This is a genomic window from Anabaena sp. 4-3 (genome assembly GCF_001597745.1).
Classification (GTDB): domain Bacteria; phylum Cyanobacteriota; class Cyanobacteriia; order Cyanobacteriales; family Nostocaceae; genus Trichormus.
Map to the genome: position 1 here is coordinate 1 of NZ_LUHJ01000067.1, position 57,671 is coordinate 57,671.

Below are 57,671 nucleotides of genomic sequence, written 5' to 3' on the forward strand. Positions count from 1 at the left end.
TCCACTACTGCGCTTTCTGTTGGGCAGGAAGCCTACACTGACCGCTTGCGGCAGTGTAGGTAGTTCACTCCTCTGTTACTTTCAACAGGCTCAAACCCTGAACTTGTTGCCCAAGAATTTGATCAATTCCGGCTAAAATCTAAAATACATAGTAATATCATCCAGAGAGCTGTATTTTCAGCAAGCACTATGGAAGTATTAGAAATCAAACGCGAAATCGAAACGTTGTCTAGCCGCCTGGGTAAAACCCAGGACTATCTTTGACATACCTGCACTCACAGCTAAAATTCAAGACTTAGAGCAAATAGCAGCACAGCCAGAATTTTGGGATAACCAAAACACAGCCCAAAAAACACTGCAAGAACTCAATGACCTGAAAGCCCACCTAGAACAGTATCATCAGTGGCAAGTTAATTTGGAAGATACGAAGGCAGTGGTTGAGCTTTTGGAACTGGAAACCGACGAAGCACTATTACAAGAAGCCGAGTCTACCATCTCTAAACTAAATCGTGAACTTGACCAGTGGGAATTACAACAGTTACTTTCTGGCCCCTACGATGCGGAAGGGGCGGTACTGACGATTAACGCTGGGGCTGGTGGTACAGATGCCCAAGACTGGGCATTTATGCTGTTAAGAATGTATACCCGTTGGGCAGAAGCGCATGGTTACAAGGTAGCTTTAGCGGAAGAGTCAGAGGGTGACGAGGCGGGGATTAAATCAGCCACTCTCGAAATTACTGGTCGTTATGCCTACGGCTATTTACGCTCAGAAACAGGTACACATCGCTTAGTGCGGATTTCTCCTTTTAACGCCAATGGTAAACGGCAAACCAGTTTTGCTGGGGTGGAAGTCATGCCGCAAATCGATGATTCTGTACACTTGGACATTCCAGAGAAGGATTTAGAAATTACCACATCCCGGTCTGGTGGTAAAGGTGGGCAGAACGTCAACAAAGTAGAAACCGCCGTGCGGGTTGTGCATATCCCAACGGGGATAGCTGTACGCTGTACAGAAGAACGTTCTCAATTGCAAAACAAAGAGAAAGCCCTAGCACGCCTGAAAGCCAAGCTGTTAGTGATTGCCCAAGAACAACGGGCGCAAGAAATTGCTGATATTCGCGGCGATATGGTAGAAGCTTCCTGGGGTAATCAAATCCGTAACTATGTATTCCATCCTTACCAGATGGTAAAGGATTTGCGTACCAATGCAGAAACAACTGCGATCGCTGACATCATGAACGGCGAACTCGATATGTTCATTCAAGCCTATCTGCGTCAGGAAAATCAACTGGTAGAAACTGCTTAATTGGGGACTGGGTATTGGGGACTCTTGACTGGGTATTAAGAATAAATTCCCCTCCGCTTCCCCCTCACCCCCACACCACTGCTTTTAACAAACTTGCCCAATCAGGCGATAGAACTGCTGGCAAACTGTTACATTTATATATAAAAGAACTTATTATTTAATTATGAACAATTCTCCTTCAACAGAACCTCAACCCAGCTACGTTAAACTAGCGATGCGTAATATGGTACGTAAGGGTGGTACTTCTTTGAAGCATTTCCTGTTGACTACTGTAGGGCTGCTAGCTGTGCTGGTAGGTTTAGCTTACCTGACTCGTTAATTACCAACTAATAACCAAAATGTCAAGGAGAGTTTGCAGTTGGTGGTAGTTGAACTAGATGTACAAGATTATTTCTGGGAGTCTTCCCCCGAAGAACGCCTAAATTCTGGCTATCTGGAAGCCCGAATTCCTCCAGAAACTTGGGAAGACTGGTTTAATCGTTGGTTAGAAGTTCTGCACCCCCACTTACCACCGGCAGCAGGTTATGAAGTTGGACTGCGGTTCACCGATGACGCAGAAATTCAACAACTGAATGCTCAATATCGTCAGCAAAACAAGCCAACAGATGTTTTATCCTTTGCGACTTTAGAAGTAGATTTACCGCAAATTGCGGAAATGTCGGCTACACCTTTGTATTTAGGGGATATAGTTGTTTCGATTAACACGGCACAACGGCAAGCCCAACAACAGGAACATAGTTTATCAACTGAGTTGGCTTGGTTGGTGGCACATGGCTTACTGCACCTGTTGGGCTGGGATCATCCTGATGAGGAGAGTTTAACGGCAATGTTACAACAACAAGCAATTTTACTGGAGACTGTTGGTATTGATATAGACATAGAATATTAATATTTTTATGACTTGGGATGTGAATTTTCCAGCATCCTTTTATAATACTGCTGTAGAAAATTGCATGAAAGTTGACCGCAAAATTACCATCAGCCAAGATAATCCTGAAATATACCGTGCTGTTCTATTGTTAAGCCTATGTCACAAAAAGTCTCCCCGCCACCCACGCAAAACCATTTATTCAGCCTTGTCAATCAAGAACGAGAACTGTCTTGGCGAGTTGCCTCTAGTTTACTGGTAAGTTTTAAGTATGCTTGGGCTGGGATTAGGTACAGTTTTCACACTCAACGCAATTTCCGGATTCATGTCATAGTCTGTATGTTAGCGATCGCCTTAAGCGTAATCTTACATTTACAGACGGTAGAAATAGCAATTATTGGTATCACTAGCGGTTTAGTATTGGCACTAGAGTTATTGAATACGGCGATTGAGTCGGTGGTAGATTTAACTGTTCAGCAGACTTACCACGAATTGGCAAAAATTGCTAAAGATTGTGCTGCTGGTGCGGTGCTTGTCTCGGCTTTGGTGGCGGTGTTTGTGGCGGCTGTGCTGTTGCTTCCACCTTTGCTAGTTCTGATTCAATCGGCGGTTTAAAATTAAATTCTGAACTCCTGCTATCGGCAAAATAGGGAGTGGGGAATGGGGAGTAGGGGTTTAGCATTGCTAAACCCTTATAGCTTTTAGTTGTTAGCGATTTGTGGCAATTTGATAGATTAGCGAGTATAGACTGTGATTATAGTTATCGATAATTACGACAGCTTCACTTATAATTTAGTCCAGTATCTCGGAGAACTAGCGGCTGAGTTTCCTGTAGCGTCAGACATTCAAGTTTTCCGTAACGATAAAATATCATTACACGAAGTTCAGCAATTACAACCGGATGCGATCGTCATCTCGCCGGGGCCTGGTCGTCCAGAAGATGCCGGGATATCCTTAGATTTAATTAGAGAGTTAGGCCCTAGTTTACCAATCTTGGGGGTATGCTTAGGACATCAAAGTATTGGTCAAGTATTTGGTGGTAAAATTGTCTCTGCTCCAGAGTTGATGCACGGTAAAACTTCACCAGTAACTCACACAGGGGTAGGTGTTTTCCAGGAATTAGAAAATCCCATGACTGCCACTAGGTATCATAGTCTAGTTATTGACCGTGAAACCTGTCCCGAAGTTTTAGAAATCACAGCCTGGGTAGAAGATGGCACAATCATGGGAGTACGACACAGGAACTATCCTCACATTCAAGGTGTCCAATTTCATCCAGAGAGTGTTCTCACTTCTTCAGGAAAACAGTTATTGCGGAACTTTCTGCAAGAGTTACAAGAAAAAAATTAATGAAACGACGACAGTTTATCAGCTACGCTGGAGCAGGTTTAGCGACAGCTATAGTTCCTACCTTTGCCTCCTACCTGCCAGCTAATGCCCAGTCTAGCGGAATTTCAGTCCAGTGGTTAGGTCATACTTGTTTTTTGTTTACTGGTGGTGGATTGAAAATTCTGGTCAATCCTTTTCGGACAGTGGGTTGTACGGCTGGATATCGTCTACCGAAAGTTGCAGCAGATTTGGTGTTAATTAGCAGTCAATTATTAGATGAAGGTGCAGTAGACGGCTTACCGGGTAATCCCAAGTTAGTCTATGCACCAGGAGTTTATGAATTCCAGGGGATGAGATTTCAAGGCATTGCTATTGACCATGATCGCAAAGGTGGCAGACAATTTGGGATAAATACTGCTTGGAAATGGCAGCAAGGCGGAGTCAATATCCTACACCTAGGAGGAGCAGCAGCACCGATTTCTATTGAACAAAAAATCCTCATGGGGCGACCTGATGCAGTATTTATACCTGTGGGTGGTAGTGATAAAGCTTACAATGCAGCCGAAGCGAAACAGGCGATCGCCGTCCTCAATCCGAAACTGGTAATCCCTACCCATTACCGTACACAAGCTGCTGATGCTAACGCCTGTGATATTGCACCATTAGATGAATTTTTAACCTTGATGCAGGGTACAAACGTGCGGCGTAGTAATAGTGACACTATTAATATTAATCCGCGTAACTTGCCTGATAATAGCGAGATTCAGGTTTTAAGTTACAAGTTTTAACGATGATGTATCACGAAAATTAGATATGATATTGTCAAGATAATCAATGGCGATGGAGCTCGCCAAAACCGCTATTCTAGAGCAAAAGTTGCATCTAGAAAGCTGATGGCTCCTACTTTCCTAGCTGACTGCGGGATAGTAGGAGTTTGTTGTATTGATCTTCTGGCTTCCCTGTAGTCAGCATCTATCTACAAATTGCGTCTATGGGGGTGATGGAATGTTAGCCAGCATATTATGGATTTTAATGATGGGCTTTTTTGTAGGTCAAATTGCCCGTCGTTTAGGCGCGCCGCCTTTAGTTGGGATGATTTTAGTGGGTATTGTTCTCAGTCCCCAAGTTTTTAATCTTATCAGTGCAGATGTGTTGGATGCTGCCGATGAATTGAGAACTATGGCAGTGATGATTATATTGATGAAAGCAGGATTAGGATTAGATAGGGAAAAACTGGCGCAACAGGGAAGTGTGGCGTTACGTTTGGGATTTTTACCTGCAACCTGTGAGGCGATCGCTATTGCCATTGCTGCTATAGTAATATTCCAGTTTAATTTGCCCACAGGTTTACTTTTAGGCTGCATTATCGCTGCTGAATCACCAGCCGTCATTGTTCCGGGGATGTTGCGACTCAAAAGTTTAGGTTTAGGTGTGACTAAAGGTATTCCTGATGCCATCTTAACTGGTAGTGCGTTGTCTGATGTGCTGCTATTACTTGTCTTTAGTCTATTACTAAATTTCTTACGCAATGGTGGCGTTGAGCAAATCACCATCTTGGGAATATTTACCTTCAACACTCTGCATTTACTCCCAATACAAGTAATTTTGCAAATCTTCTTAGGCGTTTTATTTGGTTATTTAGCGGCTCGTTTACTGGTTTTACTATTAGCAACACAAAACTGGACGCAAAATACTGTCCAAGACACAGTAATTACTGCTAGTTGTGCTTTATTTCTAGTCATTGTTGCGAATCAATTACCTTATTTCTCTGGTTACTTAGCCGCAATGTCATTGGGATTTTTCTTAATTGAATTAGATGCACCGCTAGCTAGAAGACTGCGGGGAGGTTTTGATAGTTTATGGGTGGTAGCGGAGATTTTTTTGTTTGTTTTGTTGGGTGCGAGTATTCAATTACAAATATTAGAAAAAGTCTTGCTACCTGGTATTTTAGTTTTAGCAATTGGTTTATTGATTGGTCGTGTGGTGGGGTGGTATCTTTCCACTGTGGGTAGTAACTGGAATTGGCGAGAAAGACTATTTTTACTACCAGGAAACTCGGCTAAAGCCACAGTACAAGCTGCTATTGGTGCAATTCCCCTGGCTCAAGGTATCGCCGGAGGTGAGATAATGTTAGCGATCGCAGCCCTTTCAATTCTGATTACTGCACCCTTGGGTGCTTGGTCTACAGCCACTTTTGCACCTAAACTATTAACCAAAGGAGAAGTAGATCCCACAAAAGTCACAGTCACTACTCCTACTCTATTCCTCGCAGCAGTAGACACATCTAATTTAGCCACAGCAGTTTTAACTAAAGTTGCAGACTTAGCAAGACGCAGCAATGGCGAAGTAATTGTTTTACACGTAGTCAACACTTCCCACCCGTCAGCTATTCGACAACTAGAAAAACAAACCAAAAAATTACTTTCTGATATCAAATACGAATTTTTGACAGTTACAGGTGCTATTCCCGAAGAAATTATCCGTATTGCGGAAGCTTATCATGTAACAGCCATTGTCATGGGAAAACGTGGACATCAACCTTTAGATATATTAATTGGCTCAGTATCACAAGCAGTCTTAGAAACCAGCCAAGTACCTGTAATTTTGCTGGAAAACTGCAACAGGTAAGGAAAAGGTGTCTACAGGAGATACCGAACCAGCTAATATGATTTAATCATAATTCAAGGTTTGTAGTAAGGACTTTAGTCCTGATTACAAACTTGATGACAATAATTTTACATTGCTTAATATAGTTCGATTTATTCACCCAGACTTACTTAAATACTTTCATGCGTAGAGACTCAATTTTTTACAAACTGTTTCAACAATACCCGACTCTTGTATTTGAATTAATCCAAAATCCGCCGACAAATGCGGATGCTTATCGATTTGATTCAGTAGCAATCAAAGAACCGAAGTTTGAAATTGACGGGGTATTTCTTCCACCGGAAGGTGATCCGCCTGGGGTGGTATACTTCTGTGAGGTGCAATTCCAAAAAGATGAACAGCTTTACGAAAGAGTATTTGCGGAATCTTTACTATATTTCTATCGTAACCGTGCCAGATTTAGTGACTGGCAAGCAGTGATAATTTATCCATCTCGGAATATTGAACAAAGTAACATTTATCCTTATCGGGGCTTGATCAACAGTAACCAAGTCCATCGCGTCTATTTGAATGAATTAGGGAATATTCGCCAGTTACCGTTATGGTTAGCGTTGATGGTATTAACTACGGTAGAAGAAGAACAAGCACCAGAAGAAGCAAGGTATTTAATCACTAGAACTCGTGAAGAAGTAGCATCAACAGCCACTCGCGCCATAATAGAGATAATTACGACAATCATGGTGTACAGGTTTGAACAGTTAAGTCGCAGGGAAGTAGAGTCTATGCTAGGAATCACGCTCAAGGAAACAAAAGTTTACCGAGAAATCAAGGAAGAAGGGCGAGAAGAAGGGCGGGAAATCATGGCTAATGCAATTTCTCGACTATTAACCAAGCGGTTGGGAGAACTACCTGAAGAATTACGCTCTACAATTTCTGGTTTATCTTTGCCTGTTCTGGAAGATTTAAGCGAAGCACTGTTAGATTTTACCAGTGTGGCTGATTTACAGGCTTGGTTAGCAGGGCGAACCAATTAAATTACGTTAACTCATTGCTGGGTTTACAGCACATTAGTAGGGTGCGTCAGATGTTGAAAATTTGTTTATTTTGAGAAAATTATCTCTTTTGACGCACCTTACAAGAGACTTACACACCTTTTTCTGAAAAAGAAAGCTTTGCCATTATGCCATTTTTTCTGGGACTGGAACTACTACAATGACTATGAATGCTAGATAATGGGAAAGCTTTGACATTTACCAGTAAATCTAGCTTGGAACCACAGAACTAACACCTATGCGAACTCACTATTGCGGCGAACTCCGAAAAGAAGATATTGGAGAAACTGTTACCTTGTACGGATGGGTAGACCGTCGCCGCGATCATGGGGGCGTGATATTCTTAGATTTACGCGATCGCTCCGGCATTGTCCAGATTGTCAGCGACCCGCAACGCACCCCAGATTCCTACGAACTAGCCAACTCCCTGCGTAATGAATATGTTGTAGAAATTACAGGCAGAGTCACACAACGCCCCGCAGAATCACTAAATACCCGCATCCCTACAGGCGAAGTGGAAATTTACGCTGATCAAATTAAACTGCTAAATGCTGTGCGGAAACAGTTACCTTTTCAAGTTTCCACCGCCGACAGTGAAACAGTGCGGGAAGACTTGCGGTTAAAATATCGTTATTTGGATTTACGACGCGATCGCATGGCGCAAAACATCCAGTTACGTCATCAAGTCGTAAAAGCCATGCGCCGTTACTTGGAAGATGTACAAGGTTTCATGGAAATTGAAACCCCCATTCTCACCCGTTCTACCCCAGAAGGTGCGAGAGATTACATCCTCCCCAGTCGCGTTAACCCTGGTGAATGGTTCGCCTTACCCCAGTCACCACAGTTATTTAAACAAATTTTGATGGTATCCGGCATGGATAGATACTATCAGATTGCTCGTTGCTTCCGCGATGAAGATTTACGCGCCGACAGACAACCAGAGTTCACCCAATTAGACATGGAAATGAGTTTCATGTCTCAGGAAGAAATTATTGAACTCAACGAAAAGTTAGTTGCTTATATCTTCAAAACCGTCAAAGGAATTGAATTACCCCTTCCCTTCCCCCGTCTCACCTACGCTGACGCGATGGAACGTTATGGAAGTGACAAACCAGATACCCGTTACGGTTTGGAATTAGTCAACGTTTCCGATGTGTTAAAAGACTGTGGTTTCAAAGTCTTTAAGGATGCGATCGCTCACGGTGGTATCGTTAAAATCTTACCCATCCCCAACGGTAACGACCAAATATCAAACGTCCGCATCAAACCAGGTGGCGACTTATTCAAAGAAGCCAGTGAAGCCGGTGCAAAAGGACTAGCTTACATCCGTGTCAGAGAAAACGGTGAAATTGACACCATCGGCGCAATTAAAGACAACCTCACCGACGCACAAAAACAGGAAATCTTACAACGCACAGGCGCACAACCAGGACATTTATTACTGTTTGGTGCAGGTGATACGCTGACTGTCAATAAAACTTTAGATAGATTGCGTCAAGTCGTCGCCAGGGAATTCAACTTAATCGATCCCGCCAAAATCAACTTACTCTGGATTGTAGACTTCCCGATGTTTGAGTGGAATGCAGACGAAAAACGCCTGGAAGCACTACACCACCCCTTCACCGCACCTTATCCCGCAGATTTACATGACTTAAAAACCGCCCGCGCCCAAGCCTATGACTTAGTATTCAACGGCTTTGAAGTCGGTGGTGGTAGTTTGCGGATTTATCAACGGGAAATTCAAGAGCAGGTATTTGAAGCGATCGGCTTGTCTCCAGAAGAAGCACAAAATAAATTTGGATTTCTGTTGGAAGCCTTTGAATATGGTACACCACCGCATGGTGGTATCGCCTACGGTGTAGACCGTTTGGTGATGTTACTTGCTGGTGAAGAATCCATCCGCGATGTCATCGCCTTTCCGAAGACGCAACAAGCCCGTTGCTTGTTAACAGATGCACCTTCCGGTGTAGATGTCAAGCAACTCAAAGAATTACAAGTTGCATCCACATACAAGCCCAAACCTTAACCCATTTTCCATCATCGTAGGGTGGGCAATGCCAAAGAGCTAACAATCACCATTTCAGCCCAGTGTCAGCATTGCCCACCGCTTGCAAATTGCGAATTGGACTTACGCAATGATTATCTATATGTAAGGTGCGTCAGCCTACATATATAGAGCAAATAAACTTATGTTTGGCTGCTGACGCACCCTACTAATGTGCTAGTTGCGTAAGTCCTGGCGACTTGATATTAACGCGCCGCTTGGCTAACTCCAGGCCGAACTATATAATTATACGCAGCAACATTGGGAGAAAGCGGTTCAATTCTATCCTGAGCGACTAAAGTTTGATGAATAAAAGCAGTCGCCGTTGCACGTCGCAAAGGCTGATTCGGATTGAGAACCCTAGGATCAGGATGATTGACAACTATATTTTTTTGTGTTGCTATGCCCACTTCCTCAATAGCATACTGAGGAACCTTCTGGGCATCAGTGTAATAGTTGCTGACTAGAGCCGATAAAGTCTCCCTCGGTGGTGGCGGTGTAGTAGCAGGAGCCGCCGCAGTAGCTTTGGGGATGACTAAAGGCTGCATCAAGGCAAAAATCCCGAATGGAAGATACAAAGGTCTTTTGACTACTTGACGTTGAGGTGCTGGAGTAATTGCTTGACGTTTAGGTGCTAAATTTAGTCCTTGAACCAGAGTCACCAATGCTTCTACTCTAGAAACTGGCTGCTGGGGACGAAATACATTACCAGCATAACCACTCATAAACCCCTGTTGATAGGCTTCTTCAATGGCAGGAGCCGCCCAATAACCTTCAGGCACATCTTTATAAACACTACCACTTTCTATCTGCCTGATTGGTTCTTTCTCAAAAGCTTTACGAATCATCGCCGCAAATTCATCACGGTCTACAGGCTGTTCCGGCCGAAATGTCCCGTCTGGATATCCCACAACAATGTTTCTTTCAGCTAAACGCTGAATAAATGGCTGCGCCCAATAGTCAGAGGAAACATCAGGAAAGTTAGTTTGCGCCCCAGCTGGAGTATTTGCTATTACTACCAACCCCAGACTTACTAAACTCAAAGGCGCACTTAATTTTGTTAAATAAGATAAAGCAGTCATAAAATATAACCTTCTATTCATTATTACTTTTTAAGTATTAATTTTAGATGTTTTTTAATATTTTGTTTTCCGTCTATAGATTTGAATATGTATATCTCCAGATATAAAAATGAAATGATGATTGTAATTTAACTTTTGTAAATTATTTTATTTTTAAAATAAATAATTACATCTATAAAGATTGGTTTCTTCCTCTCAATGCCGTAAATTTAAGCATAATTTTGGCTAGCAAAATCAATTTTTAAGTAACCTCAGCCTGGTTTATATAAGTTTTTCATGTGATTTAACTGCGCTTACAGTTTATTATAAAGAATAATTACTGATTTAAAGTTGGAGTTGCAAAATATTTTTCAAGCATTTATAGTTTTAAAATATATTGGCTAATGTTAATATAAAAATTTCAAGTTTAATTGAATTTATAAAAATTACATCTCTCTAGAGTTATTAAAATACTTACAAATAATATCAACCACCAGAAAGAGGCATAAAAATTAAATATTTCTAAAATAGTGATTGTAGATAGTGCAAAAAGAATAAATAATTATGGCTCTATATAAATTGGAAGATTTTGCTGCCGACTATAGAGACGCTGATTCTGATAACTATGACATCACGAATTTTGATGTCTACTCAGATGTAGATGATGATAAAGTCGGCACTGTTAAACATATCTTAGTTGATGATGCGGGTCATTTTCGTTATCTCGTCGTAGACACAGGATTTTGGATCTTTGGTAAGCAAGTGTTGTTACCGATTGGGCGATCGCGCATTAACTACTCAGATCGGCGTGTATATGCTACCGGACTTACCAGAGAGCAGGTAGAAAGTTTACCTGATTTCCATAATTTAGAACGCATCGATTACGACTATGAAGAGCGTGTACGTGGAGTTTACCGTACTCCTTTAGCAGAGAGACCTTTAGAAGCATCCACACCGATAGAAACATCATCACCTTTAGACGTATCATCAGCCTATGTTGATCGCCAACCAGTGACAACTACACCTCCTACTTATGATCGTGAAACATATAGATATGAACACGAACCAAATCTTTATCAGATGAATCCACGGGATCACCAGAACCTCAGACTATACGAAGAACGATTAGTTGCGAATAAATCCCGGATGAAGACAGGAGAAGTAGCAGTTGGTAAGCACGTTGAAACCGAAACCGCCAGAGTTGCAGTTCCGATTGAAAAAGAACGAGTAGTGATTGAACGCACTACGCCAGAAGACGCGGGTAGAGTCGTGTCGCCTGGTGAAGCTGACTTCCGAGACACAGAAGCTACTCATGTTGATATTTACGAAGAAAGCCCGGAAATTCGCAAAGAAGCTGTAGTACGGGAAGAAGTGAAAGTTAAGAAGGTCGTGGAACAGGATACAGTGGAAGCTGAAGAAACCCTGCGCCGTGAAGAATTAGACATAGATAAAGACGATGAGCAATTACGTCGCACCAGACGCTAATATCTTCACTACAGCTGTAGGGGTTGAGCATGACTCAAGCCCTACTGCCCTAAAATATACACAGAAGAACCTAAATTTTCATCATCAGTACCCACAACCACACCACCATCTGCACCACCAACCAATTCTAGAGCTTCAATTTTGTGGTATTTGAAGCGGTAGAGAGGAAATAATTGAGGATTCTGCCGCCAAACAATTCTGCTACCCTGTAAATTGAGATAACCAGCAACATAAATAGCTGACTCAAACGGGCCATCATCCCCGGTATCACTAGCTGAAGAAATATATACAATTCCTGCTGGATCTAATTTTAAATCAGAAATATGCCGTACATTCCCAGAGGGAAATGGTACTGTTAGCTGTGCAGAACCTAGGGGAGTAATTTGATATGTAGCTAAGTTCAGCATACCCCAATAAATAGTGGCTGGTTCTTGACCTGCACCACGATGCGCCCAAACCGCAACTAATTTACCTTGAATATTTTGTAAGGCAAAGGCTTCAAAATTACGGTTTTGGGGAATGTTTGGGAGTTGAAATACTTTAATAACTGAGATACTTTTATTGTTAGGCTCTAACTGAATATCATAAGCTTTGCCAGCACTGCTTAATGCGATAAAGCGTGAGTCTTGTTTACCTGGAATAGATGTTAAAGCTTCTAAGTCTATGGGTAATTCTGTGTGATTTGGCCAATCTAGAGGCAAATATTCCGGTTGATTTTCGCCTTTAATGCTGATAATTGCGAGACGACCTTGATTTTTTTGTTTATTGTCATGGACAATCAGCAACTCCATAGCAGCATTTTGACGGCTTAACAGAGACATACCACTGATACCAGCAGTAATACCACCGCGAACAGGTCGCCAATTTTGTGCTAAAACTTGCTGGGATAGGAGTAGCAAAAATCCTATAATCAGGATTTTCATGATTAAGTTGCGTTTAAGCTGGTACATTAATAGTTCTCATAGTGGTTGAAAATACCAAAATAACAAGAGCGATCGCCTTTGCAAAGTCTTGTATGGTGAGTCATCAGAGATAATTAGGTAAAAATAAACAGATGTTCGATATCTAACCACCCTACTAATGTGCTAGTTGCATCAGTCCTGAAAGTCAAACGCTAAAATGCAAAGTGCAGACGCAGAAATTTATCACTTAAGTTCAGAGAGAATACGCAACAAGGCTACCTAGATGTATTCTATTTTGTTATGCTTATTAAGAATAATTACTATTAAGCTGTATGGTTTTCTTATTTGGCATCGAGCATGAAGTCGCTTTTCTGAACCAAGAAGGAAAGTTTGCTGATTTTGCTTGTACAAAATTTGCCGAGTTTGCCCAAATTGTCGATAGACTGCCCATCTACCCGGATGATCATCTACAACTACGTGTTGGTGATGCAGGAATTAGAAAAAAGAGATGGTACATTGAAGGCTTTGAAAGATTTGGTAATTCTGACGAAGTAATTGATTGTCATTCTAAGGGTATAGAAATTAGAACAACCATCCACTCGGATATTCAAGGGGCTATTCATGAATTATCAAATAGCTTTCGGTTATTAATTGAAGTAGCTGCTGATTTTGGCTTTTCACCAATTTTAACCAGCTTCCATCCCTACAAACCAGTTTTTGAACCCCAACCCCCATTAAATGAATATGAAATCAAGCAGTTACAGGCTTATCCTGATGAACAAACTGCAAATATTTACATGGTTTCTTATGGGCCAGACTTAAATATTTCCGTACCTGATTTACCCATTGAACAGGTAATTGATATTGGTAAAAAGTTGACTTACTACAGTCCTTATATTGTGCCTTTTAGTTTTAGTTCTCCTTTTTATAACGGCACACTTTGGCAAGGTTTGTCAGTGAGAACATTTATCAGAACTGGTAAAAGACCAGCAGCTTTAGTATTTGTTGCCGAACAGGAGCAGCTAATTAAGAGTGTACCATCATTAACCAAAATTGCTCGGTTGCCAGCCGAAGTAGGTCGGATTGAATTTAAAGCTTTTGATAGTTGTGATGACTTTTTAATCTATGGGGCATTGCTGGCATTATTAAAAGGTTTAATCTTAGATGAGTCTTTAACTGGTAGAGCTATTACACCAGACGCATCTCTACATCAATTGTCAGCCAAGGAAGGTTTTGATAACGAAGATATATTAATGAATGCTACAACAATTGTGCAAGCAGCCACCGCCGCACTAGGAGATGATCCAGATGTGGCATTGTTAACACCATTGAAATTAATGTTAGAACAACGCCAAACAAAATCTCATCAATTAATAGAAGTTTTCCAGCGTATAGGCTCGATTGAGAATACACTCAAGGAAACCTATTTAACAACAAGATAAAATTTAATCTCTCATTTAATCTCTCACGGTTGTTTGTTGGCTTTTTTGAGGAGATTTTTGCTCAATTTCTTGGCTGGGTGGAATCTTTTCTAGAGGAATGAGTGCATCCATCACAGACTTAACAATGGGAGCCGCCACCGTAGAACCATAGGCATTTGCGCCTTTTGGTTCATCTACCACTGCCAAAATTACATAGCGGGGGGATTCCACAGGCAAAATACTGACAAAACTGGTAATTCTAGCACCGGGAATATAACCACCATTCGGACTTGCTTTTTGGGCTGTGCCGGTTTTGCCAGCAATGCGATAGCCTGGAATTTGTGCCGCCTTGCCAGTGCCTTCACTGACAACAGTTTCCATCATTTCTACTACCTTTTGAGTTGTATCAGGGGAGAAAACTTGGCGTGGTGCGGGGCGAGGCGGTGTATAGTGCATTTGCCCCTTGGTATCAATTAGCCCCCGGATAACATGAGGTGTTACCAGTTTACCGCCATTGGCTAAAGCTCCCTGCATTTGTACCAGTTGTAACGGTGTGAGAGAAAAACCTTGTCCAAAGGAGGCAGTTGCAGGTTCAATGACTGAGTTGATAAAAACTTGTTGACTTTTGAGCCGACTACTGGCTACTGAGGGCAAATCTGTATCAACTGCTTGTCCTAAACCCAAACGTTCTAGCCAGTTGTAATAAACTGAAGGCTTCAACCTTTGAAGCATTTGTACCATTGCAATGTTACTGGAAGTTTGTAGAACTTGGGCAACGTTAATCCGCCCGTTACCAGTAAGCGAGGCATTTCGGATAGTAAAGTTAGCTACTCGAATTGCCCCAGTGTCGTTAAATATATCATCTGGTTTAAGTACACCATTTTCCAGAGCGATCGCCACATTCAACGGTTTAAAAGTTGAACCCGGCTCATAAAGATCCGAAACAGTCCAATTTTTGAATAATGAAATGTCCGCCTTGGCGTACTCATTGGGGTTATAGCTGGGTTGAGAAACTAGAGCCAGGATAGAGCCATCGGACGCATCCATAACAATCACTGCACCCCGTTTAGCTTGAAACTTTTCTATCTGCTCCTTGAGTGCAGTACGAGCAGCCCTCTGAAGGCGGCTATCGATAGTTAGCTGCATTTGCAAATCATCTGAGTTTAAAAAACCTTCAGGAGCATAATCTGGCATCAATGCCCCATTCCCAGCCCGACTTAAGCGCACTGACTTGGCAGAACGTTCTAACCAGTTTTCTTGACTGTATTCTAAACCAGCTTGACCGCGACGTTCAGCATTGACATAGCCAACAATATCCGCCACCAAATCATTCTGTGGGTAATAGCGGGAGTATTTCGGGATAAACTCCAAGCCGTTTAAACGTAATGCCCTCATGCGAGTGGCAATTTCTTCAGCTAATGCAGAAGCGAGAGTGATGCCACTTTTTCGGCTTTGAAAAATTTTGACTAAATCAGCCGGAGTTTTGTCCAACATCACAGCCACTTTTTCGGCTATTTCTTCATTAGTTTTGTCAAACAGCTTGGGATGGGCATATACCGTATATACAGGGCGATCAATAGCCAACACATTATCATTGCGATCGACAATTAACCGCCGAGGCATATATGGACGCAAATTTACCATTTGCTGGTTTCTAGCTCTCTGTGCCAGTTTTGGCCCTTGGACAACTTGCAAATTGTACAAATTAATTGCCAAACCTAATCCAGAAGCCATTAATATCCCCCAAACAGTGAACAATCGGGATTTAATATTTGAGATTTTCTCTGGGGTATTGGGGGTGATTGTCTTGGTAGAACTTCTTCTAGAGACTCTTTGCCGTCTAGCCAATTCCGGGTTACGAAATTTTTTCAACTTTAATTTACTGGATGATTTTTGCATTGCCCTGCTCAGAATCAGCTATCAGTTTGATGGTTGAGCAACAAGCCACACCATAGACCTGATCAATATTTACTGGTGACTGCTCACTCAAGTTAATTAGTATCCCAGTGGCGAGGGAGGTGACGACTGCTTTGGTGACTCGGTTTCTGGACTAGGGGATATGAAATTAGAATTAGGAGAAGTAGGGGACAGAAAAATCGTGTTGGCGGGAGTCGGCGATACAAATCCCGTTACTTTTTTTTCTGCTTCCTCGGCCATTTTGTTGATTAGTGTGGCATTGGTTGTGGTAATTTGTCGTTCATGACGTTGTAGGTTTTGTAACTTGCGATATTCCTTACCCCACATTTCTTGAGTGTAAACTGTCAACCCATATACAGCTAAACTGGCTGCGACTAATAAAAATGCTACGAGTGAAGAATGGCGATGTAAGGTGTACAGTCGCATTAACCACATAGGTATAGCTGTAGCATTAGGCACTACGGGTACATTGACAAAATTGGACTGGGAACTTTTTAGTGTTGGACTTGACTGACTTTTTTCCCGATTTTGCCAACCTGTGAATACAGGCAGTGATAAATTTTTCGAGGAAAGCCGTTGTCTGGGAGCAGGTGCTGATGCGGGTTGAGTGGAGTCTGTCCCAGTATTTCGAGATGCTTGTCGCCGCTTCCTACTCCGAACAGATGGGGTAGCACCACCCCGAAACCCAGTACCAGTCTTAGAAACATCTGATTTGCGAACAGCAGCCATAACTTTTTAAGATAGGAAATATTGTATTTTAGACTGATTATCAGTTTTTGCTAAGGATAGAATCACTGTTGATTAGCCTTTTTCATCCTCCAGCTAACAGCTTGGAGGTTTTCAAGGTTTTTATTGGTAGAGTATACCTATTTTTTTCATTGGGCAAGGGTCTGAGGTTGCCTAACTCGCAAACTGTCTACTCCTGTTTTCCCAACTATTGATTTTTTCTTTTGCGTCCTAAATAATCATCAAGTTAAATTGTTCTGAAACTCAGATCCACTCATCCATCTATGACATCAGTCTAAACCTGATAAACTTAAGCCCAAGTATTGTTTTTAAATATGTAATTCACAGTGGTTTAAAAAATCTGCAACAAATAGGTTATCTTATTCAACAGACGACTTTTTTTATGGTCACAATTGGTGAAAGAGGAGTTATGAAAACAAAAATCTTTGCTTTAGCTGTTATGCTCAGTATGGCTACGTTTCTGGGAGCCTGTGAAAGTGGCACTCAAACCAATACTACTACGCCAGCTGCCACAGGTGAGCCAACTGACACTGGTGCTACCCCTGCTGCTACCCCTGCTGAAACTACTACCCCTGCTGCGACTCCCACCACTCCCTAGTTCCTGAAAAGGTTTGTCATTGTCTGAGGTGATGAGTGCCGGTATATTTCACAGCTAACTCCTGTGTTTGAGTGTGGCTGAATATAAACTGGAAAAGTTCCTCAGAAGTGCAGTTTTGGTAAAGCAGTAGTTAAAGGACACTGGTGAGGATGTTTCTTCTGACCCAAGTGTCCCAAGATAGGACAAAAAAATCACCCATCCTGGAGCGGAATTTTAGAGAAATTATCCTGATAACTTGTGGTAATTTGGTTTATTTATGGCTTGACTATCTGTGATTAGTTACAGCAATGGTGATCAGAATCGTAATCTAGTTGAGCCATGTTGACTTAGTTGATCAAATCGGTGCGGTACTAAATTATAAGTAAATTAAATACTAAATTCCCAATGTCAATCTTGGTGGGCATATCTCAAAAGCGAAGCAGTCCAATATTGGAGAAGCGATCGCACTCGTCCAGTAAAACTGTAGAATACCTAGAAACACATCATTATAGCCAAAAAATTTGTTAAGTATTCCGTGCAGAACCTCAAAATATACCGTTTGAAGTGGCTGAAGTTGGCGATTTTGAGCCTGAGCAGTAGTGTGTTGGTGTGGTTCCTGAGCCATTTGGGGATGGCCGTCATGGCATTACCACCACAAGAGGATACCCCAGAGGAAATATTACGAACAGAAATAATTATAGATGCGCGATCGCCTGTAGATGGCAAGCCCCTGACTCCAGCAGAATACGCACAACTGCAAGAACAGTTACAAGTCAGCCCACCGCCAAAACTCAGTGAGAAATTACGGGAAACTCTGTTTCTGTTACGGTTACGCAAAGCTTTACTTCAGTTTTTCCCATTTTTAGATTTTTAAGGAATTAGTCATTAGTCATTAGTTTTTCTCCTCTGCTCCCTCTGCTCCTCTGCTCCCCCTGCTCCTCTGCTCCCCTACTACCCAATCCCTCATCCCAATAACTCAAGATACGATAGGATAACGGTGACGACAAAACTGCAAATAAATGTAAACAATATAGATATACAAAACCGAATTTAGTCAATCAGTTTATTTTACGTAGGTAGCTTAATGTCCATGACCACGATAGCTCCTGAACAGGTTAATCGCATCGTTTGGAATCAGCATCATGATCCTTTTGAAATCCTCGGTTCTCACCCCATAGAACAAAACGGTAAAAGCGTTTGGGCTGTGCGAGCTTACTTACCAAATGCTAGTGCAGCTTGGGTAGTTCTGCCGGAGGAACGCCAAGAATACCCCATGCAATCGGTACATCATCCCCATTTTTTTGAATGTACGATTGAAACGACAGAACTATCAAATTACCAACTACGGATTAAAGAAGGGGAGCATGAGCGCGTCACCTATGATCCTTACGCTTTTCGCTCTCCACGTTTAACAGACTTTGATTTGCATTTGTTTGCGGAAGGTAATCACCACCGCATTTATGAAAAACTAGGGGCGCACCCCACAGAAATAGACGGTATTAAAGGTGTTTACTTTGCCGTTTGGGCCCCCAATGCTCGCAATGTGTCTGTCCTAGGAGATTTCAACCAATGGGATGGACGGAAACACCAGATGCGTAAGGGACAGACAGGTGTTTGGGAATTATTCATTCCTGAACTGGAAATCGGAACCCATTATAAATATGAAATCAAAAATTTTGAAGGACATATTTACGAAAAATCAGATCCCTACGGTTTGCAGCAGGAATGCCGTCCAAAGACGGCATCAATTGTCACGGACTTAAATTCATATCAATGGCATGATGCAGACTGGCTTGAACAGCGTCGTCATACCGATCCCCTTAGCAGTCCCATCTCAGTTTACGAAGTTCACTTAGGCTCTTGGTTACACGCTTCTAGTGCAGAACCCGCTAAACTACCTAATGGTGAAACTGAGCCTGTAGTCATAGCCGCAGAACTAAATCCCAATTCACGCTTTTTAACTTATCGGGAACTAGCCGAGCGACTCATCCCCTATGTTAAAGAGTTGGGATACACCCATATAGAAATGTTACCCATTGCCGAGCATCCCTTTGACGGTTCTTGGGGTTATCAAGTAACAGGATACTTTGCCCCTACTTCCCGGTTTGGTACGCCGGAAGACTTCATGTATTTTGTTGACCAATGTCATCAAAACGGTATTGGGGTAATAGTCGATTGGGTTCCGGGTCATTTTCCCAAAGATGGACATGGTTTAGCCTTCTTTGATGGTACTCATCTCTACGAACACGCCGACCCCCGCAAAGGTGAACATAAAGAGTGGGGGACTCTGGTATTCAACTACAGCCGTAACGAAGTCCGCAATTTCTTAGTGGCAAATGCGCTGTTTTGGTTTGATAAATACCACATTGATGGTATTCGTGTCGATGCCGTCGCTTCCATGTTATATCTCGACTATTGCCGTAAACCAGGAGAATGGTTGCCCAATGAATACGGTGGTAGAGAAAACTTAGAAGCGGCTGATTTTCTGCGTCAAGTCAATCATATAATTTTCAGTTATTTCCCAGGGATTGTTTCCATTGCGGAAGAATCTACCGCTTGGCCGATGGTGTCTTGGCCTACTTACACAGGTGGTTTAGGCTTTAACCTGAAGTGGAATATGGGCTGGATGCACGATATGCTGGATTATTTCAGTATGGATCCGTGGTTCCGTCAGTTCCATCAAAACAATGTCACTTTTAGTATGTGGTATCACCACAGCGAAAATTTCATGCTAGCTCTTTCCCATGATGAAGTCGTGCATGGTAAGAGCAATATCATTGGTAAGATGCCTGGGGACAAATGGCAAAAGTTTGCTAATGTGCGTTGTTTGTTTGCCTATATGTTCGCCCACCCAGGTAAGAAAACCATGTTTATGAGCATGGAATTTGGACAATGGAGTGAATGGAATGTCTGGGCAGATTTGGAGTGGCATTTGTTACAGTATGAACCACACCAACAATTGAAACAATTCTTCCAAGATGTCAACCATCTCTACCGTTCCGAACCAGCTTTGTATACCCTGGACTTTGTTAAGGAGGGGTTTGAGTGGGTTGATTGTAGCGATAATCGCCATAGTGTGGTGTCATTTATTCGCCGTGACAAGAATGCTGAGAATTTTATCGTGGTAGTGTGTAACTTTACTCCACAACCACACTCTCATTACCGCATCGGTGTTCCAGAAAAAGGATTTTACACTGAGTTATTCAATAGTGATGCTCGTCAGTATGGCGGTAGCAATATGGGTAATTTAGGCGGTAAGTGGACTGATGATTGGTCTATGCACAACCGCCCGTATTCGCTGGATTTGTGTCTACCACCTTTAGGGGTGTTGATGCTGAAGTTAGATCGCCAGAAGACTGCTGAGGCGATGCAATCTTAATCTCAAGGGTGGGCATTGCCCACCCTGATATATCCAGGACTTACACAACTGGCATATCAGTAGGGTGCGTCAGATAGCAAATATACATTTATTGACAGTATGTAATTAGTCTGACGCACCCTAAAAGACATATTTCATGATCACACTGGCGTAAGTCCTAATATTGTTAACTCGGAAGTGACTTGCGATCGCTAAACAAAGCAACACCCCATTCTAGTCCTCGTTGTAATGGTGTCAGTCCAAATTTGATCACTAATCTGATGGGACGAATCAGAAAATAAAGACTAGCAAGCCAATTAGGTAAAGGCAAAGCCTCATAATCATTATCTTTAGGCGTTAGCGCAAATTGCACAACAAACAGACATAACAGAATTTTGTATTTGATATTTTCTATCAGTCTGAAATGAAAAGTTAAACGCCAAGACCAAAAAGACCTTTCAAATACATCTAAAGGTGCGTCAATTTGTTGAAACAATCTTTCTTTGACTTCTGCTGCCAGTTTGGGAATAATTGCAGATGCGTTTATTCTTTGCTTAACTTCATCTGGTAAAGTAATTCCTTGGATATCCTGCGCCAAAGTTAATCCCAATAACAGCATGCGTTCGCAATTTTGTTTTTTAGCCTCCTCCCATAGTGTTGACCATTGAATTTGGGGATAAGCTTTGATTAATTCTGCAATATCGCAAATCCAAGATAAACTTTGCCATAAATCTTTACAACCATGTACGCAGAGGTACAAAAGTGAGTCCTCTAGGGATAGTTGGCGGACAGTATTACCAGCCAGAGATATGGGTTCTAGCCGTTCCCACAACTGATTAAATTTCGGCTTATAAGGAAAGTAAGTTGGTGTCAATTCCCAGTGTAGGTCTATAAAAACTCTACCATCATCACTCACTAAGCTGCATTCGCCAAATACCTCTTGCAGTTCATTTCGTGCGGTGGTTAAGTATTCCTGTGGCTGGTATTTTTGAGTTTTTAAGAGTTCTATAACTTCGGGGACATCTTGCTTTTCTACTAGAATGTCTAAATCCCCAAATCTTCGTAGGGACAGATTACCATAAGCTGAAGTCGCCAAGATCGGCCCTTTGAAGGCGATGGCACGAATACCATTAGATTCTAGAAATTTGAGTATACTGATGAGTCTGTGAGACAGGAAGAGATTGTTCAGCGTAATTCTTTGGCACTCAGTTTGTAAACACTTGAGAATCTTGGCGGGAACTTGATCTGGACAAGTGTTCTTCAGGTTTAAGTACAGTAGCGGTTGGACTTTATGCCAAAAAGCTATTTTGAGTAAATAATTCCAGTCTATTTCTTGCTGTAACAGCATCTCAATTTTTGATGCTGTTTCCTGGCTAATTTTGGTTTGAGCCAAGCAGATGAGTAATTCGGCTTCTTTGTCGTGATTTAGATTTGGGGTAGGTGCAGATATTTGAGGTAATGTAATCATGTTTTATAAAAATGAATAGCTCTTGTAATCAAACAAACTTGCGCTTTTACCTAAAAAATAGGGAATAGGGAACTGATTAAAAGTAATTATTTCATCAATGGAGATGCTCTGATGTAAAAGTTCGATAAAATTTTTGTATATAAAATTACTCTGTTTCTTGTCAAATTATTACATAACTATGCTGAATTAACTACCCAAAGATAGATGCAATTGTCAAAGCCTTTTCTAGTCAAAGATTCCTCAAGCTCTAACCTGGGTTAGATATAAAGCCGTAACAATCCGATCAAGACTTCTGGGATTTCTAAATGGGGTAATACTCCGGCATCTGCGATCGCATGAAATTCTCGAACTGCATTGATATTTAAACTAGCCAAGCGTCTTCCTAATAGGATGCTAGTAAACTGCGCTTTCTCTCCCCAGAAAAATACTGTAGGTGTTTTTAGTTGCTGAATATACAAACTTAAGTCAAAGTACAAATCGCCACGTAAAAATGCTAAAGCAGCAAACTTAGCATTAGGTTGTTGTGCAGAATTTAAGTAAGCATCTACCATTTCTTGTGAAACACGTTCTGGGTGAGCAAACAGAAAGCTTTGTAAAAAATTTCTCACAGCAATTTCATTTTCTGCCCCAAGGGCATAGATGATATTATCTAATAAAGGTGTATTAATTATCGGTAGTGGTAGTCTGCGTCCTGCACCTTGACCAAAGTCATCAAACCCAGAGGGACAGACTAAATATAAACTGTGAAATAAATCAGGTTGCTGAATAGCTAGGCGGATAGTCAAAGCCGCAGTTAGTGAAGAAGCTACGACTGTGACAGGCTGGTGACAAGTTTGGCTGATCAATTGGGCGATCGCTGTGAGATAATCTGGAATCTGGTAATCTCGGACTGGATGAGCAGAATCTCCCCAGCCGATTAAATCTGGGGCTAATATCCGGTGTGTCGGCGCGAAAGCTGGGTAAACTTTTGACCATTCATAAGCAGAAGCCCCACCACCAAAGTTATGTAAAAACAGTAAGGGCGGTAAGTCCTCAGTGTGATCATTCAACCAAGGTGCAGCAGTTTGGGTATAGTAAACCATTTTTCCCAAAGATGTATTGATCACTTTATGCCCAAAGCCAGGAGGTTGAAACTGAAGCATAGTATTTACTTTTTTGCGTGTTAATACTGAGACAACCAGTAAACTATATTTTATCCGGTAACTTGTGCTAACTGATGGAGGCGATCGCCAGTGATCTGGTAAGCTGCGCCAAAACCGATGACAAACCGACCCTCACTAGGAGTCAGTTGGAAAATCCGAAAGTCAGCCAAACCCCGTAAAACTTCAATAATCTCACCAAAACGTCCATGAAATTGCTCAACAACTAACTTCCAAGTTTCCGATTCTCGCTCAATTAAAGTAGCTGTACAATCAAAACTCAACCGGCGACGCGCAAAAATTTGATTTGTCTGAGATTCATCCTCAATAAACAACACACATACATGAGGATTAGCATAAATATTTTTCGTATGAGTTGAAAGTCCACTCACATAAATATAAATATTCTTAGCATCATCCATCACAAACGGAGTATAACTAGCATTAGGAACTCCCTCTGCATTAACCGTACTAATAATGACGCTTTCAAACTGCTGACAAAACCCTTCGTACTCAGCCTGAGCTTTTTCGATTTGGCTCATAAATCAATTCAAAATTCAAAATTTAAAATTTAAAATTCCAACCACCCTAAATCATACCAGAAGCCAGGGGAGTGAGGTTAGCAGATTGCAACCTGATAAAATACCAACTCATCCGCGTTTATCTGCGTTTATCTGCGTTCAATTATTTTTCTTGTACCTCACACTGGTCGAGAAACACTAAACTTAATCACTGTTACATTTCGTTATGATGTAGCAAGACGATGTTGATGATGAGGACGCAAAAGTGGCAGATAAAAATCGTTCTCAATGGGACTTAGGTAGGTTTGTCCAAACCTTGACATATTTTGAGGTGATACCTTTGCTTAACTGGATACAGCAGTTAATCCCAGGTAGTCCGCAAAATCATCCACCGGATGGAGGTAAAAGCATGGGTGTAATTTTAGTAGCAGGTGCAACTGGTGGGGTTGGTAAACGCGTAGTCAAACGACTCTTAGAAACAGGTGTGAAAGTGCGCGCCCTGGTGAGAGATATTGATAAAGCGCGGTCAATTCTTGGTTATGATGTTGACTTAGTAGTGGCTGATATCACTAAACCAGAAACCTTAACGCCTGTCGTTATGGCTAATGTTGAAGCTGTAATTTGTTGTACAGCAGTGCGTGTACAACCTGTAGAGGGAGATACACCAGATAGAGCCAAATATTATCAAGGCGTGAAATTCTATCAACCAGAAATTGTGGGCGATACTCCTGAAACAGTGGAATATCAAGGAGTAAAAAATTTAGTCGAAGCGGCGGCGAAATATTTACCATCTGCTGATGAAAAACTGATATTTGATTTCACCAATCCCTCAACCGAGTTAAAAAATGTTTGGGGTGCGGTGGATGATGTGGTGATGGGTGGTGTGAGTGCGAGTAATATTTTCTTGCGAGAAAACACCGCTTTATTTACTGGTAATGTCTCCACTGCTAACTCTGGGGGATTTGCCTCTGTGAGAACGAAAAACTTTGACCCACCATTTAATTTATCAGGTTATGCAGGTGTGGAATTGCGTGTCAAAGGTGACGGTCAGCGTTATAAATTTTTTCTCAGGACAGATCCGCAATGGGATAGTTTAGGTTACAGCTATTCTTTTGATACTGTAGCTGACACTTGGATAAATGTGCGTGTTCCTTTCGCCGATTTGATTCCTGTATTTAGAGCTAAATCTGTCCCCAATGCGCCAGCAATTGATAGCAGTAAAATCAATTCTTTTCAATTGATGTTGAGTAAATTTGAATATGATGGCGCATTAAATCCTAAGTTTTCCCCTGGTAATTTTGCGTTGGAGGTGGAAGAAATTAAAGCCTATGGTGGAAGTAAAAAACCACAATTTATTCTAGTCAGTTCCGCAGGTGTGACTCGTCCAGGTAGACCAGGAATTAATTTGGCGGAAGAACCACCAGCAGTCAGGTTAAATGACCAACTGGGGGGAATTTTAACTTGGAAACTCAAAGGAGAAGATAGTTTAAGAGCCAGTGGAATTCCTTACACAATTATTAGACCTTGTGCTTTAACTGAAGAAGCAGGAGGTAGAGCCATGATATTTGAGCAAGGTGATAATATTCGGGGTAAAATTAGCAGAGAAGATGTAGCATTATTATGTGTGCGATCGCTGCAACAACCACAGGCTTGTAATGTTACCTTGGAAGTAAAGGAAGGGGAAAGTATAACTCAATCTATCGATTGGGAAGAATTATTTTCTCATTTAAAACCCGACCTGTAAGTAATGCCGCATCGCACAGTAGGGGAGTTAAGGAAATCAAGAATTTACAGCAGGTAACAGGGAACAGGCAACAGGGAACAGCTTTAAAAGTCACTTAGCATAAGACTTTGTTCCTCAAATTTGTACCTAATTTACCCCAAATCTGCTGTAATTCAATGCCTTCTCCCCCAAGGAGTTAATTAAATGTTTCGTAGATTATTATTTGCTATCGCTTTAGTAATTGTTATTTGGCTAGGTTTATTATCTAGCCCAGCTTCATCGCAACAGATTGAATCTCGTCTTAATAATTTACAAGCTGATTTTAATCGGGTAGAGTCCAGATTAAATCAATTAGAATCACAGTTTTCTCAAAATCGCCAACTTCCATCTTCCAGAACAACAATTACACTACCATCAGGTTCTAGAAGAAATGTATCGCAGTCAGAACGAGACAGAATGTTTGATAGGCTAGCAACTTTAGTTGTAGAATTAAAGCAACAAGTCAATCAATTAGAAGCGCGAGTTTCTCGACTAGAGTCACCTAAAACATAAAATTTGTGGTGACAAGTCCATTTTTACACCGCTAAATCGCATTGCACATCTAAACGGGAATAGACGAGTCACCACTATTGACTAACTGAGCTACAAAGCCTAAAAGTTGATCTGGTCTAGCCTTCAACAATGATTTTACCAACCATACCTGCACCACGATGAGGTTCGCAGTAGAAGGTGTATTCACCAGCAGGAGCATCTGCGGGGAAAGTGGTTGTTACTTTTTGACCAGGACTCATCATTAAGTTTTTGTTAGACAGAGATTTAGCTAAATCAGCACTCTTAGCTGGGTTGAGAGCAGCATCAAAAACAACGTTGTGAGGAGGTACTTTGTTGTTTAACCATTCGATGGTATCGCCTGGCTTAACTGTCAATTTTGCAGGTTCAAAGCCCAAAGCTCCCTTATCAGTACCCAGTTTGATTGTGTAAGTTTCAGCCGCAGCACTGGGGGTAAAAATGGCGAAGCTGCTAACAACTAAAACAAGAGTCAATACAGCCAAACTAAAACGTCGCCAGCTAGCAGCAATTAATCTCATGGCGTTCTCCTAATCGATATCTTTTATTTTCCCTCTCTCATTTTAAATAAAATTAACGCCAAATATGACAATATGTCGTAGATAAATTTTTTTTTTAGCAATGGGCAGAGATAAATAGCAAAAAAATGGCAAAATAGCAAGCTCTGCTTAATATTTATTAGCCATTGGTCATTAGCCAGACTCTCTGACAGATCAAAAGTTCTTTTGACAGCAAGCGGGAGACTGTGGGGGGTGGTTCTGAGTCCTGTGTTCTGAATCCTGCATGGCGAGGAAATCACATTGAGGAGACAGTATAAATCCGCAATCAATTTCCTGGTCTTCAGAACTCAGAACAGTCTAGGGAAACCCGCAGAAGTGTTTACAGGACTCAGCATTTAGTCAAAAAAATTGACCTTAGTAGTAGATTTTACCGCCGCCCCATTTGTCGCCCAGAATTTTTGGCTGAAGCAGAATATGACCAGCGATCGCTTTCAGGTCATCATCAGTCAAATTACGCATTTCGGTAAAAATATCTGCGCTCTTGGTGCTGGGGTGTAATTCGGAAATCTCTTCTTCCCCGTCGTAGGTGGTGGGATTCTTCATGTAATCCACCAAACCCTCAACGTTGTCACGCTTGGGTGTTGCTAAAGCCAAAGCTTCTGGTTCCAGTCCTACGTTTTGGTTTGTCTTAGTTACACCACCGACATGGCATTGAGCGCAAGCGTATTGAAATAAACGTTTGCCTTCTTTAACTTGTTTTAAACTGAGGGTAACGGTATCACCCTGAGCATTGAATTTAACTGTTCTGGTAGCTTCGTCCAGTTCCACAGCTGTTGCACTACCGACAACCAACTGAAAAGTCAGTAAAACAGTAGCCACAACAACGCCAATCAGTCTTCTAAACATTGTTTCCCCTTAAAGATTTTGACGCTCAACACAGCTTAGAAAGTAATACTCAATCTCTAAAATTGCTAACTAATGATTTTTTACCAGTAGCTTCAGCCCACAACTAACTCTGGTGACTGTGTACCGAGTTGATTTTGGGCGTGTCGCAGACAATATTTTGTCAATTATTGCCTTTGCATCCTCTAACGCCAAACAGATGGCTTGCTGTTTGTGAGCAGTTAGAAGTTGGATTACCACAGCCGAAACCTTGACAACAGTCACACTGTAGTCTATGGGTATCTCTGCGATCGCTTGGTTTACACAACCCATAATGTTTGTTAACTGACAGATAGAGATTGAGTCGCTGTAATACCAATATCACGTTAGGAGTGCAATTTGTTGCTGAAAATTTGAATGGGGACTGGGGACTGGGTATTGGGGACTGGGGACTGGGTATTGGGGACTGGGGACTGGGGACTGGGTATTGGGGACTGGGGGAGAAAAACTAATGACTAATGACTAATGACCAATGACTAATGACTACCCTTTACCACCTGTAAAGGTAGCGGATTCGATGAAGTAGCGGTTGAAATAGGCGTAAATACATAAGGCTGGTAGGGTGAATACCATAGAAGCAGCCATGATGTAATTCCAATAGCTGATGTATTGACCTTTGAAGCTGTTCAAACCTAAAGGCAGGGTAAACATTTCTGGGTCAAATAATATTACTATAGGAAGTAAAAAATTATTCCAACTACCCATAAACACAAATACTGCTTGTGCTGCAAGGGCGGGTTTAGCTAAAGGTAAAATAATATACCTAAAAATGCCAAATGTATTTAATCCGTCTAGTTGGGCTGCTTCTTCTAATTCTTGGGGAAAGTTGACGAAAAACTGCCGCATCATAAATATAAATGTGGCATTTACCATACTAGGTATAATCATTCCCTGATAAGAATTCAGCCAACCAATTGCTTTTAAAATTAAAAATGTGGGTATCAGTGTGATTTGTGCTGGTACTGCTAAGACTGCCAAAATTAACAAAAACCAGAAATTTCTCCCGAAAAAGCGCAGTCTAGCTAAGGCGTAACCCGCCATCGAATTAAACAGCAAGTTGAAACCTGTGACGCTGACAGCAATGAAGATACTATTGAATAACCAGCGTAAAAATAGGGGTTCTTGTAAAAAGATTTGCTTGTAGTTATCAAGGGTAAAATGTTTCGGTAAAAAATTAGGCTCACCACTGATAATTTCTGAGAGGGGCTTAAATGATGCCGACAACGCCCAAATAAAGGGAATTAAGGTGATGATGGCATATACAGTTAAGACTATGTATAAAAGCAATTTTAGCCAGGAAAATCTAGAGAGAATTTTCACGCTTTTTCACCTCCAAACAATCGCCTTTGTAGTAGCGTAACGGCAATAATTATCACAGCTAATACAAAGGCGATCGCCGCAGCATATCCCATCTGTAAATAGCGAAATACATTTTGATAAATCAGCAACACTACCGTGAGTGTGGCATTATTAGGGCCACCAGTACCACCAGAAAAAATATAAGACTGATCAAATAATTGAAAAGTGCCAATTATGCCTATGACGACAACAAAGAATGTTACAGGTTGCAAAATGGGAATCGTAATATAAATAAATTTTTGCCACCAATTAGCACCATCAATTTCTGCGGCTTCATAAATTTTTTGCGGAATATCTTGCAAAGCTGCTAAATATATCACCATATAAAACGGTGCAGTTGACCAAATATTCATAATCATAATACCTTTGAGGGCAACGGCTGGATCACCTAACCAGTTATAGGTAGGTAAACCCAGAAAAGCCAAAAAATCATTGAGTAAACCATCAGTGTTATAAATCCACATAAAGATAAGGGTTAACACCGCCGAAGAAGTCACTGTTGGTAAAAAATAAAGAATACGCCACCAATTTCTCGCACGAATTCCTGAATTTAAACTTACTGCTAAAAGTAAAGCCAAAATCGTTTGACTGGGTACAACAATGGCGACGTATTCGGCTGTATTTTTCAGTGCAATTCCCACCTGTGCATCATTAACTAATCGGTTAAAGTTATGCAAACCAATAAACTCGTAACTAATACCGCCTAAAAGTTGCACTTTATGTAGCGAAAGAAAAACAGCGTAGAGAATCGGCAGCAAGACAAAAGTACCTAAAACCAGAATGGCGGGCATCATGAACATATACCCCACCAGACTATCTGTAATGTTCCACCTGGGTTCTCTTCTGTGTCTGCGCTGAATCAACACAAATATACCTCCACTTCATCTGCTATCAACCTGATTGTAGCGATGCGTGGTGAGTAAATTGTGCGGAAATTCTGTTAGTAAAGTATTACTCTCAATTGACTCACAGCTATGAATATCAACAATCGAATAAATTTTAATTCCTTGCTAAAGTATGAATGTGTTTCATATTATGCCCTTTCTTTAGATAGAGGTGAAACTAAATCAGCTAGGTTAAGTTTTACTCATTAGAACTGGTTCACACTCAAAGTAATAATAGCTCCTAAAGATATATTTTAGGAGCTTTATTTAATGTTTGATTTCTCAAAAAAACTCAGTAAACTTCTGTTACCTGTTCTCTATTCCCTTTTTAATAATAAAATCGGATTCCTATATGTGAAAAATATGATGGCAAGCGATTTGTTACTGAATTATTAATTAACTTAAAGGAGTAGCATCTATGCAACTCAAACCAATCAATCAGCAAGTTGTTTCTGTGGTTGGGGCTTCTAGTGGTATTGGTCGTCAAGCCGCTTTACAATTTGCTCAACGGGGTGCCAAGGTAGTTGTCTCGGCTCGTAGCCAATCGGGATTAGAATCTTTAGTGGAGGAAATCCGAGGCTTTGGGGGTGAAGCGAGTTATATAGTTGCCAAGGTGGAGGTATTTGAAGAAGTCCAGGCGATCGCAAATCAAACTGTAGAACTTTACGGTAGACTCGACACCTGGGTACACGTTCCGGCTATAGGTTTATTTGCCACCTTTGATCAAACTACCCCAGAAGAATTTAAACACGTGATTGATGTGGATTTGATGGGACAGGTATATGGGGCAATGGCAGCACTTCCCCATCTCAAACGTGAGGGCAGGGGGGCATTGATTCATATTTCTTCAATGGAAGGTAGGCGATCGCTACCCTATCAAAGTGCCTATTCTGCCGCTAAACACGGGGTTGAGGGCTTTGTGGAAGCCATGCGTTTAGAATTGCAACATGAAAATTGGCCTATCAGTGTCACCAGTATCAAACCTGCCGTAATCAATACTCCATTCTGGAATAATGGTTTAACAAAGTTAGGTGTCAAACCTGTCGGGATACCCCCTTATTATGATCCTCGGTTGGTAGCTGATGCCATTTTGTATACAGCCGAACATCCAACCCGTGACTTTTTAGTTGGGGATGCGGCTAAAGTATTAGATGTGTTGCAGAGGCTGTCACCAGGGTTAGTAGATTCATTTTTATTACGTGTTGCCTTCTCGATGCAACGCAGTTCTGAACCCAAATCAGCCGATGCACCAAATAATTTTGATCAGCCGGTTGCAGAAGAAGACAGAATAGACGGTGATTTTAGCAACCGAGTTATACCCAGTATTACTGATGTGTTAGATAAAAATCCCTTGCTGCAATGGGGGGCGATCGCTACCGGGGCTATCTTTGTATTACTGGCAGTTCAAACATTCAAACAAAAAGGTAGTATCTAAAAAATATTTATTTCCAGACTTAATACTGTCTTTTGATAGAGTCAAATCTCCACAATTTGAGTTGAATAGTAAGTGTTGTCACCCATTTTTTTTAGAGACGCGATCAATCGTGTCTGTAAATGCTCGTGTCTGTCAATCATCCATATTTCTGACAGAAGAATTCAGCCGCAAAATAAATAGCTCATGCTGAGATTCTAGCAGCAATTAGTAAATTTTGAAATTGCATACACCAGGGAGAAAATAGAATATGCAAAACATCAGCACAGCAAAAATGACAGAACGTTACTGCGCTTTAGCCATCGGAGTTATCTATTTACTGTTGGGTTTAGCCGGATTCATTCCCGCTTTTGTTTCATTACCAGGAACAACTGCATCTTATATTCCCGCCGATGTTGCTCCTACCGCCTACGCTGCTGGATTTGGTTATATCTTTGGTTTATTTCCCACCAACTTTTTACATAACTTAGTACGTTGTGGTGTAGGATTGTGGGGCATAACATCTTACACAAGTGCTAGCAGTAGTCGAATATTCAATCGGGCTTTTGCCGTTGGTTATATAGTGCTAGCAATCATGGGATTATTACCCTTTGCCAAAACATTTTTCGGCTTAATGCCCTTGTTTGGTAATAACGTTTTGATCAATGCCTTATCAGCGATCGCTGCTGGTTACTATGGGATTATCATACCAGCCAAAGTAGCCGGTGTGAATGTCTCACAAAACATTTAGGAAATGGGGTGGGGACTCTTGACTGGGGATTGGGTAAAAGTTCTTCTCCCCGGTTCCTCCGCTTCCTCCGCTTCCTCCGCTTCCTCCGCTTCCTCCGCTTCTTCTCTATTTCAAGGCTTCAATCTGCTGATTAGCTTCATATTGCGCCCGCAACATAGCCTGTTTTAATGGCTGCTGCCCTAACAAAGCACTGATAAACTGGTTATCAAAATTATCCACAATCGGGGCTGGATGTTTACCAACTTGCCAAGGTGTAGCATAATTAACACCAGCAACTAAAGGCGACCTGAGCAACTCTTGGTCATATCCTAACTTTTCGGCTACTGATTTGCGAGTTGGTAAAGCAAACCCTGTTCCTGTCCATTTCTCCATTCCCACCTTACCTGTGAGATAAGAAATTAACTCCCAAGCTTCAGCTTTATGTTTTGACTGCTGATTCATCACGTAGGCAACAGTAAAAACCATCGTGCCTTTTTTATGATTAATAGTTGGGATTTCTGCGGTAGCAAACTCCAGTTGAGGAAAGGTTGCTTGTAGGTAGGGAATTGTCCAATTACCTTCAATTACCATTGCTACCTTACCCTGTCCAAACATTTCACTACCTGAGTTTGTCCCCACATCGGATTTTTGGGCGGAGGAACGATCTAGGCGATATTGGTCTATCACTAACTGTAAACCCTGTAAAGCTTGCTGGCTAGCAAATGCCGCATCACCGTTTGAGTCAACGACTTGTCCACCAAAGGCTTTAATTTTGTAAGCTTGACGGGCTAATTCTGGCATCTCTCCAAAGCCATATTTGTTGAGTTTACCTGTTAATTGTTTTGAATAAGCGCGTAGTTCTTCCCAAGTAGTTGGCGGAGTGTTTAACCCAGTCGCCGCAAAGGCTTGTTTGTTATAGAATAACGCCAAGGTGGAATAGTCTTTGGGTAGACCGTAGATATGATTTTGATACTGAAAGCTGTTTAATAAGGTGGGTTCAAAGTCTGCTAGGTCAAAAGCTGGGGTAATGTAATTATCTAGAGGTGCTAAGACATTCTGACTCATCAAGAAAGGAGCTTCTAGCGCGTCTAGATAAAATACATCTGGCGCGGCTTCTCCAACCAAGCGAGTTTTGATCACATCCATGTATTGATCAGAAATTACCTCATATTTCACCTTGATGTGGGGATGTTGTGCCTCAAAGTCTTGCAGAACTTGTTTTAATAATTTTTGCTCTACTGGTGAACCTCCCCATCCACTGAGTTTCACGGTGATGTGACTGGGTGGAGAGGTTGGGAATTGTAGACTATGGAAACCAATAATCAAAATAGCGATCGCGATCGCTATTCCCCAAAAATACCAAACTCTTCTTTTCATCACAATCACAATCCCGATATCTCTAACATAGCGGGATGTCAACCATTCAACGCTATTTTGTAACTAGGGATTGATATTTAACTCTTGTGAAGTTTTGTTGAGAAATGTAAGGTAAAATATCGAAGAATTGCCACCAAAGCTATTGAGTGTAAACTAAATAACTCAATTAATTAACTTATATTGGGGTGTTTTACCCATAAATATTATCTATGGATTCGGTTCAGGTTGAAACAGCTTCACCTCTAATTCTGGAACTTCCCCAGATTAGTCAGCCCCAAGCTATACTCACTCCTACCCCTAAATCTAGCACCCGATTTAATAAAAATGCGATTCGCACCAGTTTAAAAGCTTCAACTACCGATGCGGTGTTTGCGGCAATTTTTTCGTTGGCGACTGGGGGAATTTTGCTGAGTAATTTCTTGGTAGAGTTAGAGGCTAGCCCGGTAGTGTTTGGGATGATGTCTTCAATTCCCATGCTAGTAAATCTGGTTCAGCCTTTGGGTGCTTATTTGTCTGAACGTAGCACCAGCAGATTTTACTATTCTCTACAGACGTTTGGCATTGCTCGGCTGTTGTGGCTAATTTTATTGCTGGGGGTTGTTGGTTTTAGTTGGGGATGGGTGAATTCCCAACAATTAGTCATATTGACTTTGTTAATTGTCTTTGTGACTCACCTGTTAGGGGGGTTGGGAAGCGCATCTTGGTTAAGTTGGTTAGCCATGATAGTTCCCCGACAGTTGCGAGGGAGGTATTTTGGTGTACGCAATAGTGCGGCTAGTCTGACTAATTTGGTGTGTGTACCTGTAGCGGGGTTGTTAATTTCCCATTGGTATGGCGGTACTCTGCAAGGTTATGGTGTCGTGCTGTTGGTGAGTATCGTTTTTGGTATTCTCAGCTTGGGATGTCAGTATTTCAAGATAGATATTAATCCGCAAGTGCAGAACAATATTGTTCAGTATCCACGCGAGCAAGTGGAAAATAGCAATACAGCTAAATCTGTCACGACAACTGAGACTACAGCAGAAACCGCTACTAGCAGTCTGTGGAAAAATTCCAACTTTTTGGTGTTTCTGTTTTACTCTGCCTTGTGGATGCTAGCAGTGAATCTCAGCGCACCTTTTTTTAACTTGTATATGCTGGATACGCTGCATTTGGATGTGAGTTGGGTAACGCTTTATGCTAGTTTGCAAGCGGGAGCCAATATGCTGATGATGATGTTGTGGGGTAAGTTAGCAGATAAAATTGGCAATCGTTTAATTTTGATTTTTATTGGTGTGTTAGTAGCAGTCACACCATTTTTATGGTTAGGGATAGATACTAATAACTTGGACTTATGGCTGTGGTTGCCAATATTACATATTTTAACTGGTGGGAGTTGGGCAGCTATTGACTTATGTAACAACAATATGCAGTTAGAAATTGCCCCCATCAAAAACCAGTCACTTTATTTTGCGATCGCTTCGGCTGTGGCTGGCTTTAGTGGTGCTTTAGGCACAACTATCGGCAGCTGCATCGCCCAATTTGCTCAACATGGCGGTTTATTGGGACTATTTGCGCTTTCGGGAATGTTGCGCCTAGTGGCTTTAATGCCGTTGGTATTTGTGCAAGAGGAAAGTTAGGGACTGGAAGGGACTGGGGACTGGGTATTGGGGATTGGGTACTGGGGACTGGGAAATAATTTCTACCTTGTCTACCTTGTCTACCTTGTCTACCTTGTCTACCTCATCCCCCTCATTTCTTTACTCAGCAGCTGTGGAACTAAGACTCATTGTCTCCCACAGCACCATAGGGGGGGCGGTGGGGATGGGTTGATGTAAAGCAATGAGTTTTGCTAAGGTGTTCTTTAATTGGGTACGGGATACAATGTCATCCACAAAGCCGTGCTTGAGTAAGTCTTCCGCCGTTTGAAAATCTTCTGGTAGTTTTTCTCTCAGGGTTTGCTCAATCACACGCCGACCAGCAAAACCAATTGTGGCTTTTGGTTCTGCTAAAATAATATCGCCCAACATGGCAAAACTAGCGGTAACGCCGCCTGTGGTGGGATTGGTTAATACAGGAATGTAAAGTAATTTAGCATCACGGTGACGTTCTAAGGCGGCGGAAATTTTCGCCATCTGCATGAGAGAAAGCATACCTTCTTGCATTCTCGCGCCGCCGGAGGTGCAGACGATAACTACAGGGTAACGTCGTTGGGTGGCTTGTTCAATGAGGCGGGTAATTTTTTCGCCGACGACGGAACCCATACTACCGCCCATGAAGCGGAAATCCATCACGGCGAGAGCAACTGGTAAGCCGTTGATTTGTCCTAAACCGGTTTTAACTGCATCCAGTAACCCCAGTTTTTCTTCCATTTCCCGCAGGCGATCGCTATATGGTTTGCGATCGCGAAACTGCAAAGGATCAGTAGGCCGCAGATTTTCATCCATTGCCCTCCAAGTGTTTTGATCTATCAACTGGCGGATGCGTTCATCACTATCCACACGATTATGATGTCCACATTCCACACACACCATCTGATTGGCTAACAGGTCTTTAGTATAGGTCAAGACACCACACTTAGGACATTTATGCCACAGTCCATCAGCAATCTCACGTTCTTGACGTTCTAGATTTGTGGTTCCCGATTTACGTCTATTTGCAAACCAATCAAATAGAGACTTTAAACCGCGTGATTCTTCGTTGTTTGCCATTTTTATCTTATTCAAGTGGGTACGAGGTCGAAAACAGGTCAAGTAGTTCTGGAAAATTATTTATCTTAGTCCTCAGTCATTACTGATTCACTATTGATTATCAATCCTTAACTCTTGACTCCATCGCCAAACTACGCTTATAAGCAATTCAGACCTAATTTTGCATCTTTGGTTGCCAGCTTAACGAAAATACTGATACCAATACAAGTCTCTTGTTCGTCTCATCAGGAGAAATGTATTAGCAAAATCAAAAACACTGGAATACCAACCCCAAAACAGGATGCTTTTCCCCAACCCCCAGCTTGAAGTCTTGCCCCTAAGATTGTTATTGGTGTCGCTAGTTGATGAGCAGTCAGCATCTAAGTACATTTAGTTATGCGTGCTAACAGGTACTTTTTGTTTAGAGGGTGATACTGGTTACAAGCTAATATTACCAAACTGTCAAGCGTAAATGGGGTAATCAACGTTACAGTCATCAAAAATTTAGGGTGCTAATTATGGGGATTAGGCACTCGAAGGGATGAGGTAAAGGTTCTTTTCCTCCGCTTCCTCTGCTTCTTCCTGACGCTTCTAAAAAAATAATCGCAGGTAAGCAGATAAAATCGCTTCGCCACCCAAGAGGGTGAAGAATGCGCCACTAGCTAAAAAGGGGCCAAACGGTATTTTTTGCCCCCATTTGCGTTGGGAAAGCATAATTGCGCTGATACCTACTACAGCCCCTAACGTACAGGCGATAAATCCTGCTAAAAGTAAATACTTCCAACCTAGCCAAGCACCCATCATCGCGGCTAGTTTGGCATCTCCTGCACCCATTGCTTCTTTTTGCAGGAAAATACCGAGAAGTGCGATCGCCTCAAACAACCATAAGCCTAACACAGCTCCTACTATGCCCATCATCAAATGTTTGATGACTCCGGCAACGCTAGCTTCAGTCAAATAACCCACTACCATTTGAAAGATTATCCCCAACACCAACCCCGACTTAGTAAGGGCATTGGGTAAAGTCATAGTATCTAAGTCAATCAAAGATAATGCTAATAACCAACTACAAAAAGCCCAATATCCTATAGTGAGTATCGAAACGTGAAATAAAAAGAAGATGATCACAAAAATTATCCCTGTTACCGCCTCTACCACTGGGTAACGCAGAGAAATCTTACTTTTACAATAACGACATCGCCCTTTTAACCATAGCCAGCCCAATACAGGCACATTATCATAAGCTTTTAGCTGGTTTAAACAATGGGGACAACGGGAAGGCGGCCAAAGAATTGATAATTTTGCAGGTAATCGATAAACTACAACATTGATAAAGCTGCCAATAGATGCACCCAAGGCGAAGACAATCATACTCGCCAGGGCTACTAACAAATTATCCATATATTTATTTGTCACAAGTCCTGAGTCATTTTTCGTCTATATTGCCCACTTTTTCTAGAGTAAGTTCACTTTTACTCCCAACTAACGACTAATGACTGATGACTAATAACTAATAACTAATACATATGAGATTCAATTTGGCTCAACGGCACAAAACACTCTTGAGGTAAGAGAACTGGTTGGTTAGTAAAAATCACCTTACCCCGGAGATTCACCCGATTGATTGCCACTCCTGACGGCTGGCCTGCTATTTCTGGGTGTACTTCGCAGTGGGTGTAGTAAATTTGCCCCGCAGCTCTGATGATAGCAGGATCAATCAAAGGCGATTGATTTCTGGGAGCAGTAAAATTAGCTTTTACCTGTTCTTGTCTTAAAGCGTACACTATATTTCTGCGTAGTTGCTATATTTGCTTCTAGTTTAGCTGAAACTGTTAGTAAAGGTTGCCAATTTGGCGCATTGTATTAAAAAATTCTCGAACCATTGTAGGAACTGGGGATGAGGGAGATGAGGAGGATGAGGGAGATGAGGGAGATGTAGCTTGCTTCTCTTACGAGACGCTACCGCGAACCCGCAGGGTGGGAGATGAGGGAGAAATTATTTCCCAGTCCCCAATACCCAGTCCCCAGTCCCCAGTCCCCAATGACTAATAACTAATGACTAATGACTAATGACTTTAATTAATGATTCACCCATAGCCCGACAACCTACGAGATTCATGCCTTCAGACATGATATCGCCGGTGCGATCGCCTTGTTCTAAAACTTGTAACACGGCTTTTTCAATTTTGTCTGCGGCTTGGGGTTGATCTAAGGCGTAGCGTAACATCATCGCCGCACTTAAAACTTGGGCTAGGGGGTTAGCTTTATCTTGTCCTGCAATATCTGGTGCAGAACCGTGGACTGGTTCAAACACTCCAGGGCCAGAAGCACCCAGACTAGCAGAGGGTAACATCCCTATACTACCTGTGAGCATAGCGGCAGCATCAGAAAGGATATCACCAAATAAGTTCCCGGTGACGATAGTATCAAACTGTTTGGGAGCGCGTACTAACTGCATCGCCGCATTATCGACGTAAAGATGGGTGAGTTCAACATCTGGGTATTCTTGAGACAATTTGATCATGCGATCGCGCCACAGTTGTGATACTTCTAATACATTGGCTTTATCGACTGAGCAAAGTTTCCCCCGACGTTTCCGTGCAGTTTCAAATGCTACCCGCCCAATCCGATCAATTTCGGTTTCTGTGTAAACCATTGTATTTACACCACGTTTCTCACCTGTCTCGGTAGTAAAAATCCCCTTGGGTTTACCGAAGTAAATTCCTCCGGTGAGTTCGCGCACCACCATAATATCTACGCCTTCCACTACTTCCTTTTTCAAGGTGGAAGCATCAATTAATTGTGGTAAAATCTGGGCTGGACGTAAGTTAGCAAATAGTTCCAAACCTGCACGCAATCCTAATAAACCCGCTTCTGGACGTTGATGAGATGGTAGGGAATCCCATTTATAACCACCAATAGCGGCGAGTAAGACAGCATCACTGTTACGGCAAGTTTCTAGGGTAGCAGCTGGCAAAGGTTCACCTGTCGCGTCAATGGCTGCACCACCAATTAAGGCTTCTTGAAAATCGAACTGAATATCAAATTGCTTACCTACGACTTTTAGCACTTCTACCGCCACCGCCATAATTTCGGGGCCAATACCATCGCCAGGGAGTAGGGTTATACGGTAGTTCTGAGTCATAGTTAGTTTTTATGCGGTAAATGTTTGTAGATTAAATATCATACCTAGCAAGATGTACAATTTTAATTTTTAAACGCTCCAGGGGCGCGGAGGTAGGCTAGGTGCAACAGTTGAACTATGAGAGTCAAAAATTTCTTCTCTCATACTCTTACTCTCTGCGTCTCTGCGTCTCTGCGTGATATAAATTCATACTGCCACTCAGCAACGCCCGAAAATTAGCTAAGAATAAATCTCAATATCTTGCCAAAGACCTAAATTACAAAACCTATCTTTAGAAAGAGGTGGGTTTATATACGGATTTACACCATTATGACAAGTACCAAAGAATAGACTGTGAGTCTTGTTTGGGTTTGATTCTTTTGTCTTGTCTGTAAATGTAAACCTAGAGAAAAATTTTATGGATTTAACTGCTTTTTGGCCAATTACTCTGACTCTTTTAACTCAATTTGTACTCAGGCTGCTGGGTGCGATCGCTATCTGGCTAATTGCTCAAAGATTGATTGATTTTGGTTTGAAATTACTGCGGCGAACTTTCCGCAACCAACAGGTTGAACCAACATTAATCAACTATTTAATGAATATCCTTTCTGTGACGCTGAGAATTATTTTGATTGTCGCAATTCTCGGCTTTTTTGGGGTTGAAACTACTTCTTTTGCTGCTTTGTTAGCTGCGCTTGGTATCGCCATCGGTGCAGCCTGGAGTGGTTTATTAGCTAATTTTGCTGCTGGTGCTTTTTTAATGATTTTTCGACCCTTTAAAACGGGTGATTTGATATCAGCCGCAGGTGTCACCGGAAAAGTTGCAGAAATTGGACTGTTTACCACCACTATCAATACACTTGATAATGTGATGACGATTGTGGCTAATAACAAAATATTTTCTGACAATATTGAGAATTTTTCCGCTAATGCTTACCGTCGGGTTGATTTGACGGCACAATTACATCATGATGTCAATCATAACGAAGCAATTAGACTTTTAAAGCAGCGAATTAGCCAAATTCCCAATGTGTTGAATAATCCTGCACCTGATGTAGAAATTCTCAGCTTTAACCTAGCAGGGCCAGTATTAGCTGTGCGTCCCTATTGTCATAATGAAAATTATTGGCAAGTTTATTTTGACACGAATAAAGTCATCCGCGAAACTTTTGGGGAGGCTGGTTATCCAATTCCAGAACAACGCTACGCATTTAGTAATATCCCTTCTGGAGATGGTAGTAAGCCTTTTATCCCCTCTGCATCTCTCAAAAGTTCGTAAAGCAGTCGGTATTTTCCAAATTAATTATGATATGGGTTTAGACTTTTATCAATGATTAATTTGATGAGAAATATATCTATACTGTAGGGGTTTTGCAATACTAAACCCCTACAAAACTGTTTTGACATGAATCACATTTGGTGTTTCCTGTCAATGGTTAAGTCCTACTTTTCTCAAAATTAGTTGATAATACTTATTACTTAGGTCAATTTTGCTATATTCAGTTACATTTTCCGAAACGAGCCTGACGAAAGCTGTAGAGAGAGGTTACGTTAGAGTTTAAACAACAGCCGCACCTCAGCAGCTATGGTAAAAGAATTAGCAATTCGCACTTGTGGCTTAACTAAGCAGTTTGAACGGCACGTAGCTGTTAATAATATTGACTTAGAAATTCAAGCAGGTGAAGTCTATGGACTTATAGGGCCGAATGGCGCAGGAAAAACGACTCTCATCAGGATGTTGGCAGCAGCTGAAGAACCAACTACTGGTGAGATTTATATTAATGGCGATCGCTTGCGTCGTGACAAGAGTAACCCCACTCTCAAACGTCGTCTTGGCTACCTACCTGATGATTATCCTCTGTATGAAGATTTAACTGTCTGGGATTATTTAGATTATTTTGCCCGTCTTTATCGTCTGCGTGAACCACGCCGCACTCAACGTTTATACGAAGTTTTAGAACTCATTCAACTGGTTAATAAACGTAACAGTCTAATTTCCACACTGTCGCGGGGAATGAAGCAGCGTTTAAGTTTAGCAAGGACTATCATCCATGAGCCAATTTTACTGCTATTAGATGAGCCTGTTTCTGGACTTGACCCCATCGCCAGGATGCAGTTTCGGGAAATTATTAAGGCGTTGCAAGAAGCAGGGATGACAATTTTAATTTCTTCCCATGTTCTCAGCGACTTAGCAGAACTGTGTAGTTCTGTGGGCATTATGGAATTAGGTTTTTTGGTAGAAAGTGCTTCATTACAACAACTTTATCAACGGCTATCTCGTCAACAAATACTGTTAACAACCTTGGGTGATTTAGATGCACTTTTAACTGAGGTTAAACATCATCCTTGTGTAGAGGAGTGGGAGAAAATCCCAGGAACAAATAGCTTGCGGGTGAATTTTTCGGGGACACAGGAAGACTCTGCGGAATTATTGCGCTCTTTAGTTACATCAGGCATCCCTCTTACTGATTTTCATTCCACACAAGAAGATTTAGAAAGCATTTTCTTGAAACTAGGACACAAACAAGCATCTTAATTATTTAATTGGAGATTCTCCCGATGATGCAGAATTTAATCGACAAAATAGGCGAGTGGAATCCACAATTATTTAGAGAACTTAAAGGTCGCCTGAAGGTTTTTAATATCATCATTGCTGTTGGCTTATCACTGATTGCTCAACTGGGAATTTTCCTCTATCAATTGGGTGATTATCCAGGGGAAAAATATCCCATGTCGGGAACATACTGTAATTTGAGTACAGGTTATAAACAACGCCTTAACTCACTTTACCAACTAATTGAGCAAGTTCAGCAAAAAATTAACAGATATAGTGGTCAGCCAAACATTGAACCCGCGAAAATTCAGGCACTCAACACACAACTAACTAATTTAAAAGATGAGCAAGTTAATCTCAATAAGCTACTATATGATAAATTCTGCCCTACTGACCAAATAAATATACAATTGTGGTGGCAAGACCATTGGGAATATATATTTCTCAGTCTTAGCGTCATGTTTGTTTTTATCTTGTTAGTCGCTGGGACTTATTTACTCATCAATAATTTAGCCCAAGAAGAACGGCGTGGTACTCTCAATTTTTTACGCTTAACTCCTCAATCAGAGGTGAGTATTCTAACTGGCAAAATGTTAGGCGTACCAATTGTTATTTATCTCCTAGTTTTAACAGCCTTACCTTTACATTTGTGGGCGGGAATTTCTGCCAAAATCGCCTTGAGTCACATTCTCAGTTTTGATATAGTTCTCATCGCTAGCTGTGTTTTCTTCTACAGCTATGCGCTGCTATTTGGTTTAAACAGTCGTTGGTTTAGTGGATTTCAACCTTGGTTAGCTAGTGGTGTAGTGTTATTGTTTTTGTTCACCACTATGAACTTAGCATCATATAGCCCCTATATTCAGAATACAGCTACATGGTTGAGACTGTTAAGCCCCTTTGATATGATGGGTTATCTATTTGGTAACTTATTCCGTCACTACGATAAAACATCCCTTAACGAATTACAATTTTTCTATTTACCAATCGGTAAAAATCTTGTTGGTTTAGTCGGCTTACATCTAATTAATTATGGTGTCGGCATTTACTGGGCTTGGCAAGCACTAGAGCGTCGGTTTCGTAATCCCAATACGGCTATTATTAGTAAAGGTCAAAGTTACTGGTTTGTAGCTTGTTGTCAATTAGGATTTTGGGGATTTACTCTTCAATATTACCAAAATCATTGTCCCTACAATTATAATAGTCAACCCCCAAGTTGCTATTATGATTTAAACTATCAAATCGGGCAGAATTTACCGTTTTTGATTATGTTTAACTTGGCGTTGTTATTTAGTTTACTGCTAATTATAACGCCCCAACGTCAACAAGTGCAAGATTGGTCACGGTATAGTTATCACCCAGAAGCTAGCAACAGAAGTTTTTGGAATAGTTCCTGGTTTAAGGATGTTGTTTGGGGTGAAAAAAGTCCGGCTTTGATAGCAATGGCTATTAACCTGTTAATCATAGTTACACCTTTGATAGTATGGATTATTCTTGCACCTGTCTTAAATGTAAAACAGAGCCACACTATTAACTGGGTGAATGATATTGGCAGAATGAAAGCGATTTTAGCTGTAGCCGTATTTATTAGCATGATGATGATTTACACTACCATTGCTCAAATGATGCTGATGATGAAAACCTCCAGACGTAGTATTTGGGCAATTGGGACTATAGGCGCAGTCATGTTTTTACCACCCGCAATTTTAAGCTTTTTAAGCATTTCTCCGCTTGAATATCCCGCAGTTTGGTTATTTTCTACTTTTCCTTGGGTGGGGTTAAAAGATGCTGCAACCATCACAGTTTTTATGTCACTCTTATTTGAGGTAACTGTCTTAGCATTGTTGAATTTTCAACTCAACAAGCAGATAAAATTAGCTGGAGAGTCTGCAACCAAAGCATTACTAACCGCACGTTAATTATATTGTTTGTAGTGAGCGGCTCTAGCCCTCTGTTGGCAACAATACGGGAAGAAAAACAGGACTAAAGTCCTTACTACGAACTTAATTATCTTGTTTGTAGTGAGCGGCTCTAGCCCTCTCTTGCTAAAGATATGAGAAAAAACAGGACTAAAGTCCTTACTACGAACTTAATTATCTTGTTTGTAGTGAGCGGCTCTAGCCCTCTGTTGGCAAATACATAAGAAAAAAACAGGACTAAAGTCCTTACTACGAACTTAAGCAATTACCAAACGAGTTTTAACTATGCACACGAACTGGATAAGTCAACTCGGAGACTATAACCCCCAACTATTCAGGGAAATTAAAGGACGCTTACATAAACGCAATGTACTATTAGCAGTTACTACATCATTACTCACTCAGTTGGGAGTCTTTCTTTATTTTCAAAGTCTCTTACCCAATAGTGACAGTATCACGTATACCAATTACCATAAATACTGTACAGGTCAATATTTAGATATTTCACGAGAATGTCTTTTCGATGGTTTTGGTAATGTAATGATTAACTGGCCGTTATGGTTTCAAGATATATTTACCGGACTGAGTATTATTGGATTTTTCTCAATTCTAGTGGCGGGTACTTATCTCCTCATCAATGATTTAGCTACGGAAGAAAGACGTGATACTTTAAATTTTATCCGGTTGAGTCCCCAGCCACCCCAAAGTATTCTCTTCGGGAAAATGCTGGGAGTACCTATACTGATATATTTGGGTGTATTTCTAGCAATTCCTCTTCATTTGTGGTTAGGTTTAAATGCAAACCTTTCTCTAATCTCGATTTTCGGCTTCTATATAATTGTCATTACTGCTAGCCTGTTTTACTTCAGTGGTGCGCTATTATTTGGCTTAATTGGTTCTTGGTTAGGTGGGTTTCAAGCTTGGTTGGGGAGTGGTGCAGTTTTAGGTTTTCTCCTATTCACTCAGCAATCATTGAAAGATGAAATCTCATTTAATTACCCATTTGTAATTTTAAAGCTGATTAATCCCTATTATTTTATTCCTCAATCTAGGGGGTTAACGTTAGATAATTTTAATTGGTTTGTTCTACCATTAGGAAATAATTGGTTAACCATCATTGGTTTTGCTGTAGTAATTCACTTGTTGGGGGCTTATTTTATCTGGGAATCATTGCAACGTTGTTTCCGCGATCGCAATGCTACTATGTTAAGTAAGCAGCAGAGTTATTTACTGACTATCGCGTTTACAATTATCACTATCGGCTGTGCTAATTGGTCAAAAGTCGTCTTTGGTATTGGTAATATAGCTTCTGCCATGACAGAAAACATGGCTTGTCTCATGTTTCTGAATTTGTGGTTATTCTTGTATTTAATTGCGGCTTTGACTCCCCATCGTCATACTTTACAAGACTGGGCGCGTTATCGTCATCTGGCTTCATCGCCGACAGGAAAGCGTCAGTTAATGCAAGATTTAATTTGGGGTGAAAAAAGTCCGGCTGTAGTGGCGATCGCTCTGAATGTTATCATCTCTATTACAGGTTTGAGTTTATTTACTCTTGTCTCTACTACCGACATATATACCAAATTCAACATCTTCATATCCTTAATTTTTGCTGGTAGTCTCGCTGTTATCTATGCAGTTTTAGCGCAGCTACTTTTAATGATGAAAAATGGACAAAGGCTATTTTGGACTAATGGTATTTTGGGTGCTGTGATTATTTTGCCAGTCGTTGCTTTAGCTATGTTGTTTTCCTATCCCGGAAACCAAACTTTTTTATGGCTATTTTCTATTGCTGCACCTCTTATAGTTTTGTATCCATCAAGCGGTGCATCAGCAATGACGGCTTTTTTGGCTATTATGGGACACGTGGGGATTTTGGGTTTATTTTTGTTCCAAATGACTCGCCAGTTAAGGAGGTTGGGAGAGTCGGGTACGCGGGTTTTATTGGAAAGAAATTAAACGCGGAGGGGCGCGGAGGTTCACGCGGAGGTACGCGGAGTGGTAAGATTTGGGGTGAAGTGTGAGGGTAGTTTGTAATTATTCGTGTTTGTTTTAATTACGAATTACTATTTAATGTAATGTCACAACATAACTCAGTTGCGATTCAATTCTGTGATGTTAGTTTTAGCCGCAACCATCGTCCTTTGGTGTCGCGGTTAAATTTTGCTATTCATCGTGGGGAAGCTTTAGTATTATTGGGGCGTAGTGGTAGCGGTAAAACTACTACTATGAAGTTAATTAATCGTTTGTTCATACCCACTCAAGGTGAGGTATTATTTGATGGTGTGCCGACAACTCAGTGGGATGAGATTAAGCTGCGGCGAAAGATTGGTTATGTGATTCAAGAAACTGGTTTGTTTCCTCATTTCACTGTAGAAAGAAATGTGGGTTTAGTTCCTAGTTTAGAAGGTTGGCAACCTAAACAAATTAAAACACGGGTTTATGAATTATTACATTTGGTGGGTTTAGAACCTGCACAATTCGCTAAACGTTATCCTCATGAGTTATCGGGGGGACAAAGACAGAGGGTTGGTGTTGCTAGGGCTTTAGCGGCAGATCCGCCTGTATTATTAATGGATGAACCCTTTGGCGCACTTGACCCCATCACACGCTTAGAATTACAGCAAGAGTTTAGACGGTTACAGCAGGAATTAGGTAAGACTGTGGTTTTTGTCACCCATGATATTCAAGAAGCTTTTGTTTTGGCATCGAGAATTGGTTTAATGTATGGCGGAGAATTGGTAGTATTAGGAACAAAGGATGAATTTATGCGATCGCAGCATCCCGAAAGTTTAGCTTTTCTGCAATGTCTGCGTTCACTGCAAGACAATTTATGAAAGATTTCTTTTTGATTAAGTACGCACCGGAAATTTTACGACACACCCTAGAACATTTATTTTTGGTGGGTGTTGCTATTAGCATTGCTATAATTATCGGCATTCCTTTAGGAATTTTAATCACCCGTCAAACTCAACTACGTCAGCCTATTTTGGGTGTGGCTAATGTTCTGCAAACAATCCCCAGTTTAGCATTATTTGGTTTATTAATTCCTGTCCCGGTTATTGGTGGAATTGGTGTTGTTCCGGCTATTGTCGCCTTAACTTTATATTCGCTGCTGCCAATCATTCGGAATACTTATACAGGTATTACAGGGGTAGATGCTGCCATTCGGGAAGCTGGGCGAGGGATGGGGATGACAGATAGACAATTATTATTACAGGTAGAGATTCCCTTAGCAATGGGGGTGATTTTGGCAGGGGTAAGAGTGGCGACAGTTATCGCTATTGGTATTGCGACTATTGCAGCAGCAATTGGTGCAGGGGGTTTAGGCGTGTTTATTTTTCGGGGAATTGCAGTTGTCAATAATCAATTAATTTTAGCTGGTGCAGTTCCGGCGGCGGTGATAGCATTACTAGCTGATTTATTAATTGGATGGTTGGAGAAGAAACTCAAGGTTAAAAGTTAATAGTTGGGTGTAGGGTTATGAAAAGATTTTTGATATTTTTTTTATTATCCTTGGGATTAGTGCTAGTTATTGCTGGTTGTCAAACTAACCCAATCATTAATAGCGGTGACATTATCATAGCATCAAAAGACTTTACTGAGCAAGATATTTTAGGCGAACTTTTAGCCCAACAAATCGAAGACACGACTAATTTAAAAGTAGTGCGTCGCCCTCGCTTGGGTGGTTCTTTTGTCTGCCATCAAGCGATTACTGCTGGTAAAATTGATGCTTATATTGAATATACAGGCACAGCATTTACTGGTATTTTAAAACAAGCAGTAATTAATGACCCAAAAGTAGTTTATGAAAAACTCAAACAAGCATACTCTCAACAATTCCAGTTAGAAGTAATGCCGAGTTTAGGTTTTGAAAATACTTTTGCAATGATTATCAGGGGAGAAGACGCGAAACGTTACAACATTCAAACCTTATCAGAAGCAGCCCAATATACACCCCAATGGCGTGGCGGTTTCGGCTATGAATTTCTAGAAAGAGAAGATGGCTTTCCAGGTTTAGCTAAAACCTATAACTTAAAATTTAACAAACCACCCCAAATAATGGACTTAGGTTTAATATATCGCGCCTTAATTCAAAAACAAGTAGACATGGTAGCAGGTAACTCCACCGATGGACAAATTGCGCGTTTAGGTTTATTTGTTCTCAAAGATGATAAACAATACTTTCCCCCTTACGAAGCTACACCAATTGTCAGACAAGACACCTTAAAAAAATACCCGCAAATCCGAAAAGCCATCAATCAACTCACAGGAAAAATTTCCGCAGATGAAATGCGACAACTTAACTATTTAGTAGAAGGAGAACTACAAGACATTAAAGAAGTAGTACGCGAATTTCGTAAATCTAAATCCCTTCTAAATATCTCTTAAAAAACCTCTCTGCGCCTTTGCGTGAGGCAGAAAAATATTTATGCAAGAGGTCTAATATCAAATTAGATAACATAAACCACTATCTTAGGCACAATTAAAGTCATATCTTGCACCATTCTCAATAAGCTCCAGGCTATGCACACCCAACAACCTAAAACTCAGGTTTTGAACAACTTGCAAGTAATGCCTACCTACAAAAATTATCATCAAGGAACAGGTGCAAGATGTGTGTTAAGCAAACATTTCGGAGATAGTCTCCATCATCAGAAACAGTCTATGAGAATAGTTAGGAAACCTGATAAAATTATAATGCTCATAAAAAGAACGAGCATCATCATCTTTAGCTTCAACTATTACAGCAGTTGTGGCAATTTCGTTTTTTAGGCTGCGATAAAGTGCATCCATTAATAGCATTTCTCCTAATCCTTTTTTGCGATGGTTTTGATCCACAGCTAATCGACCAAGGAGTGTTGCAGGAACTATCGGATATTTTGGCAATTTTTTACTTATTTCTATGGGTAATTCTGCCAATTTAATACTTGTTGCAGAAAGTGTGTAGTAACCAGCGATGCTACCAGATTTTTTTTCAACTAACACAAAAGGAGCAGCTACACGCTTACGAGCATCCTGCCCGGCTTGCTGTTTTAAATAACGGTCTAGTTGCTCAACACCGCAACAAAAAGCCGCCCGGTCATGCTTTCCTAGCGGCTCTATGAAATAATCATCGAAACTATCAGATAAGGCCACTTACACACCCATGTTTTGTTTATAGCGTTGAGCAGCAGCACGTAGTTTTTCACTTGGTGCGGCTGGATTCAGTAGTGCTTCTACAAAAACCTCTTGGTCTTGTCTGCTTAAAACCATCATTTCATTTTCTTGAATAACCTCATTAGCAGCCTTGAGAACGCTACTAATGACAAAATCTGTGAGTGTTCGACCTTGAATATCAGCCGCACGCTGGAATAATTCTTTTTGCTCTTTAGTAATACGTGCTTCGAGGCGTTCAATTTTGGAGCTTGTGGAATTTTGTTTCCGGCTTCTAGCCATTGTGTTAGCCATGATAGCCTCTACTTATAGTTTTATTTTTGTACGGCAATTGTCCTTACAAATATACTAAACTATTCTCCAGAAATGTCAATAGCTATCTAACTCAGCTATATCTAGACTAAACAAAATAAAAAAATGCCCATTCTTCCTCAAACCAAACATACTGTATTTACCATCTTTTCCCTCACCCTTCTCTGCTACACCGAAATAGCATCAGCCACCATCAGCGTACCTTTACGCAGCAAAAAAGGCATGGTAGTATCTGCGAATTCCTTGGCGAGTGAAGCGGGAATCAAAATGTTACGCCAAGGTGGTAATGCTGTTGATGCAGCAGTCGCCACAACCTTCGCCATTTCTGTAGTTGAACCGTTTTCCGCCGGAATTGGTGGCGGTGGTTTTTTATTATTACGTAACCAGAAAACAGGCGAAATCAAAGCTCTAGATTTTCGGGAACGCGCACCCCTGAAAGCTACAAGAAATATGTACTTAGATGCAGAAGGTAAGGTGCGTCCGAATGCTAGTATCAAGGGTTATTTAGCAGTGGCGACACCGGGGACGGTGGCGGGTATGTATGAAGTTCACCGACGTTATGGTAAGCTGCCTTGGCAGGAAGTATTAAAACCTGCGATCGCACTGGCGGAAAATGGTTATATTATCAGTAATCAACTAACTTGGCGTTCACTTCCAGCCTATATCAATCGTGAGCAAGCAATTCTCAGTAACCCAGCCGCACGTAACATTTTCACCCGTAACGGCAAATTTTATCAACCAGGAGAAAGATTAGTACAGCGTGACTTAGCACGCACCTTAAAAATTATCGCCCACAATCCCCAAAGCTTTTACACTGGTAATATCGCCCGTGCGATCGCCAATGATATGGCAAAGAATGGCGGTTTAATCACTTTAGCAGACCTGAAAGCCTATAAACCCATCTGGCGAACTCCTGTATGTGGGAATTTCCGCCAAGCTGAAGTTTGTTCTATGCCACCACCTTCATCTGGTGGTGTATTGTTATTGCAGATGTTAAATATCATCGGTGATGCAGACTTAAAATCTTGGGGTTGGCATCATCCTCAAGCTTTACATCTGATCACAGAAGCGATGAAAATAGTCTACAGCGATCGCTCACAATATTTAGGTGATCCTAATTTTTTCCAAGTCCCCGTACAAGCATTGATTAGTCCCGGCTACGCCAAACAACGCCTTGCTGAGATTAACATGGACAAAGCCACACCCGCAAACCAAGTTAAGCCCATTGCACCCGAAATTTTACAACGCTTCAGCCAAGAAAAAATTCCCCACTGGCGACAACAGCAACTAAATGCAACTCCTCATGAGTCTCCCGAAACCAGCCATTTAAACGTTGTCGATGCAGAACATAACGCCGTCAGTCTCACATTTACTGTTAACCTCGGTTATGGTTCTGGGGTAGTGGTAGAGGGAACTGGTATTTTACTCAACAATGAAATGGATGATTTTGCCATTGCACCAGGAATACCCAACACTTTTGGACTCTTGGGAAACGAAGCCAACGCTATCGCACCCCGAAAAACCCCCCTTTCTAGCATGACACCTACAATCATCACCGAGAAAAATCATCTGCGGATGGTAGTAGGTGCGCCCGGTGGTAGCACCATCATCACTCAGGTATTGCAAGTTATCCTGAACGTGTTGGAATATGATATGGATGTTGGTGCAGCCGTGTCTGTACCACGCATACATCACCAGTGGTTCCCCGATGAGTTGCGAGTTGAGAGGTGGGGTTTAGATGCGTTAACTCTGCAAGACTTACGCCGTCGAGGACACAAAATTAAAGAAACTAATCCTTGGGGCAGTATTAACGCGATCGCTGTTACTGTTGATCGTAACTTAGAAGGCGCAGCTGACCCTCGCGGCGCAGGTTCTCCCAGAGGTTTTTAATTTACATAGCCAGACAAGGGCGAATGACTAATGACTAATGACTATTAACAATAGAAGACTCTGCATAGGCACAGTTACCAAATTCATTGGCGCGTGCGCTAGGAACTAAAGTCCAACCAGCTTTGAGTAATTTTTGATAAGTTGCCCAACCTTTGGAGCCGCCAGGAATCTGATAATCTGGTACTGAATATTGGGGAAAAGCTGTGTAAGGCCGCCAAGCTTGACTAGGTGAAACTTGCAGATATAAGATTTTGTCCCCATCACCGCTAGTCTTAGATATCCAGCACATTTGTCGTTGCATGGCAAACTCCTTTGCATTTAGCATATACTGCATATTGGCAGATTTTTGTCAATACTGCGTCCGCCTTGTGGAATAATTCTTAATCTTCCTGAAGTAGTCAACTTCCTGACAATATCAAGACGTACAATTACCTAAGTAAAAGTCCGACATTGAGATTGCTGATCAACAGCCTTATAGATAGATAGGTTGTGCAAATGTTTGTGCATTATTCTTATGCAAGAATAAGATTTTTTTAATGTTATCTGCTGATACTAAAAGTGTATGTATCAAGAGTTACTATTTAGACTTTTTTGAAGTTTTATTACAAAAAAAACGCTAATATATTATATAAACAAAGCTTGTATAGACGCGATGAATCGCCTCTAGTCGCCAATAATCGCCCTAATATCCTTAACTATCTCCAGATAATGCAAGTCAGACATCACAGGTTGAGAACCTTGTAGTTGCACAGGTGACTCAATATCAATCCATGACTTACACCCACCATACTGGGAACGATAGGGAATTTCTTGGATTTGGGGGAGTTGGTAAGTCCGCAGCAGGAGGATAAATAGGGGTTGCTGGGGTTTCCACTTCAGGCGATCGCTGATAAAATTTTCATTCCAGATATGAAAAGGTAATAACCTGCTGACAACTGACTGCTCACTCACTGGCAAAATATCAGTAATCTCAGCCCAACTGGTAATTTGCACCGTTTCTGGATGCCATCCTGATGGTACGGGATGCACAAGATTAGCATATTCCGTCTTGAGTAACAAAGGTTGTTGATGTTCATAGGTGGGATACAGCAAAACCCGTTGATGAGTCACTTGAAAACGGCCTTGCTTTTCAGCAATACCACCCTTACGCAACAACATAATAGTTTTACCAGCTTCTAAAGCCTGAATGGCAACAGCCCATTCTTTGAGGGTATGCACAGTTTGATTCAATTCCATCAGCATCTACTGTAACTCTGATTTTATTTTTCGCGAAGACCGTTAAAGTATAAAACTATCCAGGGATATGAATTGAGAGAACCTTTATGGAGAAGCGAAGACTGGGTACATCTGACGTATATATTACCCCCATCCTCATGGGAACTTGGCAAGCGGGTAAAAAATGGTGGGTAGGAATTGAGGATGCAGACTCAATTAAAGCTATCCGCGCCGCCTTTGAAGCAGGTATTACCACCATTGACACGGCGGAAGTGTACGGGGATGGACATTCTGAGCGCATTGTTGCGGAAGCTTTATCTGATGTACGTGAGCAAGTAGAGTATGCAACCAAAGTTTTTGCGAACCATCTTAAGTATGACCAAGTAATAGAGGCTTGCGATCGCTCCTTAACAAACCTCAAAACTGACTACATCGACCTTTATCAAATTCACTGGCCTGCTGGCTCATTCAATAGTGAGATTGTACCAATTGAGGAAACCATGCGCGCCCTCAACCACCTCAAAGAACAAGGTAAAATTCGCGCCATTGGCGTTTCTAATTTTTCCCGCGCCCAATTAGCACAAGCCGCCCAATATGGACGTATAGATAGCTTACAACCTCCATACTCCTTATTTTGGCGAAAAGTAGAAAAAGATGCCATGCCCTATTGCATAGAACATAACATTTCCATCTTGGCCTACTCACCCTTAGCCCAAGGATTATTAACCGGGAAATTTCCCCCAGGACATAAATTTGATCCAGAAGACAATCGCGCCAAAAACCAACTATTTCAAGGCGAAAACTTTCAACGCGCCCAACAAGCACTAGATAAACTGCGCCCCATAGCAGAGAACCATAATTCTACACTAGCTCAGTTAGCATTAGCTTGGTTAATAGCCCAACCCCAAACCAACGCTATAGCCGGTGCGCGTTATCCTGAACAATCCAAAGACAACGCCCACGCTGCGGAAGTTCAACTTTCCCCCGCAGAAATTGCCCAAATTGATACCATTGGTTGCATCGTCACCGACCATATTGATGATAGTTCTGGAATGTGGAATTGGTAGCCACTGCTGGAATTCCCAACCCTCCTTTTTTCAACCTCAACAATAAATCTTGTGGGGTGGGCATCCTGCCCGCCCTTATTACGTATCTACAAAAAATACTTATGGATCAAAATTTTAAGCGTTTATTGCAAACATCTACAAAATGTCAAGTTTAGTAAATTAAGGATTGCGAGCAACAAACTCGGTGCTAACTTAAATATCAAGACACCAAACAAGGCGAACCAAACTAAGGGCAAATGATTCGGTGTCTCCCATCATCAGCCCAAACAAATTACAGCATAATATCAGTAATGTGGCAAAAAGCCCTAAACAGGCCAAGCCAAATCCCAAAGCGGAAAAACGAAAATTGCTGGATTTGTTAGTTGTAATGTCCACCCTAGTTGTAAATTTGCTCAAAATCTTTTTTATTAAATTCAAAAATTTGAAACCTGTGAACTTTGAAAAACCTGGTCAACCCGTACCAGGTTTTTTGATGTTATAGTTGTCATATCTTGTACCATTTTTAATTAGAGTCAGGCGATGCACAGTCAACCGTAAAACTAAGCGTTTGAGGAACTCTTAAGCAATGCCCACCCTACAAAAATAGTCTGGCTGATTTTCTAGCAGCGAATAAAATAGAACAGCAATATTATCCTGCTAGAAACATATATGAAAAACAGTAATCGCTGTTGGCAGAATTTCACCTTAGCAACTTTAGTAGCTAGCCTTTCCTTATCCTGTGACTTCAACGTAGCGAGACAAGCCGAGCAAGTCAATGCTGTAGAACAACAAAAAACAGAAACCAAAATTAGCTACGGAGACTTAATTATTAAACAGCAGTCAGATTATTTAATGATTCCCGTAAATGTTAAAGAACAAAATTCAGATAAAGATAGTTTTTTAGACAAGACTCGTGATTATAAACGAGGTGACGGCTCATTATATAATCTAATATTTTATCACAAACAAGATGGGAAAACTCATCTTCTCCTTGATAAAAAAGCCGTCATCAATGCCTTTGAGTTAATCGAAACCAAACCACCAGGAAAGACACCCACAAGAGTTTTTCTTTATAAAATTATTGACCAAGATACCAACAAAGATAAAAAACTCAACCAACAAGATGCAGTCATTGGTTATATATCTGATTTGTCGGGAAAGAACCTTAAACAAGTCACCCCGAATAATACCAAAATGATAAATTGGGTTGTTCTTCCCAGTCAAAATGCAATTTTTATTAAAATAATTAAAGACTCAAATAACGATAATAAATTTACAACAGCAGATAAAACGAATTTTGTCAGAGTTAATCTTGAGCAACCGAGCCAAGGTATAGAAATTATTAGTGACCAAATCGAACAAAAAATTAATTCATTATTTTAAAACAATATGCTGGTTTGTAGTAAGGACTTTAGTCCTTATTTTCTCAAGACTTAAGTCCTTACTACGAACTGCTTTTGACTGATGACTTACGCAAGTGTCACATAAAATGTGTCTTGTAGGGTGCGTCAGACTGATTAAATGCTGTTAATAAATGTATTTTTGTTATCTGACGCACCCTACTGATATGCTTATTTTCTCAGGACTAAAGTCCTTACTACGAACTGGTTCTAACTTATCACTAGCAAACAGATAACACCCAATCTCGGAAAATCGGGTTGACTTGTTCTGGTACTTCATCATGAGGACAATGACCAGCCCGTAAAAAATGTTCTGTTAATTCAGGATAATATAGGTGAAACTTTTGCGAACGTTCTCTAGCATTCATCCAAGGGTCAGCCTCTCCCCAAAGTAGCAATAAAGGACAAGTTAATTGTTTTAATAAAACATCAACTTTTTCCCCTTGAGGAGAACTAAACACCGACACAAACACATCCAAAGCACCAGTATCGTAAGCAGGGCGATAAATTTCTTCTACTAATTGGTCTGTGATAGCTGTTTGATCAAGATAAACCTTTTCTAAAGTTCGGCGAATTACCCAACGTTGTCGCACATATTGAAATAATAAAAACTGGGCTAGACGTTGTTTAAACATCCATTTGACACCATTGCCCACAAGTTTCTGTAAAGCCGAGGGTTGTTTAGGTGGTTGAATTTGTGATTGTAAAGCTTCTGGTTCAGATGTTGACTGAATTTCGCTAAATGGCCCTGCACTATTGAACAAGACTACACCAGCCGCACTGTCAGGACATTGGGCTGCAACACACAAGCAAGCATAGCCACCAAGGGAGTTACCAGCTAACACTGCTTTTTGTCCAATGACTTCACTGATAAAATCACGCAGTTGGTCGCGCCATAAGTCGCCACCATACTGTAATTTAGGTTTGGCTGAACGTCCAAACCCCAATAGGTCGATTGCAAATACTTCAAAATCAACACACAGACCTGTGATATTCTTGCGCCAGTGGTCTGTAGAAGCACCAAAGCCATGTACCAATAGCAAAGGCGGACGTTGCGGTTGTTTTGCTCCCGCACGCACGTAGTAAATTTTATGCCCTCGCCACTGCCAATATTGTCCAGGAATTGGAGTTGTAGAGGCGGCTGTCGTTCCCTGCATATTTCAAAGAAATGTGAACTTGCTGTTAATAATTGTAAAGCAGGGGACTGGTGACTGGGGAGATGAGGAAGATGAGGGGGATGAGGGAGAAAAACTAATGACCAATGACCAATGACTAATGACTAATGACTAATGACTAATGACTAATAACTATTGACTGTTGACTAAATTGCAATAGAATGCAAAATGCTGGAAAAAACCTGATTTTGTCAATTACAACCTAAGAATTATGCCTCACAAGCTGTTGTTTGTCTGTCTGGGTAATATATGCCGATCGCCATCAGCAGAAAACATCATGAATTATTTGATTGACCAAGCTGGCTTAAGCGAAAGTATCATCTGTGACTCTGCTGGTACATCGAGCTATCACATCGGTAGCCCACCTGACCGACGCATGAGTGCGGCGGCACAAGCAAAGTTAGGAATTAAGTTGCTTGGGCGAGCTAGACAGTTTCAAAAGTCAGATTTCCAGGAATTTGATTTGATTTTGGCTATGGATCGGGATAACTATGATGATATCATCGCGCTTGATTCGACTGGGCAGTATCACAAGAAAGTGTATTTGATGTGTGAATTTTGCACTCGGCACAACCTCAAAGAAGTTCCAGACCCCTATTATGGAGGACAAGAAGGATTTAATCAGGTAATTGATTTATTGGTTGATGCTTGTCAAGGTCTGCTGCAATACATTACTAGCCAATCAATCGACTAAACCGTGCTTAATTGCAAACCGCACCAGTTCAGCCCGGTTGCTGGTGGCGGTTTTCCTTAATAAACTACTCACGTATTTTTCCACGGTTCTGGGACTTAAGTGTAGTTTGTGTCCCATATCAGCATTAGAAAGACCGTGAGTTAAAAGTTCTAGGACTTCCTGTTCTCTGAGGGTTAAAGATGAAATTAACGGCGATTTCTCTAGATTTTGGCTGAATACAGAGTTATTAGCTTCTACTGCTTTGTTGGAGACGGGAGTGGCTGCGCCTTGTTTTTGTGATAAGCGATACTCAGATTGAATGATCAGCGATCGCTCTAGAAGATTCCGAATGGCGGCGGCTAACTCTTCTAGTTCAAAAGGTTTTGGTAAGTATAAATCACACCCCGATTGATAGCCGAGAATTCTTTCTTGCGTCTTAGTACGGGCTGTTAATAAAATTACAGGCAATAACCGGAACTCTGGTTTTTGACGTACCCGACGTACCAGTTCATAGCCATTCATCCGTGGCATCACAATATCTGTCACAATTAAATCAGGCTGGTATTCTTCTACCATTGCTAAAGCCTCTTGACCGTCATTCGCTGTAATCACAGAGTAGCCAGACAGTTCAAGATAATCACTAATAGATAGACGAGTGCCCAAATCGTCATCCACCACAAGGATCGTCAAGGGCATGGACAGTACACCCCTAGCATTATCTATACTCAAAAATTCCCTTTTACAAGCTCCATCTAAAAACACAAGTTACAATAGTGTTCTTATGTTTCATACTATGACAGGATCAGCAGCAGATGACTGTCCCCAGAGGGATTTATAAAGAAAATCTTAAATCCATAAAAATATTAACAAATTTAAACGTTCCTTTAACCCCCTACCATGTAAGATCACCAAGAATTTTTTAATTTTTTACAGTCCCGCCAATATGCCCAACCATTAACCACCCTAATATAAATTATTATTTACTTAATCAATCATCTTCTATTGGCAAATGCTCCCTTAAATTCTCATCGATAATTGGAAAAAGCTAAATTATTAGAATAACCCTAATACCTGAGTTAAAGCATGGCTCATGGTTTACTATTTCATTTTGAATTCATTAGCTAATCCAAACTATTTTTCTAATCAGTCTATCCCCAACCTAATTTTCAATGAGCGATAAGAGCGAAAGTTACAAAGTTATTAGTGATAACCGCCAAGCCCGTTTTTTGTATGAAATCCTAGAAA

Annotated in this window: 55 protein-coding genes and 1 riboswitch (1 of these 56 running past the window's edge); of the genes, 32 read left to right on the forward strand and 23 right to left on the reverse strand. The window is 41.2% G+C overall.

Annotation, left to right across the window (positions count from 1 at the left end):
• Positions 1-189: 189 nt before the first annotated feature.
• From prfB to aspS, 9 genes are all read left to right on the forward strand, one after another.
• A protein-coding gene (gene prfB, locus A3775_RS18235; RefSeq protein WP_156481673.1) for a peptide chain release factor 2 occupies positions 190-1,306 on the forward strand; the annotation gives its coding sequence in 2 pieces (ribosomal slippage) (positions 190-261 and positions 263-1,306; 1,116 coding nt in all).
• Between the two features lie 163 nt (positions 1,307-1,469).
• Positions 1,470-1,625, forward strand: coding sequence for a DUF3285 domain-containing protein (locus tag A3775_RS23820; protein ID WP_082803784.1), 156 nt, complete (start codon positions 1,470-1,472; stop codon positions 1,623-1,625).
• Positions 1,626-1,667: 42 nt separating this feature from the next.
• Positions 1,668-2,195, forward strand: coding sequence for an rRNA maturation RNase YbeY (gene ybeY / locus A3775_RS18240; protein ID WP_066375503.1), 528 nt, complete (start codon positions 1,668-1,670; stop codon positions 2,193-2,195).
• A gap of 138 nt (positions 2,196-2,333) precedes the next feature.
• Positions 2,334-2,789, forward strand: a complete 456-nt coding sequence (locus tag A3775_RS18245; RefSeq protein WP_066375506.1) for a diacylglycerol kinase family protein — start codon at positions 2,334-2,336, stop codon at positions 2,787-2,789.
• Between the two features lie 135 nt (positions 2,790-2,924).
• Complete coding sequence (locus A3775_RS18250; protein ID WP_066375509.1) at positions 2,925-3,524, forward strand: aminodeoxychorismate/anthranilate synthase component II; 600 nt, start codon at positions 2,925-2,927, stop codon at positions 3,522-3,524.
• Entirely contained in the window at positions 3,524-4,291 is a 768-nt protein-coding gene (locus tag A3775_RS18255; protein ID WP_066375511.1) for an MBL fold metallo-hydrolase, read from the forward strand. The genes A3775_RS18250 and A3775_RS18255 overlap by 1 nt, the downstream gene beginning before the upstream one ends.
• A gap of 39 nt (positions 4,292-4,330) precedes the next feature.
• Positions 4,331-4,413, forward strand: a riboswitch (Fluoride riboswitch).
• A 95-nt stretch (positions 4,414-4,508) separates the two neighbouring features.
• Positions 4,509-6,131 (forward strand): cation:proton antiporter, encoded by a 1,623-nt coding sequence (locus A3775_RS18260; protein ID WP_066426164.1) that lies wholly within the window; start codon positions 4,509-4,511, stop codon positions 6,129-6,131.
• 161 nt (positions 6,132-6,292) lie between these two features.
• Entirely contained in the window at positions 6,293-7,144 is an 852-nt protein-coding gene (locus tag A3775_RS18265) for an Rpn family recombination-promoting nuclease/putative transposase (protein WP_066426166.1), read from the forward strand.
• 256 nt (positions 7,145-7,400) lie between these two features.
• Positions 7,401-9,188, forward strand: a complete 1,788-nt coding sequence (gene aspS / locus A3775_RS18270) for an aspartate--tRNA ligase (protein ID WP_066426168.1) — start codon at positions 7,401-7,403, stop codon at positions 9,186-9,188.
• 224 nt (positions 9,189-9,412) lie between these two features.
• Here aspS and A3775_RS18275 read toward each other — a convergent pair whose 3' ends face one another.
• On the reverse strand, positions 9,413-10,288 hold the full coding sequence (locus tag A3775_RS18275) for an S-layer homology domain-containing protein (RefSeq protein WP_066426169.1): 876 nt from the start codon (positions 10,286-10,288) through the stop codon (positions 9,413-9,415).
• A 543-nt stretch (positions 10,289-10,831) separates the two neighbouring features.
• Between A3775_RS18275 and A3775_RS18280 the strand changes: the two genes are divergently transcribed.
• Positions 10,832-11,752 carry a DUF2382 domain-containing protein gene (locus A3775_RS18280; protein WP_066375523.1) on the forward strand — a complete coding sequence of 307 codons (921 nt, stop codon included), beginning with the start codon at positions 10,832-10,834 and terminating at the stop codon, positions 11,750-11,752.
• A 41-nt stretch (positions 11,753-11,793) separates the two neighbouring features.
• Here A3775_RS18280 and A3775_RS18285 read toward each other — a convergent pair whose 3' ends face one another.
• A complete protein-coding gene (locus tag A3775_RS18285) occupies positions 11,794-12,675 on the reverse strand; it encodes a hypothetical protein (RefSeq protein WP_369817221.1) in 882 nt (293 codons plus the stop codon).
• 311 nt (positions 12,676-12,986) lie between these two features.
• On the opposite strand from A3775_RS18285, the gene A3775_RS18290 reads away from it, so the two are divergent.
• Positions 12,987-14,096, forward strand: a complete 1,110-nt coding sequence (locus tag A3775_RS18290; protein WP_066375529.1) for a glutamate--cysteine ligase — start codon at positions 12,987-12,989, stop codon at positions 14,094-14,096.
• Positions 14,097-14,111: 15 nt separating this feature from the next.
• Here the strand turns inward: A3775_RS18290 and A3775_RS18295 are convergent, their stop codons facing one another.
• Complete coding sequence (locus A3775_RS18295) at positions 14,112-15,974, reverse strand: penicillin-binding protein 2 (RefSeq protein ID WP_066375531.1); 1,863 nt, start codon at positions 15,972-15,974, stop codon at positions 14,112-14,114.
• A 96-nt stretch (positions 15,975-16,070) separates the two neighbouring features.
• A complete protein-coding gene (locus A3775_RS18300) occupies positions 16,071-16,721 on the reverse strand; it encodes a hypothetical protein (RefSeq protein WP_066375533.1) in 651 nt (216 codons plus the stop codon).
• 427 nt (positions 16,722-17,148) lie between these two features.
• Here A3775_RS18300 and A3775_RS18305 point away from each other — a divergent pair, with 427 nt between their 5' ends.
• From A3775_RS18305 to glgB, 3 genes are all read left to right on the forward strand, one after another.
• Complete coding sequence (locus tag A3775_RS18305) at positions 17,149-17,337, forward strand: hypothetical protein (protein WP_066375872.1); 189 nt, start codon at positions 17,149-17,151, stop codon at positions 17,335-17,337.
• A 610-nt stretch (positions 17,338-17,947) separates the two neighbouring features.
• Positions 17,948-18,190 carry a glutathione S-transferase gene (locus A3775_RS18310; RefSeq protein WP_369815926.1) on the forward strand — a complete coding sequence of 81 codons (243 nt, stop codon included), beginning with the start codon at positions 17,948-17,950 and terminating at the stop codon, positions 18,188-18,190.
• A 216-nt stretch (positions 18,191-18,406) separates the two neighbouring features.
• On the forward strand, positions 18,407-20,695 hold the full coding sequence (gene glgB / locus A3775_RS18315; RefSeq protein ID WP_066375535.1) for a 1,4-alpha-glucan branching enzyme: 2,289 nt from the start codon (positions 18,407-18,409) through the stop codon (positions 20,693-20,695).
• Positions 20,696-20,861: 166 nt separating this feature from the next.
• On the opposite strand, the gene A3775_RS18320 is transcribed toward glgB, so the two are convergent.
• The 3 genes from A3775_RS18320 to A3775_RS18330 all read right to left on the reverse strand — a co-directional run bounded on the left by A3775_RS18320 (position 20,862) and on the right by A3775_RS18330 (position 23,823).
• Positions 20,862-22,142 carry a nucleotidyltransferase family protein gene (locus A3775_RS18320; RefSeq protein WP_066426171.1) on the reverse strand — a complete coding sequence of 427 codons (1,281 nt, stop codon included), beginning with the start codon at positions 22,140-22,142 and terminating at the stop codon, positions 20,862-20,864.
• 257 nt (positions 22,143-22,399) lie between these two features.
• A complete protein-coding gene (locus tag A3775_RS18325; RefSeq protein ID WP_066375540.1) occupies positions 22,400-23,284 on the reverse strand; it encodes an alpha/beta fold hydrolase in 885 nt (294 codons plus the stop codon).
• A 50-nt stretch (positions 23,285-23,334) separates the two neighbouring features.
• Complete coding sequence (locus tag A3775_RS18330; RefSeq protein WP_066375542.1) at positions 23,335-23,823, reverse strand: HugZ family protein; 489 nt, start codon at positions 23,821-23,823, stop codon at positions 23,335-23,337.
• 244 nt (positions 23,824-24,067) lie between these two features.
• On the opposite strand from A3775_RS18330, the gene A3775_RS18335 reads away from it, so the two are divergent.
• Both A3775_RS18335 and A3775_RS18340 read left to right on the forward strand, forming a co-directional pair.
• Positions 24,068-25,546, forward strand: a complete 1,479-nt coding sequence (locus tag A3775_RS18335; RefSeq protein ID WP_066375544.1) for a CIA30 family protein — start codon at positions 24,068-24,070, stop codon at positions 25,544-25,546.
• Positions 25,547-25,729: 183 nt separating this feature from the next.
• On the forward strand, positions 25,730-26,077 hold the full coding sequence (locus tag A3775_RS18340; RefSeq protein ID WP_066375550.1) for a hypothetical protein: 348 nt from the start codon (positions 25,730-25,732) through the stop codon (positions 26,075-26,077).
• A gap of 116 nt (positions 26,078-26,193) precedes the next feature.
• Here the strand turns inward: A3775_RS18340 and petE are convergent, their stop codons facing one another.
• From petE to A3775_RS18365, 5 genes are all read right to left on the reverse strand, one after another.
• Positions 26,194-26,613, reverse strand: coding sequence for a plastocyanin (petE, locus tag A3775_RS18345; protein WP_066375552.1), 420 nt, complete (start codon positions 26,611-26,613; stop codon positions 26,194-26,196).
• 393 nt (positions 26,614-27,006) lie between these two features.
• Positions 27,007-27,498: a photosystem II cytochrome c-550 gene (gene psbV / locus A3775_RS18350; RefSeq protein WP_066375553.1), complete on the reverse strand. Its 492-nt coding sequence runs from the start codon at positions 27,496-27,498 to the stop codon at positions 27,007-27,009.
• A gap of 69 nt (positions 27,499-27,567) precedes the next feature.
• Positions 27,568-27,807, reverse strand: coding sequence for a hypothetical protein (locus A3775_RS18355; protein ID WP_066375555.1), 240 nt, complete (start codon positions 27,805-27,807; stop codon positions 27,568-27,570).
• A gap of 210 nt (positions 27,808-28,017) precedes the next feature.
• Complete coding sequence (locus A3775_RS18360; RefSeq protein WP_156481674.1) at positions 28,018-28,854, reverse strand: carbohydrate ABC transporter permease; 837 nt, start codon at positions 28,852-28,854, stop codon at positions 28,018-28,020.
• Entirely contained in the window at positions 28,851-29,693 is an 843-nt protein-coding gene (locus A3775_RS18365; RefSeq protein ID WP_156481681.1) for a carbohydrate ABC transporter permease, read from the reverse strand. The genes A3775_RS18360 and A3775_RS18365 overlap by 4 nt, the downstream gene beginning before the upstream one ends.
• Before the next feature lie 502 nt (positions 29,694-30,195).
• On the opposite strand from A3775_RS18365, the gene A3775_RS18370 reads away from it, so the two are divergent.
• Positions 30,196-31,212, forward strand: coding sequence for an SDR family oxidoreductase (locus A3775_RS18370; RefSeq protein WP_066375565.1), 1,017 nt, complete (start codon positions 30,196-30,198; stop codon positions 31,210-31,212).
• A gap of 247 nt (positions 31,213-31,459) precedes the next feature.
• Complete coding sequence (locus A3775_RS18375; protein ID WP_066375568.1) at positions 31,460-31,939, forward strand: DUF4383 domain-containing protein; 480 nt, start codon at positions 31,460-31,462, stop codon at positions 31,937-31,939.
• A 105-nt stretch (positions 31,940-32,044) separates the two neighbouring features.
• On the opposite strand, the gene A3775_RS18380 is transcribed toward A3775_RS18375, so the two are convergent.
• Positions 32,045-33,295, reverse strand: coding sequence for an ABC transporter substrate-binding protein (locus tag A3775_RS18380; protein ID WP_066375571.1), 1,251 nt, complete (start codon positions 33,293-33,295; stop codon positions 32,045-32,047).
• A gap of 209 nt (positions 33,296-33,504) precedes the next feature.
• Between A3775_RS18380 and A3775_RS18385 the strand changes: the two genes are divergently transcribed.
• Positions 33,505-34,914 carry an MFS transporter gene (locus A3775_RS18385; RefSeq protein ID WP_066375574.1) on the forward strand — a complete coding sequence of 470 codons (1,410 nt, stop codon included), beginning with the start codon at positions 33,505-33,507 and terminating at the stop codon, positions 34,912-34,914.
• A gap of 120 nt (positions 34,915-35,034) precedes the next feature.
• On the opposite strand, the gene accD is transcribed toward A3775_RS18385, so the two are convergent.
• From accD to A3775_RS18400, 3 genes are all read right to left on the reverse strand, one after another.
• Complete coding sequence (gene accD / locus A3775_RS18390) at positions 35,035-35,985, reverse strand: acetyl-CoA carboxylase, carboxyltransferase subunit beta (RefSeq protein WP_066375578.1); 951 nt, start codon at positions 35,983-35,985, stop codon at positions 35,035-35,037.
• 570 nt (positions 35,986-36,555) lie between these two features.
• Entirely contained in the window at positions 36,556-37,365 is an 810-nt protein-coding gene (locus A3775_RS18395; protein ID WP_066375582.1) for an A24 family peptidase, read from the reverse strand.
• Positions 37,366-37,481: 116 nt separating this feature from the next.
• Positions 37,482-37,748, reverse strand: coding sequence for a hypothetical protein (locus tag A3775_RS18400; RefSeq protein WP_066375585.1), 267 nt, complete (start codon positions 37,746-37,748; stop codon positions 37,482-37,484).
• A gap of 58 nt (positions 37,749-37,806) precedes the next feature.
• On the opposite strand from A3775_RS18400, the gene A3775_RS24395 reads away from it, so the two are divergent.
• The gene (locus A3775_RS24395; RefSeq protein ID WP_156481675.1) at positions 37,807-38,013 is read left to right on the forward strand and encodes a hypothetical protein; all 207 of its coding nucleotides are present in this window, start codon (positions 37,807-37,809) and stop codon (positions 38,011-38,013) included.
• Between the two features lie 10 nt (positions 38,014-38,023).
• Here the strand turns inward: A3775_RS24395 and leuB are convergent, their stop codons facing one another.
• On the reverse strand, positions 38,024-39,109 hold the full coding sequence (gene leuB / locus A3775_RS18405) for a 3-isopropylmalate dehydrogenase (protein WP_066375588.1): 1,086 nt from the start codon (positions 39,107-39,109) through the stop codon (positions 38,024-38,026).
• 397 nt (positions 39,110-39,506) lie between these two features.
• Here leuB and A3775_RS18410 point away from each other — a divergent pair, with 397 nt between their 5' ends.
• The 7 genes from A3775_RS18410 (at position 39,507) to A3775_RS18440 (ending at position 47,950) form a co-directional block, all read left to right on the forward strand.
• Positions 39,507-40,367 carry a mechanosensitive ion channel family protein gene (locus A3775_RS18410; RefSeq protein ID WP_066426172.1) on the forward strand — a complete coding sequence of 287 codons (861 nt, stop codon included), beginning with the start codon at positions 39,507-39,509 and terminating at the stop codon, positions 40,365-40,367.
• A gap of 306 nt (positions 40,368-40,673) precedes the next feature.
• Positions 40,674-41,624 carry an ABC transporter ATP-binding protein gene (locus A3775_RS18415; protein ID WP_066426174.1) on the forward strand — a complete coding sequence of 317 codons (951 nt, stop codon included), beginning with the start codon at positions 40,674-40,676 and terminating at the stop codon, positions 41,622-41,624.
• A 23-nt stretch (positions 41,625-41,647) separates the two neighbouring features.
• Complete coding sequence (locus A3775_RS18420) at positions 41,648-43,558, forward strand: ABC transporter permease subunit (protein ID WP_066426176.1); 1,911 nt, start codon at positions 41,648-41,650, stop codon at positions 43,556-43,558.
• A 285-nt stretch (positions 43,559-43,843) separates the two neighbouring features.
• Positions 43,844-45,517 carry a hypothetical protein gene (locus A3775_RS18425; RefSeq protein ID WP_066426178.1) on the forward strand — a complete coding sequence of 558 codons (1,674 nt, stop codon included), beginning with the start codon at positions 43,844-43,846 and terminating at the stop codon, positions 45,515-45,517.
• A 119-nt stretch (positions 45,518-45,636) separates the two neighbouring features.
• Positions 45,637-46,395 (forward strand): ATP-binding cassette domain-containing protein, encoded by a 759-nt coding sequence (locus A3775_RS18430; RefSeq protein WP_066426180.1) that lies wholly within the window; start codon positions 45,637-45,639, stop codon positions 46,393-46,395.
• Positions 46,392-47,024, forward strand: a complete 633-nt coding sequence (locus tag A3775_RS18435) for an ABC transporter permease (protein ID WP_066375598.1) — start codon at positions 46,392-46,394, stop codon at positions 47,022-47,024. Before A3775_RS18430 ends, A3775_RS18435 begins: the two co-directional genes overlap by 4 nt.
• Before the next feature lie 17 nt (positions 47,025-47,041).
• Positions 47,042-47,950, forward strand: a complete 909-nt coding sequence (locus tag A3775_RS18440) for a glycine betaine ABC transporter substrate-binding protein (RefSeq protein ID WP_066426182.1) — start codon at positions 47,042-47,044, stop codon at positions 47,948-47,950.
• A 231-nt stretch (positions 47,951-48,181) separates the two neighbouring features.
• Here the strand turns inward: A3775_RS18440 and A3775_RS18445 are convergent, their stop codons facing one another.
• Together A3775_RS18445 and A3775_RS18450 are read right to left on the reverse strand one after the other, a co-directional pair.
• A complete protein-coding gene (locus A3775_RS18445) occupies positions 48,182-48,697 on the reverse strand; it encodes a GNAT family N-acetyltransferase (RefSeq protein ID WP_066426183.1) in 516 nt (171 codons plus the stop codon).
• On the reverse strand, positions 48,698-49,009 hold the full coding sequence (locus tag A3775_RS18450; RefSeq protein ID WP_082803785.1) for a DUF1778 domain-containing protein: 312 nt from the start codon (positions 49,007-49,009) through the stop codon (positions 48,698-48,700). It abuts the gene before it with no gap.
• 123 nt (positions 49,010-49,132) lie between these two features.
• Here A3775_RS18450 and ggt point away from each other — a divergent pair, with 123 nt between their 5' ends.
• Positions 49,133-50,917 carry a gamma-glutamyltransferase gene (gene ggt, locus A3775_RS18455; protein WP_066426190.1) on the forward strand — a complete coding sequence of 595 codons (1,785 nt, stop codon included), beginning with the start codon at positions 49,133-49,135 and terminating at the stop codon, positions 50,915-50,917.
• Positions 50,918-50,951: 34 nt separating this feature from the next.
• On the opposite strand, the gene A3775_RS18460 is transcribed toward ggt, so the two are convergent.
• Positions 50,952-51,218, reverse strand: a complete 267-nt coding sequence (locus A3775_RS18460) for a hypothetical protein (protein ID WP_066375879.1) — start codon at positions 51,216-51,218, stop codon at positions 50,952-50,954.
• A gap of 362 nt (positions 51,219-51,580) precedes the next feature.
• Complete coding sequence (locus A3775_RS18465; protein ID WP_066375612.1) at positions 51,581-52,159, reverse strand: DUF1802 family protein; 579 nt, start codon at positions 52,157-52,159, stop codon at positions 51,581-51,583.
• 80 nt (positions 52,160-52,239) lie between these two features.
• On the opposite strand from A3775_RS18465, the gene A3775_RS18470 reads away from it, so the two are divergent.
• Together A3775_RS18470 and A3775_RS18480 are read left to right on the forward strand one after the other, a co-directional pair.
• A complete protein-coding gene (locus A3775_RS18470; protein WP_066375615.1) occupies positions 52,240-53,199 on the forward strand; it encodes an aldo/keto reductase in 960 nt (319 codons plus the stop codon).
• A gap of 648 nt (positions 53,200-53,847) precedes the next feature.
• On the forward strand, positions 53,848-54,561 hold the full coding sequence (locus A3775_RS18480; RefSeq protein ID WP_066375620.1) for a hypothetical protein: 714 nt from the start codon (positions 53,848-53,850) through the stop codon (positions 54,559-54,561).
• A gap of 238 nt (positions 54,562-54,799) precedes the next feature.
• Here the strand turns inward: A3775_RS18480 and A3775_RS18485 are convergent, their stop codons facing one another.
• Complete coding sequence (locus A3775_RS18485) at positions 54,800-55,735, reverse strand: alpha/beta fold hydrolase (protein ID WP_066375623.1); 936 nt, start codon at positions 55,733-55,735, stop codon at positions 54,800-54,802.
• A gap of 229 nt (positions 55,736-55,964) precedes the next feature.
• Between A3775_RS18485 and A3775_RS18490 the strand changes: the two genes are divergently transcribed.
• Positions 55,965-56,447, forward strand: a complete 483-nt coding sequence (locus tag A3775_RS18490; RefSeq protein WP_082803786.1) for a low molecular weight protein-tyrosine-phosphatase — start codon at positions 55,965-55,967, stop codon at positions 56,445-56,447.
• Here the strand turns inward: A3775_RS18490 and A3775_RS18495 are convergent.
• On the reverse strand, positions 56,436-57,122 hold the full coding sequence (locus A3775_RS18495) for a response regulator transcription factor (protein ID WP_066426192.1): 687 nt from the start codon (positions 57,120-57,122) through the stop codon (positions 56,436-56,438). The two genes, A3775_RS18490 and A3775_RS18495, sit on opposite strands and share 12 nt — an antisense overlap.
• 473 nt (positions 57,123-57,595) lie before the next feature.
• Here A3775_RS18495 and smpB point away from each other — a divergent pair, with 473 nt between their 5' ends.
• Positions 57,596-57,671: the start of an SsrA-binding protein SmpB gene (gene smpB, locus A3775_RS18500; protein ID WP_066375633.1), read on the forward strand. It continues 392 nt past the right edge of the window; only the first 76 of its 468 coding nucleotides appear in the window; its start codon is at positions 57,596-57,598; the stop codon falls past the right edge of the window.

What these genes read in the sequence shown, in the direction of transcription:
- A3775_RS18385 (WP_066375574.1), top strand. Translation starts at nt 33,505, where the DNA reads ATGGATTCGGTTCAGGTTGAAACAGCTTCACCTCTAATTCTGGAACTT.
- A3775_RS18265 (WP_066426166.1), top strand. Translation starts at nt 6,293, where the DNA reads ATGCGTAGAGACTCAATTTTTTACAAACTGTTTCAACAATACCCGACT.
- A3775_RS18495 (WP_066426192.1), bottom strand. Translation starts at nt 57,122, where the DNA reads ATGCCCTTGACGATCCTTGTGGTGGATGACGATTTGGGCACTCGTCTA.
- A3775_RS18450 (WP_082803785.1), bottom strand. Translation starts at nt 49,009, where the DNA reads ATGGCTAACACAATGGCTAGAAGCCGGAAACAAAATTCCACAAGCTCC.
- A3775_RS18470 (WP_066375615.1), top strand. Translation starts at nt 52,240, where the DNA reads ATGGAGAAGCGAAGACTGGGTACATCTGACGTATATATTACCCCCATC.
- A3775_RS18280 (WP_066375523.1), top strand. Translation starts at nt 10,832, where the DNA reads ATGGCTCTATATAAATTGGAAGATTTTGCTGCCGACTATAGAGACGCT.
- A3775_RS18310 (WP_369815926.1), top strand. Translation starts at nt 17,948, where the DNA reads ATGGCCGTCATGGCATTACCACCACAAGAGGATACCCCAGAGGAAATA.
- A3775_RS18430 (WP_066426180.1), top strand. Translation starts at nt 45,637, where the DNA reads ATGTCACAACATAACTCAGTTGCGATTCAATTCTGTGATGTTAGTTTT.
- A3775_RS18290 (WP_066375529.1), top strand. Translation starts at nt 12,987, where the DNA reads ATGGTTTTCTTATTTGGCATCGAGCATGAAGTCGCTTTTCTGAACCAA.
- A3775_RS23820 (WP_082803784.1), top strand. Translation starts at nt 1,470, where the DNA reads ATGAACAATTCTCCTTCAACAGAACCTCAACCCAGCTACGTTAAACTA.
- glgB (WP_066375535.1), top strand. Translation starts at nt 18,407, where the DNA reads ATGACCACGATAGCTCCTGAACAGGTTAATCGCATCGTTTGGAATCAG.
- A3775_RS18285 (WP_369817221.1), bottom strand. Translation starts at nt 12,675, where the DNA reads ATGAAAATCCTGATTATAGGATTTTTGCTACTCCTATCCCAGCAAGTT.
- A3775_RS18355 (WP_066375555.1), bottom strand. Translation starts at nt 27,807, where the DNA reads ATGGGTTGTGTAAACCAAGCGATCGCAGAGATACCCATAGACTACAGT.
- A3775_RS18330 (WP_066375542.1), bottom strand. Translation starts at nt 23,823, where the DNA reads ATGAGCCAAATCGAAAAAGCTCAGGCTGAGTACGAAGGGTTTTGTCAG.
- A3775_RS18370 (WP_066375565.1), top strand. Translation starts at nt 30,196, where the DNA reads ATGCAACTCAAACCAATCAATCAGCAAGTTGTTTCTGTGGTTGGGGCT.
- A3775_RS18410 (WP_066426172.1), top strand. Translation starts at nt 39,507, where the DNA reads ATGGATTTAACTGCTTTTTGGCCAATTACTCTGACTCTTTTAACTCAA.
- psbV (WP_066375553.1), bottom strand. Translation starts at nt 27,498, where the DNA reads ATGTTTAGAAGACTGATTGGCGTTGTTGTGGCTACTGTTTTACTGACT.
- A3775_RS18425 (WP_066426178.1), top strand. Translation starts at nt 43,844, where the DNA reads ATGCACACGAACTGGATAAGTCAACTCGGAGACTATAACCCCCAACTA.
- A3775_RS18365 (WP_156481681.1), bottom strand. Translation starts at nt 29,693, where the DNA reads ATGTTCATGATGCCCGCCATTCTGGTTTTAGGTACTTTTGTCTTGCTG.
- accD (WP_066375578.1), bottom strand. Translation starts at nt 35,985, where the DNA reads ATGGCAAACAACGAAGAATCACGCGGTTTAAAGTCTCTATTTGATTGG.
- aspS (WP_066426168.1), top strand. Translation starts at nt 7,401, where the DNA reads ATGCGAACTCACTATTGCGGCGAACTCCGAAAAGAAGATATTGGAGAA.
- A3775_RS18395 (WP_066375582.1), bottom strand. Translation starts at nt 37,365, where the DNA reads ATGGATAATTTGTTAGTAGCCCTGGCGAGTATGATTGTCTTCGCCTTG.
- A3775_RS18380 (WP_066375571.1), bottom strand. Translation starts at nt 33,295, where the DNA reads ATGAAAAGAAGAGTTTGGTATTTTTGGGGAATAGCGATCGCGATCGCT.
- A3775_RS18485 (WP_066375623.1), bottom strand. Translation starts at nt 55,735, where the DNA reads ATGCAGGGAACGACAGCCGCCTCTACAACTCCAATTCCTGGACAATAT.
- A3775_RS18300 (WP_066375533.1), bottom strand. Translation starts at nt 16,721, where the DNA reads ATGGCTGCTGTTCGCAAATCAGATGTTTCTAAGACTGGTACTGGGTTT.
- A3775_RS18420 (WP_066426176.1), top strand. Translation starts at nt 41,648, where the DNA reads ATGATGCAGAATTTAATCGACAAAATAGGCGAGTGGAATCCACAATTA.
- A3775_RS18435 (WP_066375598.1), top strand. Translation starts at nt 46,392, where the DNA reads ATGAAAGATTTCTTTTTGATTAAGTACGCACCGGAAATTTTACGACAC.
- A3775_RS18490 (WP_082803786.1), top strand. Translation starts at nt 55,965, where the DNA reads ATGCCTCACAAGCTGTTGTTTGTCTGTCTGGGTAATATATGCCGATCG.
- A3775_RS18340 (WP_066375550.1), top strand. Translation starts at nt 25,730, where the DNA reads ATGTTTCGTAGATTATTATTTGCTATCGCTTTAGTAATTGTTATTTGG.
- A3775_RS18255 (WP_066375511.1), top strand. Translation starts at nt 3,524, where the DNA reads ATGAAACGACGACAGTTTATCAGCTACGCTGGAGCAGGTTTAGCGACA.
- A3775_RS18260 (WP_066426164.1), top strand. Translation starts at nt 4,509, where the DNA reads ATGTTAGCCAGCATATTATGGATTTTAATGATGGGCTTTTTTGTAGGT.
- A3775_RS18245 (WP_066375506.1), top strand. Translation starts at nt 2,334, where the DNA reads ATGTCACAAAAAGTCTCCCCGCCACCCACGCAAAACCATTTATTCAGC.
- petE (WP_066375552.1), bottom strand. Translation starts at nt 26,613, where the DNA reads ATGAGATTAATTGCTGCTAGCTGGCGACGTTTTAGTTTGGCTGTATTG.
- A3775_RS18305 (WP_066375872.1), top strand. Translation starts at nt 17,149, where the DNA reads ATGAAAACAAAAATCTTTGCTTTAGCTGTTATGCTCAGTATGGCTACG.
- A3775_RS18465 (WP_066375612.1), bottom strand. Translation starts at nt 52,159, where the DNA reads ATGCTGATGGAATTGAATCAAACTGTGCATACCCTCAAAGAATGGGCT.
- A3775_RS18480 (WP_066375620.1), top strand. Translation starts at nt 53,848, where the DNA reads ATGAAAAACAGTAATCGCTGTTGGCAGAATTTCACCTTAGCAACTTTA.
- A3775_RS18460 (WP_066375879.1), bottom strand. Translation starts at nt 51,218, where the DNA reads ATGCAACGACAAATGTGCTGGATATCTAAGACTAGCGGTGATGGGGAC.
- A3775_RS18325 (WP_066375540.1), bottom strand. Translation starts at nt 23,284, where the DNA reads ATGCTTCAGTTTCAACCTCCTGGCTTTGGGCATAAAGTGATCAATACA.
- A3775_RS18320 (WP_066426171.1), bottom strand. Translation starts at nt 22,142, where the DNA reads ATGATTACATTACCTCAAATATCTGCACCTACCCCAAATCTAAATCAC.
- A3775_RS18440 (WP_066426182.1), top strand. Translation starts at nt 47,042, where the DNA reads ATGAAAAGATTTTTGATATTTTTTTTATTATCCTTGGGATTAGTGCTA.
- leuB (WP_066375588.1), bottom strand. Translation starts at nt 39,109, where the DNA reads ATGACTCAGAACTACCGTATAACCCTACTCCCTGGCGATGGTATTGGC.
- ggt (WP_066426190.1), top strand. Translation starts at nt 49,133, where the DNA reads ATGCCCATTCTTCCTCAAACCAAACATACTGTATTTACCATCTTTTCC.
- A3775_RS18275 (WP_066426169.1), bottom strand. Translation starts at nt 10,288, where the DNA reads ATGACTGCTTTATCTTATTTAACAAAATTAAGTGCGCCTTTGAGTTTA.
- A3775_RS18295 (WP_066375531.1), bottom strand. Translation starts at nt 15,974, where the DNA reads ATGCAAAAATCATCCAGTAAATTAAAGTTGAAAAAATTTCGTAACCCG.
- A3775_RS18415 (WP_066426174.1), top strand. Translation starts at nt 40,674, where the DNA reads ATGGTAAAAGAATTAGCAATTCGCACTTGTGGCTTAACTAAGCAGTTT.
- A3775_RS18375 (WP_066375568.1), top strand. Translation starts at nt 31,460, where the DNA reads ATGCAAAACATCAGCACAGCAAAAATGACAGAACGTTACTGCGCTTTA.